Annotated in this window: 62 protein-coding genes (1 of these 62 only partly in view); 24 read left to right on the plus strand and 38 right to left on the minus strand. The window is 57.9% G+C overall.

The features are described 5' to 3' along the window. Positions 1-192 (plus strand): hypothetical protein (locus DXY16_RS15045; RefSeq protein WP_206749562.1); only part of this gene is annotated, 192 nt, incomplete at its 5' end. A 27-nt stretch (positions 193-219) separates the two neighbouring features. Here the strand turns inward: DXY16_RS15045 and DXY16_RS12295 are convergent. Next, entirely contained in the window at positions 220-642 is a 423-nt protein-coding gene (locus tag DXY16_RS12295; RefSeq protein ID WP_115121467.1) for a hypothetical protein, read from the minus strand. An 86-nt stretch (positions 643-728) separates the two neighbouring features. Between DXY16_RS12295 and DXY16_RS12300 the strand changes: the two genes are divergently transcribed. Then, entirely contained in the window at positions 729-1481 is a 753-nt protein-coding gene (locus DXY16_RS12300) for a DUF92 domain-containing protein (RefSeq protein ID WP_244281678.1), read from the plus strand. Here DXY16_RS12300 and DXY16_RS15395 read toward each other — a convergent pair. The 8 genes from DXY16_RS15395 to DXY16_RS12340 are packed head-to-tail and all read right to left on the minus strand — an operon-like array spanning position 1466 to position 7803. Beyond that, on the minus strand, positions 1466-1669 hold the full coding sequence (locus DXY16_RS15395; RefSeq protein WP_371410914.1) for a sigma factor-like helix-turn-helix DNA-binding protein: 204 nt from the start codon (positions 1667-1669) through the stop codon (positions 1466-1468). The two genes, DXY16_RS12300 and DXY16_RS15395, sit on opposite strands and share 16 nt — an antisense overlap. Before the next feature lie 52 nt (positions 1670-1721). Further along, a complete protein-coding gene (locus DXY16_RS12310; protein WP_115121470.1) occupies positions 1722-2342 on the minus strand; it encodes a sigma factor in 621 nt (206 codons plus the stop codon). A 21-nt stretch (positions 2343-2363) separates the two neighbouring features. Further along, on the minus strand, positions 2364-2615 hold the full coding sequence (locus DXY16_RS12315) for a hypothetical protein (protein ID WP_115014675.1): 252 nt from the start codon (positions 2613-2615) through the stop codon (positions 2364-2366). Positions 2616-2663: 48 nt separating this feature from the next. Continuing rightward, on the minus strand, positions 2664-3338 hold the full coding sequence (locus DXY16_RS12320; protein WP_115121471.1) for a GDSL-type esterase/lipase family protein: 675 nt from the start codon (positions 3336-3338) through the stop codon (positions 2664-2666). 34 nt (positions 3339-3372) lie between these two features. Further along, positions 3373-4920, minus strand: a complete 1548-nt coding sequence (locus tag DXY16_RS12325; protein WP_115121472.1) for a phosphonate ABC transporter — start codon at positions 4918-4920, stop codon at positions 3373-3375. Beyond that, positions 4917-5693 (minus strand): phosphonate ABC transporter ATP-binding protein, encoded by a 777-nt coding sequence (locus tag DXY16_RS12330; protein ID WP_115121473.1) that lies wholly within the window; start codon positions 5691-5693, stop codon positions 4917-4919. The genes DXY16_RS12325 and DXY16_RS12330 overlap by 4 nt, the downstream gene beginning before the upstream one ends. After that, a complete protein-coding gene (locus DXY16_RS12335; protein ID WP_115121474.1) occupies positions 5690-6589 on the minus strand; it encodes a putative selenate ABC transporter substrate-binding protein in 900 nt (299 codons plus the stop codon). Before DXY16_RS12335 ends, DXY16_RS12330 begins: the two co-directional genes overlap by 4 nt. Before the next feature lie 32 nt (positions 6590-6621). Then, positions 6622-7803 carry a pyridoxal phosphate-dependent aminotransferase gene (locus DXY16_RS12340; RefSeq protein ID WP_115121755.1) on the minus strand — a complete coding sequence of 394 codons (1182 nt, stop codon included), beginning with the start codon at positions 7801-7803 and terminating at the stop codon, positions 6622-6624. Positions 7804-7912: 109 nt separating this feature from the next. Here DXY16_RS12340 and DXY16_RS12345 point away from each other — a divergent pair, with 109 nt between their 5' ends. Genes DXY16_RS12345 through DXY16_RS12360 form a run of 4 tightly spaced genes read left to right on the plus strand, consistent with a single transcriptional unit; the run spans position 7913 to position 11567 of the window. Beyond that, entirely contained in the window at positions 7913-8317 is a 405-nt protein-coding gene (locus DXY16_RS12345; RefSeq protein ID WP_115121475.1) for a VOC family protein, read from the plus strand. Between the two features lie 7 nt (positions 8318-8324). Further along, positions 8325-8960, plus strand: a complete 636-nt coding sequence (locus DXY16_RS12350) for a uracil-DNA glycosylase (RefSeq protein WP_371410915.1) — start codon at positions 8325-8327, stop codon at positions 8958-8960. A gap of 20 nt (positions 8961-8980) precedes the next feature. Beyond that, the gene (ispG, locus tag DXY16_RS12355) at positions 8981-10177 is read left to right on the plus strand and encodes a (E)-4-hydroxy-3-methylbut-2-enyl-diphosphate synthase (RefSeq protein WP_115121756.1); all 1197 of its coding nucleotides are present in this window, start codon (positions 8981-8983) and stop codon (positions 10175-10177) included. Between the two features lie 37 nt (positions 10178-10214). Further along, positions 10215-11567: a S41 family peptidase gene (locus tag DXY16_RS12360; protein ID WP_115121477.1), complete on the plus strand. Its 1353-nt coding sequence runs from the start codon at positions 10215-10217 to the stop codon at positions 11565-11567. Between the two features lie 99 nt (positions 11568-11666). Here DXY16_RS12360 and DXY16_RS12365 read toward each other — a convergent pair whose 3' ends face one another. The 3 genes from DXY16_RS12365 to mfd form a co-directional block, all read right to left on the minus strand. Further along, positions 11667-12080 carry a hypothetical protein gene (locus DXY16_RS12365; protein WP_137007101.1) on the minus strand — a complete coding sequence of 138 codons (414 nt, stop codon included), beginning with the start codon at positions 12078-12080 and terminating at the stop codon, positions 11667-11669. A gap of 60 nt (positions 12081-12140) precedes the next feature. Then, entirely contained in the window at positions 12141-12293 is a 153-nt protein-coding gene (locus tag DXY16_RS14915; RefSeq protein ID WP_170953959.1) for a hypothetical protein, read from the minus strand. An 85-nt stretch (positions 12294-12378) separates the two neighbouring features. Beyond that, positions 12379-15921, minus strand: a complete 3543-nt coding sequence (gene mfd / locus DXY16_RS12370; protein ID WP_115121479.1) for a transcription-repair coupling factor — start codon at positions 15919-15921, stop codon at positions 12379-12381. Between the two features lie 114 nt (positions 15922-16035). On the opposite strand from mfd, the gene DXY16_RS12375 reads away from it, so the two are divergent. Both DXY16_RS12375 and DXY16_RS12380 read left to right on the plus strand, forming a co-directional pair. Further along, positions 16036-17124, plus strand: a complete 1089-nt coding sequence (locus tag DXY16_RS12375) for a phosphotransferase (protein ID WP_170953961.1) — start codon at positions 16036-16038, stop codon at positions 17122-17124. A gap of 35 nt (positions 17125-17159) precedes the next feature. After that, a complete protein-coding gene (locus DXY16_RS12380) occupies positions 17160-17447 on the plus strand; it encodes a hypothetical protein (RefSeq protein ID WP_179949737.1) in 288 nt (95 codons plus the stop codon). A 483-nt stretch (positions 17448-17930) separates the two neighbouring features. Here DXY16_RS12380 and rpe read toward each other — a convergent pair whose 3' ends face one another. Beyond that, positions 17931-18599 (minus strand): ribulose-phosphate 3-epimerase, encoded by a 669-nt coding sequence (rpe, locus tag DXY16_RS12385; protein ID WP_115015293.1) that lies wholly within the window; start codon positions 18597-18599, stop codon positions 17931-17933. A gap of 170 nt (positions 18600-18769) precedes the next feature. Here rpe and glpX point away from each other — a divergent pair, with 170 nt between their 5' ends. From glpX to DXY16_RS12425, 8 genes are all read left to right on the plus strand, one after another. Further along, positions 18770-19774 carry a class II fructose-bisphosphatase gene (gene glpX / locus DXY16_RS12390; protein WP_115121481.1) on the plus strand — a complete coding sequence of 335 codons (1005 nt, stop codon included), beginning with the start codon at positions 18770-18772 and terminating at the stop codon, positions 19772-19774. Between the two features lie 31 nt (positions 19775-19805). Further along, entirely contained in the window at positions 19806-21116 is a 1311-nt protein-coding gene (locus tag DXY16_RS12395) for a glutamyl-tRNA reductase (protein WP_115121482.1), read from the plus strand. Between the two features lie 135 nt (positions 21117-21251). After that, complete coding sequence (locus DXY16_RS12400; protein WP_115121483.1) at positions 21252-22547, plus strand: glucose-1-phosphate adenylyltransferase; 1296 nt, start codon at positions 21252-21254, stop codon at positions 22545-22547. 99 nt (positions 22548-22646) lie between these two features. Then, positions 22647-24065 carry an NADP-dependent phosphogluconate dehydrogenase gene (gene gndA, locus DXY16_RS12405; RefSeq protein ID WP_115121484.1) on the plus strand — a complete coding sequence of 473 codons (1419 nt, stop codon included), beginning with the start codon at positions 22647-22649 and terminating at the stop codon, positions 24063-24065. Positions 24066-24080: 15 nt separating this feature from the next. Continuing rightward, complete coding sequence (pgl, locus tag DXY16_RS12410) at positions 24081-24797, plus strand: 6-phosphogluconolactonase (protein ID WP_115121757.1); 717 nt, start codon at positions 24081-24083, stop codon at positions 24795-24797. Between the two features lie 233 nt (positions 24798-25030). Next, entirely contained in the window at positions 25031-25564 is a 534-nt protein-coding gene (locus DXY16_RS12415) for a CIA30 family protein (protein ID WP_115121485.1), read from the plus strand. Between the two features lie 3 nt (positions 25565-25567). Next, positions 25568-26005, plus strand: coding sequence for a hypothetical protein (locus tag DXY16_RS12420; protein ID WP_115121486.1), 438 nt, complete (start codon positions 25568-25570; stop codon positions 26003-26005). Between the two features lie 26 nt (positions 26006-26031). Then, positions 26032-26382 carry a hypothetical protein gene (locus tag DXY16_RS12425; RefSeq protein WP_137007102.1) on the plus strand — a complete coding sequence of 117 codons (351 nt, stop codon included), beginning with the start codon at positions 26032-26034 and terminating at the stop codon, positions 26380-26382. An 18-nt stretch (positions 26383-26400) separates the two neighbouring features. On the opposite strand, the gene ilvD is transcribed toward DXY16_RS12425, so the two are convergent. Genes ilvD through DXY16_RS12440 form a run of 3 tightly spaced genes read right to left on the minus strand, consistent with a single transcriptional unit; the run spans position 26401 to position 29063 of the window. Beyond that, a complete protein-coding gene (gene ilvD / locus DXY16_RS12430) occupies positions 26401-28071 on the minus strand; it encodes a dihydroxy-acid dehydratase (protein WP_115121488.1) in 1671 nt (556 codons plus the stop codon). Between the two features lie 54 nt (positions 28072-28125). Further along, the gene (locus tag DXY16_RS12435; protein WP_115121489.1) at positions 28126-28413 is read right to left on the minus strand and encodes a hypothetical protein; all 288 of its coding nucleotides are present in this window, start codon (positions 28411-28413) and stop codon (positions 28126-28128) included. A 29-nt stretch (positions 28414-28442) separates the two neighbouring features. Beyond that, positions 28443-29063, minus strand: a complete 621-nt coding sequence (locus tag DXY16_RS12440; protein ID WP_115121490.1) for a uracil phosphoribosyltransferase — start codon at positions 29061-29063, stop codon at positions 28443-28445. 92 nt (positions 29064-29155) lie between these two features. Here DXY16_RS12440 and DXY16_RS12445 point away from each other — a divergent pair, with 92 nt between their 5' ends. Together DXY16_RS12445 and cobW are read left to right on the plus strand one after the other, a co-directional pair. Then, complete coding sequence (locus tag DXY16_RS12445; protein ID WP_115121491.1) at positions 29156-29704, plus strand: pentapeptide repeat-containing protein; 549 nt, start codon at positions 29156-29158, stop codon at positions 29702-29704. After that, positions 29701-30768, plus strand: a complete 1068-nt coding sequence (gene cobW, locus DXY16_RS12450; RefSeq protein ID WP_115121492.1) for a cobalamin biosynthesis protein CobW — start codon at positions 29701-29703, stop codon at positions 30766-30768. Before DXY16_RS12445 ends, cobW begins: the two co-directional genes overlap by 4 nt. Before the next feature lie 231 nt (positions 30769-30999). On the opposite strand, the gene DXY16_RS12455 is transcribed toward cobW, so the two are convergent. The 3 genes from DXY16_RS12455 to DXY16_RS12465 all read right to left on the minus strand — a co-directional run bounded on the left by DXY16_RS12455 (position 31000) and on the right by DXY16_RS12465 (position 33573). Then, positions 31000-31623 (minus strand): L,D-transpeptidase, encoded by a 624-nt coding sequence (locus DXY16_RS12455; protein ID WP_115121493.1) that lies wholly within the window; start codon positions 31621-31623, stop codon positions 31000-31002. A 118-nt stretch (positions 31624-31741) separates the two neighbouring features. Beyond that, positions 31742-33001: an MFS transporter gene (locus DXY16_RS12460; protein ID WP_115121494.1), complete on the minus strand. Its 1260-nt coding sequence runs from the start codon at positions 32999-33001 to the stop codon at positions 31742-31744. Further along, positions 32998-33573 carry an isoprenylcysteine carboxylmethyltransferase family protein gene (locus DXY16_RS12465; protein ID WP_115121495.1) on the minus strand — a complete coding sequence of 192 codons (576 nt, stop codon included), beginning with the start codon at positions 33571-33573 and terminating at the stop codon, positions 32998-33000. Before DXY16_RS12465 ends, DXY16_RS12460 begins: the two co-directional genes overlap by 4 nt. Positions 33574-33638: 65 nt before the next feature. Between DXY16_RS12465 and DXY16_RS12470 the strand changes: the two genes are divergently transcribed. Continuing rightward, on the plus strand, positions 33639-34331 hold the full coding sequence (locus DXY16_RS12470; protein WP_244281679.1) for an SDR family NAD(P)-dependent oxidoreductase: 693 nt from the start codon (positions 33639-33641) through the stop codon (positions 34329-34331). 11 nt (positions 34332-34342) lie between these two features. On the opposite strand, the gene DXY16_RS12475 is transcribed toward DXY16_RS12470, so the two are convergent. Then, the gene (locus DXY16_RS12475) at positions 34343-34738 is read right to left on the minus strand and encodes a hypothetical protein (RefSeq protein WP_206749563.1); all 396 of its coding nucleotides are present in this window, start codon (positions 34736-34738) and stop codon (positions 34343-34345) included. A gap of 60 nt (positions 34739-34798) precedes the next feature. On the opposite strand from DXY16_RS12475, the gene purS reads away from it, so the two are divergent. The 4 genes from purS (at position 34799) to DXY16_RS12495 (ending at position 38609) form a co-directional block, all read left to right on the plus strand. Then, a complete protein-coding gene (gene purS / locus DXY16_RS12480) occupies positions 34799-35053 on the plus strand; it encodes a phosphoribosylformylglycinamidine synthase subunit PurS (RefSeq protein WP_115121758.1) in 255 nt (84 codons plus the stop codon). Continuing rightward, a complete protein-coding gene (gene purQ / locus DXY16_RS12485; RefSeq protein WP_115121498.1) occupies positions 35050-35703 on the plus strand; it encodes a phosphoribosylformylglycinamidine synthase subunit PurQ in 654 nt (217 codons plus the stop codon). The genes purS and purQ overlap by 4 nt, the downstream gene beginning before the upstream one ends. 177 nt (positions 35704-35880) lie before the next feature. Then, on the plus strand, positions 35881-36864 hold the full coding sequence (locus DXY16_RS12490; protein WP_115121759.1) for an LD-carboxypeptidase: 984 nt from the start codon (positions 35881-35883) through the stop codon (positions 36862-36864). Continuing rightward, positions 36861-38609 (plus strand): gamma-glutamyltransferase family protein, encoded by a 1749-nt coding sequence (locus DXY16_RS12495; RefSeq protein ID WP_115121499.1) that lies wholly within the window; start codon positions 36861-36863, stop codon positions 38607-38609. Before DXY16_RS12490 ends, DXY16_RS12495 begins: the two co-directional genes overlap by 4 nt. Positions 38610-38700: 91 nt before the next feature. On the opposite strand, the gene fba is transcribed toward DXY16_RS12495, so the two are convergent. The 5 genes from fba to accD all read right to left on the minus strand — a co-directional run bounded on the left by fba (position 38701) and on the right by accD (position 43490). Then, the gene (gene fba, locus DXY16_RS12500) at positions 38701-39774 is read right to left on the minus strand and encodes a class II fructose-bisphosphate aldolase (RefSeq protein ID WP_115014752.1); all 1074 of its coding nucleotides are present in this window, start codon (positions 39772-39774) and stop codon (positions 38701-38703) included. A gap of 152 nt (positions 39775-39926) precedes the next feature. Next, on the minus strand, positions 39927-40994 hold the full coding sequence (locus DXY16_RS12505) for a class I fructose-bisphosphate aldolase (RefSeq protein WP_115121500.1): 1068 nt from the start codon (positions 40992-40994) through the stop codon (positions 39927-39929). A gap of 115 nt (positions 40995-41109) precedes the next feature. After that, a complete protein-coding gene (locus DXY16_RS12510) occupies positions 41110-42204 on the minus strand; it encodes a Gfo/Idh/MocA family protein (protein WP_115121501.1) in 1095 nt (364 codons plus the stop codon). 3 nt (positions 42205-42207) lie between these two features. Beyond that, positions 42208-42612 (minus strand): hypothetical protein, encoded by a 405-nt coding sequence (locus tag DXY16_RS12515; protein ID WP_244281709.1) that lies wholly within the window; start codon positions 42610-42612, stop codon positions 42208-42210. Continuing rightward, positions 42612-43490 carry an acetyl-CoA carboxylase, carboxyltransferase subunit beta gene (accD, locus tag DXY16_RS12520; protein ID WP_115014761.1) on the minus strand — a complete coding sequence of 293 codons (879 nt, stop codon included), beginning with the start codon at positions 43488-43490 and terminating at the stop codon, positions 42612-42614. Before accD ends, DXY16_RS12515 begins: the two co-directional genes overlap by 1 nt. A 697-nt stretch (positions 43491-44187) precedes the next feature. On the opposite strand from accD, the gene DXY16_RS12525 reads away from it, so the two are divergent. After that, the gene (locus DXY16_RS12525) at positions 44188-44811 is read left to right on the plus strand and encodes a DUF3598 family protein (RefSeq protein ID WP_115121502.1); all 624 of its coding nucleotides are present in this window, start codon (positions 44188-44190) and stop codon (positions 44809-44811) included. Positions 44812-44876: 65 nt separating this feature from the next. Here the strand turns inward: DXY16_RS12525 and DXY16_RS12530 are convergent, their stop codons facing one another. From DXY16_RS12530 to DXY16_RS12590, 13 genes are all read right to left on the minus strand, one after another. Further along, positions 44877-45689: an A24 family peptidase gene (locus DXY16_RS12530; RefSeq protein ID WP_115121503.1), complete on the minus strand. Its 813-nt coding sequence runs from the start codon at positions 45687-45689 to the stop codon at positions 44877-44879. Beyond that, positions 45686-45904 (minus strand): hypothetical protein, encoded by a 219-nt coding sequence (locus DXY16_RS12535; protein WP_371410916.1) that lies wholly within the window; start codon positions 45902-45904, stop codon positions 45686-45688. The genes DXY16_RS12530 and DXY16_RS12535 overlap by 4 nt, the downstream gene beginning before the upstream one ends. A 130-nt stretch (positions 45905-46034) precedes the next feature. Further along, on the minus strand, positions 46035-46937 hold the full coding sequence (locus tag DXY16_RS12540; protein ID WP_115121504.1) for a phosphoribulokinase: 903 nt from the start codon (positions 46935-46937) through the stop codon (positions 46035-46037). Positions 46938-47020: 83 nt separating this feature from the next. Continuing rightward, complete coding sequence (gene leuB / locus DXY16_RS12545) at positions 47021-48100, minus strand: 3-isopropylmalate dehydrogenase (protein ID WP_115121505.1); 1080 nt, start codon at positions 48098-48100, stop codon at positions 47021-47023. 34 nt (positions 48101-48134) lie between these two features. Further along, a complete protein-coding gene (gene lpxD / locus DXY16_RS12550; protein WP_115121506.1) occupies positions 48135-49205 on the minus strand; it encodes a UDP-3-O-(3-hydroxymyristoyl)glucosamine N-acyltransferase in 1071 nt (356 codons plus the stop codon). 3 nt (positions 49206-49208) lie between these two features. Further along, entirely contained in the window at positions 49209-50333 is a 1125-nt protein-coding gene (gene proB / locus DXY16_RS12555; RefSeq protein WP_115121507.1) for a glutamate 5-kinase, read from the minus strand. Next, positions 50330-50839: a YqeG family HAD IIIA-type phosphatase gene (locus tag DXY16_RS12560; protein ID WP_115121508.1), complete on the minus strand. Its 510-nt coding sequence runs from the start codon at positions 50837-50839 to the stop codon at positions 50330-50332. Before DXY16_RS12560 ends, proB begins: the two co-directional genes overlap by 4 nt. Further along, complete coding sequence (locus tag DXY16_RS12565; protein WP_115121509.1) at positions 50839-51384, minus strand: DUF3727 domain-containing protein; 546 nt, start codon at positions 51382-51384, stop codon at positions 50839-50841. Before DXY16_RS12565 ends, DXY16_RS12560 begins: the two co-directional genes overlap by 1 nt. A 20-nt stretch (positions 51385-51404) precedes the next feature. Continuing rightward, positions 51405-51890: a Holliday junction resolvase RuvX gene (gene ruvX, locus DXY16_RS12570; protein ID WP_115121762.1), complete on the minus strand. Its 486-nt coding sequence runs from the start codon at positions 51888-51890 to the stop codon at positions 51405-51407. 13 nt (positions 51891-51903) lie between these two features. Then, entirely contained in the window at positions 51904-52956 is a 1053-nt protein-coding gene (locus DXY16_RS12575) for a hypothetical protein (RefSeq protein WP_115121510.1), read from the minus strand. 53 nt (positions 52957-53009) lie between these two features. Further along, positions 53010-54179, minus strand: a complete 1170-nt coding sequence (locus DXY16_RS12580; protein WP_115121511.1) for a F420-0:Gamma-glutamyl ligase — start codon at positions 54177-54179, stop codon at positions 53010-53012. A gap of 62 nt (positions 54180-54241) precedes the next feature. Beyond that, positions 54242-54778 carry a thylakoid membrane photosystem I accumulation factor gene (locus DXY16_RS12585; protein ID WP_115121512.1) on the minus strand — a complete coding sequence of 179 codons (537 nt, stop codon included), beginning with the start codon at positions 54776-54778 and terminating at the stop codon, positions 54242-54244. A 70-nt stretch (positions 54779-54848) separates the two neighbouring features. After that, positions 54849-55110: the 3' end of a DUF3685 domain-containing protein gene (locus DXY16_RS12590; RefSeq protein ID WP_115121763.1), read on the minus strand. It continues 1412 nt past the right edge of the window; the window shows 262 of its 1674 coding nt (coding positions 1413-1674); its start codon lies off the right edge, out of view; it ends in the stop codon at positions 54849-54851.

Below are 55110 nucleotides of genomic sequence, written 5' to 3' on the forward strand. Positions count from 1 at the left end.
ACGATTTCTGGTGAAGACCTGGTGAACCAGGCCCGACGGACGCTCGGCTTGCGGTTGATTGGCGCAGCGCGCTCAAGTGCAGTCAGTGCAGCCCCGCTGTTTGCCTGTCTGTGTGTTGGCTTTTGGATGCTCTTGAACGGGTCTCACAAACAGATTGGAGACCCGATTGGCTGGCATGGGCTCAGACGCTGAGCATGGTCTTGCTGCACGGAAGCAGCGTTAGAGACTGTTCTCACGACCTGTGTTCGGGCCTTTGAACAGCTCGTTGGCCATCGAACGGAAGCCCTTAAGGCTGGCCCCAGGACGACGACGTTGTTGCCGCAGGGCATTCCCCGGTTGAAGGGCTTCGGGGGCAAAGGTGCTCAGGGTCGCCACGGGCCGCTCAGCTTCGGCTGCAGCGAGTTCAGCGGCAATCGCCTCGGCGGTTGTGAGGGAGGCGTCGTTGACTGTTTTGGCCTTGCCAGCAGGCTTGGAAGCAGGCTTCGCTGACCCTGCTTTCTGCTTCGGATTGCTCGCTTTGGCCGCGGCAGACTCACTATCAGGTTCAGCTTCCCGAACAGGGGCAACGGTCACCGAAGCAGTGCTCGAGGTCTTGGCAACATCCTCGAGTTCGAGGAAAAAGCCTTTCTTGTTGAACACCATGTCGTGATCTCGACAGTGACCTTGGCTGATTATCCGTTGCCTCAGGCCCTTCACGGTTGATGCTTAGGGCAGTGCAACACAGGCTGATGGCATTTCCCGCTCAGGATCTCACCATCTGGGGGATCGCTTTGGCCCTCAACGGCGTGTTGATCGCCCTCGCTCAACGATTGCCTTTGCTGACCAAAGCCGGCTGGGTGCATGCAGGGATTCTCGGCACGATTCTGTGGGGATGCCTTGGTTGGCGTGGCTGGTTGGCCGTGGTGATGTACCTGGTGTTGGGCTCCCTTGTCACCAGAGTTGGCCTTAAACGCAAGCAGGAAAAGGGACTGGCGGAGGCCCGTGGCGGACGTCGCAGCCCGGCCAATGTGTGGGGATCAGCTGCGGTTGGTGCCCTCATTGCTCTGTTGATCGGTGCGGGACTCGAGCCCGTTGGCCTGCTGCTGGTGGGATTCGCTGCCAGTTTTGCCGCCAAGTTGGCTGACACCTTTGGCAGTGAAATTGGCAAGCGCTGGGGACGCACCACCGTTCTGATTACGACGCTGCGACGCGTCCCTGCAGGCACGGAAGGGGCCGTGAGCCTTGAAGGAACCCTTGCGAGTGCTGCCGGCAGTGCAGTAATGACGTTGGTGGCCGTGGCATTGCAGTTGGTGCCTGCTGGGCCTGAAGCCTTACTCGTTGCCAGTGTTGGCTTGGTGGCCACCCTGATCGAAAGCGTTGTTGGGGCTTTGGTGCAGGAGCGTATCTCCTGGCTCAGTAATGAACTTGTGAATGGGTTGCAGACAGCGATCGCGGCGATGCTGGCGATCGTCGCCGCGAACCTGCTTCAGCACCTCGGCTGATCCCCCACGCCGTCTCTGCCTGCGGCCATCTCTTGCAAAACTTGCAGGGATTGCCTGAGGACCGTCCTCACCTCGACGTGACTTAGGCCCTTCTGGCGGCCAATCTGGCGAACGGTCTCTCCAAGGACGTAATGGCGAATGAGCAGCTGACGGGCATGGTCAGGCAATTGGCGCATGGCTTGATGCAACCATTCCAGTTGGTGATCGGTCTTGGTGTCTGTGCGCGAGTCCGCGAGTTGTTCAATTAACGCCGTTGCGGCTGCTCCTGTGGATGTTGCGGCGCTGGTTCCCGGTTGGTGAAGGCTGGCTGACCAGATAGCGATGCTGATGGGCCTCGAGCGCCTGCAGCCAGCGGTCCACTGAGACATCAAGAGCATCCGCGAGCTGTCTGGTCAAAAAAGGAGGCAAACCTTGTTGCAGCCGTTGTTGCTGGATTTTCATCCCCTGCGCATGCAGGTTCAGCAGCCGCCAAGGAATATGCAGTGTGCGCTCTCGATCACGACGAAAATGCATGATCTGGCCATTCGCCAGAGCCATCACATAGCTGCTGATTCGGTGCCCGCGCGATGGGTCAAACCGTTCTGAAGCTTTGATGAGACCCAGTTGGGCTTCCTGGAGAAGATCATCGTGTTCGCCTGTGCCGCGGGCCAGCTGACGGCCTGCAGCCAGGTGTGCCAGACCGAGATGGCGCAGAACACGTTCATTGCGTCGTCGGACGCTGGGATCGAGCTGTCTTCGGTTTTCTTGGCGGATCCGTTGTTGCTCGACTGTTGCTTGATCTGAGTCTTGAACCTGGCGTCTACGAACCATGAATGGTGGAACCACTGCATTCACGCTCTGTGTTTTCACGGGCGGTTCCATCACCCTCAGGAGTGATTCTGTTCACCCCAGAGGGGGTATGAATTCCTGCTTCAGCACGGCAATCAGCTCCAGGCATGAACGCATGGGCATGCCGTTGTCGAGACTTGGCTGAATTTCCGCTTCCAACGTTCGGATCACAGATTCAGCACTTTCCCCTCGCTGCATGAGTTCCCGCACCGCGAGGATGGCGGCCTCTTCCGTAAAGCCGAGCAGAAATTCCTTTAACTGGTCTGTGCTGGCTTTAGCAATAATCGCGGCAGTGGGGTTGGGCACAGGTAGGTCCCGTTAGAAGGCAACTTTAGGGAAACTGTGTGTGCCCAATTAGCTCCAGAGTGGCGTGGTCTGGGTTTGAGCTTCTAATCCTGCCCAGCTGAGTAGGGCTGGCCAATGCATCACCCGTTGGTGGATCCAGTGGTGTCCATCGGCATTGAGATGAATCCCGTCCGGCTCGATCCACCCCAGCCAACCCGTTTCCTGTTGCATCGCCTGATGCAAAGCCAGAAACGGCACATCCGCTTCGAGGCAGGCCTCTTCCAGCTGTGCCTCGTAGACCGCAACGGAGGCATTGTCGTACCAGAGGCACTGCGCGAATGGCATCGCAGCTTCATCCACGGCCGTGAGGCCCAACACCATCACCTGCGTTCGCGGTGCCATCGCCCGAATCAGTTGTTCGACTCCAAAGCGATAGGCCTCAACCGAAAGTTGGCGTCGCCCATCGGCACGACCGACCCTGGCGCTGTCGTTGAGGCCCACGGCCAGAAGCAAGCCAGCGGGTGTTTGACGACGAAGCTCTCCGCGGCGCTCCCATTCTTGTTCCCATCGTTTTGCCACGTTTTCCAGCCCATCACCGCGCACGCCGAGTGAATAAATCAACGGCATCTCAGGTGTTTGCATCCAGCTCAGGCGCAGCCGCTCACACCAACCACCGCCTACTCGGTCCCCCCATCCGTAGACGCCGCTGTCGCCGATCACCGTGAGTTGGCGGGGTGCTTGCATCGCTGAGGGCATGTTCTCTCACAGCTTTGCAGGCCTAGGTGGACGCGCTCTCGCCTGGGGTTCGTAACCAGCGCTGTCGAAGTCCATCACTAATGCTTTCCCCAGCCAGGGTGAGCAGTGCGAAACAAACGATGATCAGCAGCACCGCCGCCCAGTGAAAAGAACTGAGGGATTCAATCAGCATCCAGCCCAGTCCGGTACCGCCTACTAGACCGACGACAAGCGTTTCCCGCAGAATGACATCGGTGCGATAGGCCCCGTAGGCCAGGTATGAACGGCTCTGTGGGCTGAGGCAGCCAAGCAGCCACGCCTGTCTTGGCCCTGCCGCGGTGACTTCGATGGCCTTCATCGTTCCAGGGCTTTGCTGGTCCAGTCCCTCCACCAGCAGGCGTCCCATCACCCCGGCGTTCTGAAGGCCGAGGGCCAGCGCTGCCAACGCCAGGGAGGGCAGATTGGCCAACAGAAGCATTAAGAGCGTGAGCGGCGGCGGAAGGACTCTTTGAAGCGTCCAGAGACCGAGGAAGACCTGTTTCGCGATTCTTCCAGGAAAGATCAGCAGGCAGAGGGGCGGAAGGGCAATGGCAATAGCAGCTGCCAAAAGCGTGAGTCGCATGGTTTGCTCGATCATCCGCAGCCATGGCAGCTCTGTGGCAGCGAGCTGTAAGGCGCTGATATCAGGGAGCGGTGGCAGCATTAGTTGCAGGGTTGTGCCGCTGGTGGGCAGCAGTTGCTGGAGCCAGTGGCCACCAACCAGCACAGCCAGCACGGTCATGGTCAGAACGCTGACACCGTTCCATTGGCTGGGGTTTGTTTGTTGTCGATGCCTCCAGAACGTCAGACCTTGTTCCAACAGCACGCTGAGGAGGATTAACAGCCAGAGGCCCGACCAGAATTCTGCGAACCGAAGGGACTGGAGGGTGAGTTGCAGCTCTGTGCCGATCCCGCCCAGGCCGAACACACCCAGCAAGGTGGCGCTGCGAAGGGCGCATTCCAGTCGATAGCCGCCGTAGCTCAGCAAGATCGGCTGAAGCGGAGGGCCGATGCTGGAAACAAATGCTGCGGGGGCTGAAGCTCCGCTTTGCAGCACCGCGGTCAGCCTTCGCCGGTCGATGCTGTCAATTTGGTCTCGAAACACCCGGGCGACCAGAGCGGAATAGGGAATGGTGATCGCCGCAACTGCAACCCAGGGATGCAACCCCAAGACTTGCAAGAGCAGCAGACCCCAAAGCAGTTCGTGGATAGCTCTGGGCAGTGCTAGCAGGCTGCGTATGGCGGCAGCAGGCCAGGTGGGGATTTTGGCACTCTCCCAGAGCACATCACTGCTGAAAACCCCCAGCAGCAGGCCGATCAGGGTGCTAAGCCCCCAGCCAACTAAGGCTGTGGCCAGGGTGACCTGCAATCCTTCCCACAGCGATTTCAGCAAGAGAGGGTCCTTGCTGGGCTGCACGGCTCCTTGGAGGAATCGCCACCAGGTTTCGAACCCGCCGCCATGCAGTCCTTCCCCCACCACGATCAACACGGGAACGAGAGCGAGAGCCGGTAGCAGGCAGAGAAGAGGTGCGCTGACGACGGGTCGCTTCATGGCTTGGGAGCAGCCCGGCGTCCTTCTGATGAGGCGCGGTAGAGCACGTCTAGATCCTTGGTCGTGATCGATGCGGAAGGAGCATCCATCACGACGTGTCCATCGCGTAGGGCAATCACCCGGTCAAAACGATCGATCAGATCTGGACGGTGCAGGCAGACCACCGTCGTGCTCGCCAAGATGTCCCCTGCAGATGTCGGTGTTTGCCGCAACAGGGTGTTGAGCAAATCCTGCACCAGTGCTGGGTCGAGATTGGAGAGCGGCTCATCCGCCAGCACAAGATCCGGGCGTTGCCGAAAGAGGCGTGCCAGCGCAACGCGTTGGCGTTGCCCTCCTGAGAGGGTGGTCACGGAGCGATCAATCAGGTCTTGCTGCAGACCTGCCTGCTTCAGGCAGGTCATGCAGGCATCTCGTTCCAAAGGCACCAGCAGATTGGCCAGGGCCCACAACAGGGAGCGACGCCCAAGCGCACCGCAATTGATGTTTTGGGCCACCGACAATTCCTCCACCAGGTGGAGGTCCTGCCAGAGCGTGCCGATCCGTCGACGCTGGCGACGTGGAAGTTGATGCACTGGTGTGCCCTGCCAGAGCGCAGTGCCGCTGCTCGGCTTGAGACTTCCATTGGCGATGGAGAGCAGAGTGCTCTTGCCGGCACCACTGGGTCCGATCAGAGCAATGGTCTCCCCTGCCCTGAAGGTAAGGGAGACGTGATTGAGGCGAGGGCTGTCGCGGCTAGTGAGACAGACATCGCGCAGCTCAAGCATCACGGTCAACGGATCTTGCCCAGTTGCCTGCCGACGGTTTCGATCGGCGCATACTGTGACGCCGATGCCGGGATGAACTCTTCAGCTGCAAACAGGCTCAGGATTGTTTTGCCGTTGGCGGTTGTTGGTTTGATCCCAAGAATGGCTTTTTGCAGCTTTGTTGTGAATCCGCTACCGAATCGTTTGTCTAGGACAGGACGGGCAACCCAGTGGTAATCCACATACGTAGGCGTACGCCAGATCACCGTCACTTTGTTCGGATCGGCTGCTCCGGATTTCAGCGCACTGGTCCAAACCTGTTCGTTTAAGGCACCGGCTTCGTAGGAGCCGCTCTGCACAAGAGCGATCGTTGCGTCATGGCTGCCGCTGAAGCCAGGGCGTCCCCCAGCGAACTGATTGGGAGTGACACCGCCCTGCTGGAGGAAGTGCTGAGGCATCAATCTCCCGGACGTGGAACTTTCCGATCCGAACGTGAACCGTTTCCCCTTGAGGGTCTGCAGTCCTTCCAGGCTGCTGATCGATTGCAGACCAGACTGGGTATTGGCGATGAAGACGCTGCGGAATTTGGCATCGATGTCCCTCTGGGCAAGCACCGTGGCCCCGGGGGTCTGGAGACGTGCCTGCACCCCGGTCAGTCCGCCAAACCAAACGACGTCGAGGCCTCCGGTGCGAAAGGCACTGACCGCCGCTGGGTAATTGCTAACGGGCACGTAGCGAACGGGCACCTGAAGCTTCTGGCTGAGCTCTTGGGCAAGAAGTCCGTAGAGCCTATTCAGTTTCTCGGGGTTCTGATCGGGAATGGCACCGATCCGCAGGGTTTCAGCTGCCCAACTTGGAAGGGCCGTCGTTGAAAGACTGCAGAGCAGCGCAAGGCAGACGACGGCCCGGTGTTCTCGTGCTGACATCGAGGAATGGAATGTTCTGAAGGTGATTCAGTTCAGAGCTGGCTGGCAAGCAGTGGCTCGAGCCGACTGAGACCGTCTTCGATCGTCTCATGCGAGACGGCACAGGAGAGGCGGACACAGCGGTCATCACCAAAGGCGGCGCCAGGGACAAGAGCTAGGCCTTCCCTTTCCAAGGCAGCCTCACAAAATGCCAGTGAGCTGCTGACATGATCCGGCAGTTTCGGGAATGCATAGAAGGCTCCACGGGGAGGGACCAAGGTGAGTCCATCCAGGGCCTTGAGTCCCTGTGTCAACAACCGACGACGGCTATTGAAGCTGGCTGCCATGCTTTTGACGCAATCCTGAGAGCCACGCAAGGCGGCTAGAGCACCTCTCTGGGCGAAGCTGCACACATTGCTGGTGCTCTGGCTCTGAAGGGCTGCTGCCGCTGTGATCACCTCGGGTGGTGCGACCAGATAGCCAAGTCGCCAGCCAGTCATTGCCCAGCCTTTCGCGAATCCGTTCACCACCATCGTGCGTTCTGCCAGATCGGGTGCCAGTGCAGCAAAGCTGTGGTGGGTTTCACCCTCTTCGAGCAGATACTCGTAGATCTCGTCACTCATCACCAGCAACTGGGGATGACGTCTCACGATCTCGGCAACTGCCAACATTTCGCTGCGTTCAATCACCCGACCGGTTGGGTTGCCTGGGCTGTTGATCACCAGTAGGCGCGTATTCGGGGTGATCGCTGCTTCCAGTGCGTCCAGATCAAGGCTGAAGCCCTCTTCGGCCGAGGAGGGAATCACCACGGGTTCGGCTCCGGCCAGTCGGGCCATTTCTGGATAGCTGAGCCAGTAAGGGGCCGGGATCAGAACCTGATCGCCAGGGTTGAGTAGCACCTGGAACAGGTTGAAGATCGCTTGCTTCCCACCGTTGGTGACCAGCACGTTGGTGGCGGTGGAGGGAATGTTGTTGTGCTGAGTGAGTTTGTCGGCAATGGCCTCGCGGAGCTCAGGGTCCCCTGCCGCAGGCCCGTAGCGGGTGACTCCATCGTGAAGGGCCTTAATCGCTGCCTCAACGATGAAATCGGGAGTGTTGAAGTCAGGCTCCCCTGCCGACATGCTGCAGATGTCACGACCATCCTGTTGCAGTGCCTTGGCGCGGGCACTAATGGCGAGGGTGAGGGATGGCTTGAGGGCTTCGGCCCGATTTGAGAGCACGGTCGGGCGGGGCATCAGCGCGGCACCCCTCCACCGGGTGCGCATTAAGACACCATCCTGCCTGATCTGGTGTCGTGGACAACCGTATCTGCGTCAACATTTGTGGGTGTCGATACAGCGCCGAATGTCCGACCCAGGATCCGCTGGCATACAACTCAGCTGGGTTCTTGCCTCGAGCCAACCCGAGCGGATTGCCCTCTTTTATGCACGGCTTCTCGGCCTGACTCCCCAACCAGGAGCCTCCTCAGCTCACTGGCTTGTGATCACTGCCGAAGGGGAACGCCTGCAGTTTTATCGACCGTCCAGCCAACGACCCCAGCAAGCTCAGGGTCGTGCCTGGTCGCCCTGCTTCACGATGGCGACAGAAATGGCACCAATGCAGCGTTTGGATCGTTGGTGCAGAGACGCCTTGGATCAGGGTGCATCGCTTCACGAGGCCGCCCGGATGGAACCTTTTGGGGCTGAGTGCTGGATGAAGGACCCCGATCAGAATGACTTTCTTCTGTTGGTGACTCCGTCGCTGCACTGATGCTCCGATGGCCGTAATGCCTTCCCCTCCTGGTTCTTTCAAACAGTCCTGGCTCGAGCGTTGCCGGCAGTGCAGTCGTTGCGGCCTCTCCGCTGAGCGTCAGCATGTCGTGATCAGTCGCGGCGACCCAAGTGCCAAGGTGATGGTGATCGGTGAAGCGCCTGGAGCAAGCGAAGACATTCAGGGCCTTCCATTTGTCGGACGCTCCGGGCAGTTGCTCGATCAGTTGCTCCGTACCGTTGGCTTTAACCCTGACTCTGACCTCTTCATCTGCAACGTGGTGAAGTGCCGTCCACCCAACAACCGCAAACCGTCCTCGGCTGAATTGCGCGCCTGTCGCCCTTGGATTGAAGAGCAGTTAGCGCATGTCGATCCCCTTGTTGTGGTCCTTGTGGGTGCGACTGCTGTGGCGGCAATGCTGAAGCGCAAACAAGCCATGCGCAGTCTGCGCGGTGTTTGGATTGAGCAGGCTGGACGCCTATGGATGCCGGTCTTTCATCCCGCCTATCTGTTGCGCAACCCTTCTCGAGAACCTGGCAAGCCCATGGCCATGACGCTCGAAGATTTGCGTCAGGTGCGGCTGCGGTTATGCCAGTGTGAGCCGGCATCCGGCGCGCTGTTCCCTTGTCCGCCACCATCGTGACCGCCACCACCGTGACCGCCATCAACGCGCAGTCCCGTCGTTACGACACTCAGATTCATCGGCGGGAGACCCGCACGGTGATGGTGGGTGATGTCCCCGTCGGCAGTGAACACCCAGTGGTGGTGCAGTCGATGATCAATGAGGACACGCTTGACATCGAAGCCGCGGTGGCCGGAATCCGTCGTCTTGCTGATGCCGGTTGTGAGATTGTGCGCGTCACAACGCCTTCCATGGCCCATGCCAAGGCCATGGGGGACATTCGGGCGGCGCTCCGTTCCCAGGGCTGCACTGTTCCTTTGGTGGCTGATGTTCACCACAACGGAATTCGCATTGCGCTCGAGGTGGCGAAGCATGTCGACAAAGTGCGAATCAATCCAGGACTGTTTGTCTTCGACAAACCGGACCCCTCCCGTCAGGATTTTTCTCAAGAGGAATTTGATGCGATTGGCCAGCGCATCAAAGATGACTTCAGGCCGCTTGTAGAAGTTCTCAAGTCTCAAAACAAAGCGCTCCGCATCGGTGTGAACCATGGCTCCCTCGCCGAGAGGATGCTTTTCACCCATGGCGATACACCCCAGGGAATGGTGGAGTCGGCGATGGAGTTCGTGCGCATTTGCGACGAACTTGATTTCCACAACATCTTGATCTCGATGAAGGCCTCACGTGCCCCGGTGATGCTTGCCGCCTACCGATTGATGGCGGACACCTTGGATGCCGAAGGTTTCAACTATCCTCTCCACCTCGGCGTCACTGAGGCTGGAGATGGCGACTACGGACGTGTGAAAAGCACGGCTGGTATCGCAACACTTCTGGCTGAAGGTTTGGGTGACACCATCAGGGTGTCGCTGACTGAAGCTCCTGAGAAAGAGATTCCTGTCTGCTTCTCGATCCTGCAGGCCCTGGGTCTGCGCAAGACGATGGTCGAATACGTGGCCTGTCCGAGTTGCGGTCGCACTTTGTTTAATCTTGAGGAGGTGCTGAATCAGGTACGCGACGCTACCTCTCACCTCACTGGTCTCGACATCGCCGTGATGGGTTGCATTGTGAATGGGCCCGGCGAAATGGCAGATGCTGACTACGGTTACGTTGGTAAGACCCCCGGAGTGATCTCTCTTTATAGGGGGCGAGAGGAAATCCGAAAGGTGCCTGAGCAGGAAGGGGTGTCGGCCTTGATTCAATTGATCAAGGACGACGGACGCTGGGTAGAACCCGCTTGATCTCGTTAGGCTGAAGAATCAGGCCTGAACAGTTGTCATGTCCGAGTTAAAGCCCAACCGTTCGAGCCGTTCTTCCTGGTTGGTCTTGCTTGGTGCCGGAGGCTTGTCAGCTGCGGTGGCCCTGTCTGCCCCTGGGTTGGGTTTGCCAACCAGTGGCTCTTCCTCGATCACGGATAGTCCCAAGGAGGTCATTGATCAGGTCTGGCAGATTGTCTATCGCGATTATCTCGATTCCACCGGTGAATACGATCCTCAGAAATGGAAAAAACTGAGACGAGATCTTCTCGCAAAGCCATACGCAGGCACTTCTGAATCGTATGAGGCAATCCGTGGCATGCTCGCAAGCCTGGATGACCCATATACCCGTTTTCTTGATCCGAAAGAGTTCAAGGAAATGCAGATTGAAACCTCAGGTGAACTGATGGGGGTGGGTATACAGATTTCACTCGATAAGGACACAAAAGAAATTGTTGTTGTGTCCCCGATTGAGGGAACTCCAGCTTCCCGGGCAGGCGTACAGCCCAAGGATGTGATTGTTTCAATCGATGGTCGCTCCACAAAGGGAATGACCACAGAGGATGCCGTTAAATTAATTCGAGGCAAAGAAGGCACAGAAGTTACTCTCGGTCTGCGCAGGAAGGGTGAGGTGATCGCCTTGCCGATGGTGAGGGCTCGAATCGAAATTCATGCGGTCGATAGCCAACTGAACACCTCTCCTGGTGGCGAGAAGGTTGGATATATCCGTTTGAAGCAGTTCAATGCCAATGCTGCAAAGGAGATGCGTGCGGCGATCCGTAAGCTCGAAGCCGAAGGGGCAAGCGGCTATGTCCTTGACCTACGCAGCAATCCCGGTGGCCTGCTGGAAGCGAGTGTGGATATTGCGCGGCAATGGCTTGATGAGGGAACAATCGTTAGCACCAAAACGCGCAATGGCATCCAGGATGTGCGCAGGGCAACGGGTTCGGCACTGACTCAGCGCCCTGTGGTCGTGCTGGTGAATGAAGGCTCTGCTAGTGCCAGTGAGATTCTCTCTGGTGCCCTTCAAGACAATCACCGAGCGCAGCTTGTTGGTCAGAAAACATTCGGGAAGGGCCTCGTTCAGTCGGTTCGAGGTCTTGCCGATGGCTCAGGACTCACCGTCACCATTGCTAAATACCTCACTCCGAACGGCACTGATATCCACAAGAACGGGATTCGGCCTGATGTGACCGTGGAAATGACGGAGGAGGAGGTGAAGTCTCTGACTATCGAGGACCTCGGGACCAAGAAAGACAGTCAGTACCGGATTGCGGAAACGACGCTGATGAAAGCTCTCAAGTCAGCGAATGCAACGCAAACGTTCCGACCTGGCCTCAGCAATCTCACATCGGCGTTGACTACGAAACGCTGAATGGATCTTGATCTTCAACCGTGATTTCCATCACCGCGGCGCACTCCTCGGGCTCCCTCATTTGCTCCGCGTCGAATTCGAACTCTTGGTTGACCTCGCTCATTCGCCGTAGCCCATTGCGTCGAGGGATCCCGCCTCACAGAAGCGATCTGCAAATTCCTGCTCCCACACTCCTCCATTGATACCGCTGAGCTTGGCTTCCGAGTCGGTGCATCGAACCTCCCATCGCGCTTTGATCCTCCAATCCCCTGCGTCGTAGAGGTTGAACGTGCCGCCTTTGGTACTGACGCCAAGCTCAGGGCAGATGCGACCGCTTTTGGATGTGCTCGAGAAGAGCTTCTTCTCGCTCGTCACGCACAAGTTTTCCAGGACTGGCTTGCGTACCGGAACGCTTCGATCCAGAGAATCGATTGTCGTTTCCAGCAGCGAGCATCCCGAGCAGAGCAGCACGACGACTGGCCAAGCAAGGGGGAAAAGACGTTTTTGCAATGGATTGAGCTCGCTGATGCTCAACTCCGCCAAATTGAATCTGATTCTGCCGCTCTACAGACTGATGGCTTTGATCAAGACCGGTCAGGAGACCGGTTGCATCAATCCACCACCAGGCGTTGAATCATCATCATCATTTTCAGTGTCGCTCTGAAGCAGAGCGAACAGACCAAGGGCAGCAGCGCCGATCAAGCTTCCGTATAGGCCAATAGGGCCGGACGACGTGATTGGTTCCATGATTTCGCCCATTCATGAACCCATCCAAGTCGACACAGTGTAACGAAGAATTGCGGGCTGTGGCGAATTGTTCTCATTTTCGCGCTTAAACGCTGAGAACCTTGTCGTTGGAACGATTCTGCTGTTCCTGGCGCTGCTCCGTGGTGAGCCCATCGGCACCGGGAATCTGTGCTGCCATCTGTTCGAGCCAGCTCTTGAGCTCCTCCAATTGCTTGTCCATGGCCAGGACACCCAACCCTCGCGCCAGCACCTTGGCGGTACTGCCACTTCCAGCCTGATAGATCAGTCGGCCATGGAGGTGCTTGGGCAGGCCCTGACGCAGCAGTCTGAAGGCGGGTTCCTCCATCGGTGTTTCCAGCGCAATGTTCGGTTTCTCGGGGCGGATTCGGGCAAAGCCACAACGCTTGGCCAGCAGTTTCAGTTCCATCAGTTGCAGCAATGACTGCACCGGTCCTGGTAGGGCGCCGTAGCGGTCGGCCCAGCCAGCGGCCATCTCGACCAATGCTTCCTGGCTCTGACATTCGGCTGCGGACCGATAGGCACCCATCTTTTCGTCCGCATCCGTGATCCAGTCGGCAGGGATGAAGGCAGTGACCTGGAGATCCACCTGGGTGTCGTCAACGGCGGGGATGTCTTGCCCTTGGATGTCGGCCAGGGATTCCTGCAGCATCTCCATATAAAGGTCGAAGCCAATCGCCTCCATCTGGCCGCTCTGTTCCACGCCTAGAAGGTTCCCCACACCTCGGATTTCCATATCGCGCATGGCCAGTTGGTAGCCGCTGCCCAGTTGGGCAAATTCCTGAATGGCTCGTAAGCGCTGGCGGGCTGCATCGCTGAGGGAGGCGTTGCCTGGATAGAACAACCAGGCATGGGCCTGAATACCGCTTCGTCCGACACGGCCCCTCAGCTGGTAGAGCTGGGCAAGGCCGAAGCGGTGGGCATCTTCGATCAGGATGGTGTTGACGCGGGGAATATCCAGACCGCTTTCCACAATCGTGGTGCAGAGCATCACATCGGCCTCTCCGCCGTTGAAGGCCACCATGGCGCTTTCAAGTTCACCCTCGGCCATCTGGCCATGGGCCACAAGCAGCTTGAGGTCCGGCAGCATCTGACGCAGATTTTCTGCGACCTCCTCAATGCCCTCCACGCGCGGTACGACATAAAACACCTGGCCGCCGCGATCCAGTTCCTGTCGGATGGCACTGCGCACCACTTCATCGTCCAATGCGGCTAGATGGGTTTTGATCGGCCTGCGCAAGGGCGGAGGTGTGGTGATCAGGCTCATTTCACGCACACCCGAGAGGCTCATATAAAGCGTGCGCGGAATGGGGGTTGCCGACAGGGTGAGTACGTCGACGTCTTTGCGCAGGGCTTTGATCTTCTCCTTCTGATTCACGCCGAAGCGTTGTTCTTCGTCCACCACCAGCAGGCCGAGCTTGTCGAAGGCTGTGCTCTTACTCAGGAGCTGATGGGTTCCCACCACGGCATCGATGGTGCCCGAACCGAGCCCCTCAAGGATCACTTTGCGCTCGCTGGTGGTTCTGAAGCGGTTGAGCAGCGCCACCTTGATTGGATAAGGGGCAAAACGCTCTGAAAGGGTGCGCCAGTGCTGCTGAGCCAACACGGTTGTGGGGGCCAGCATTGCCACTTGCTTCCCAGCGGTGATCGCCTTGAAGATTGCCCTGATCGCGACTTCGGTCTTCCCGAATCCCACGTCTCCACACACGAGGCGATCCATCGGCTGTGCCTTCTCCATATCTCGCTTCACTTCGGCGGTCGCCTTGACCTGGTCTGGGGTCGGTTCATAGGGGAAGGAATCTTCCAGCTCCAGCTGCCACGGCCCATCAATAGGGAAGGCAAAACCGGCTGCCTGATGCCTCTCGGCATAGAGCTTGACCAGATCAACGGCCACCTTGCGTACGGCCTTGCTAGCCCGTTCTTTGGCTTTCACCCAGGCCGAACCACCCATCTTGCTCAGCTGAGGTGGGCTGTCACTGTTGGCTCGATAGCGGCCGAGGCTGCCCAGTTGATCGGCCGCTACACGCAGGATGCCGTCGGCGTATTGCACCACCAGGTAGTCGCGTGCTTCGCCACTGATCGCTAATTTTTCGAGCTGCTTGAACCGACCGATTCCGTGGTTGCGATGGACCACGAAATCCCCCTGCTGCATCTTGTTGGGATCCACCGTGCGGCTTGCTGCCTTGCGTCGCCGGCGGATGTAGCCGCTGCTCGTGAGGTTCTGTTGCCCGAAAAACTCTCGGTCAGTGATCAGAACCACTCGCCAGGCTGGCAACTGCAGCCCTTCGAGCTCCGCTGTTCCTTTGGTTTTGAGCGCAACCGGAGTGCCCTGCTCAATCAAGCGGGCAATGGCCTGATGGTCCGCAGAATTGGGTACAAACCGGCTGATGCAGTCGTGTTCTTCAAGTAGCGCGACGGCTCGACTGGGCTGGGCTGAGACCAACCACACCGCCTGCCGCTCGCGTTGGTAGTCCTTCAGCAGTTCTCCCAGTTTTCCAAACTGATTGGGGTAGGCCGGGACGGGGCGACTGGCCAGGTCAAAAGCGTTGAGGTGGTCATCACTTTCATGAAGTTCCGCTAGATCAAATCCGGGGAAGACATCGGTCAGCCCCATCGCCTCCTCGATTCCGCGGTGCAATAACGGCAGTGGCAGGGCGAGTTCGCTGTGGTGTTCGGTGGCATGGTCCAACCACTGCTGACCATGGGCTTTGCCGTGCCGTCTTTCATCAATGGCGACACAGCACTGCTCGGGTAAGTAATCCAGCAGAGAGGCCGGTTCGGGCCAGGCCAGCCCCATCAACCGACGCATCCCTTCTGGGGTATTGCCTTCCAAGAGCGCACTGATTTGCTCTTCGTCGAGTAATTGATCGAGCCCTTCCGGCATCGTTTCGCGCAGTTGTTCGGCGATCAGTGGGCTGAAGCCGGTCGGAGTCAATCGCAGCTGTTCAACTGGATCGAGGGATCGCTGACTCGCGGGGTCAAATTCCCGCAGTTTGTCGAGCTCATCCCCGAAGAATTCAAGGCGTACAGGTAGTTCGCTGCTCACCGGATAGATGTCAACGATGTCGCCGCGGCGGCTCCAACTGCCTTCCTGGTCAATGCTGGAGACCCGCTCGTATCCGAGTTGGCTGAGGGTGAGGGCCAGCTCTTCAAGGTCGATGCTGTCGCCTTTGCGGACTGTGCGGCAGCGTGAGGCAAGCGCCTGCGGTGGCGGTAGATGGGGCTGCAGGCAACGCTCAGTGGCGACAATCGCCATCCCCTCACGGCCGCACTGATCCTGCAACTCGCTCAGCACTTGCAGTTGTCCCCAAGTGATTTCCGTCGTGGGGTCGAAGGGTTCGTATGGAGACCCTTCGCTGGTTGGGTAGAGCTGAGCTGATGGCCAACCCATCAGCTCCAGGAGTGCCGTCCATCGACCGGCCTCTTCCAGGGTGGGAACGACCACCAGCAGGGATTGATCTGCGCGTCTGGCCAGGGCACTGGCAATCAGCGCTCTGGCTGCACGATTGGCGCCCCGCAGTAGCAGGCGTTCCGGTCGCTGGCTGCGCTCCTGGAGCTCTCCGGTCAACGCCGTCGTCTGCAGCAGGCGCACCAGGGAGTTCAGGGGCATGGACGATCAACAGCTGCCAACGGTTGATCTTCGCAACTGGATGTGCTCGCTGTGGAGAGTCGCCTCGCCTTCAGCGCGGATTAGGGTCGAAGCTCTGGATGGATGGGTTCAGGAATGGACCGGATCATCGATGACCCACTGGCGATTACGCCCTCCTGGCTGGAGGGGCAACTCAGGTGCATTCCTTCGTTCAAGGATCTCGAGGTCACCTCTGTTGAAACAGAAACGATTGGTGCAGCAACTGGATTCCTCTCGCGAATTGCAAGGCTGACGCCGAGCTATGGCGCCAATTCGCCACAAGCGCCATCAACATTGATTCTGAAGGTTCAGACCAATCGAGAAGGTTTTACGGATGTGGCTGAACGGCTGCAAGCCTTTGAACGTGAGCTTGGCTTTTACAAGGATTTTGCGCCAGATCTACAAGCCCGACTGCCCAGGATTTTCGGGGGCTACGCCGAAGGTGGGAAAGGCTGGATCTTGATGGAAGATCTCTCGTCCTGGAGCCAGGGTGATCAGGTCTTCGGCATCAGTCATGACCAAGTCAAGTCCACATTGAAAACAATGGCTGCCGTGCATGCCGGTTATTGGCAGTGCGATCAGTTGGGCTTGAAATCATGGCTTCCTCGTCATGATTTCTGGTTCCATGATGACCTTGCTGTCACTTGGGAAGCTGTTAAAGAGAGTTATGCACTACGGCTTGGCGAGGCAGCGGTTGCCCTCACAGACCGAGTGGTGAACAACTACGAAAACCTGATCGCACAGTTGGACGCACTCCCTCAAACCTTGGTGCATGGAGATCTAAGGGCGGACAATCTTCTTCTCTCTTCCCCTGCTTCTTCCGGATCCGATGTGATCGTGATTGATTGGCAGACAGTTACCCGTAGTCTTGCTTGTATCGATCTGGCTTTTCTGATTGGTGGTAGCGAACCCACCGCGGAACGGCATGGTCATCCTCAGGACCCTTTGCGGTACTGGCATCAGCAATTGGTGGCTCATGGTGTGTGTGATTACACCTATCAACAAGCTCTGCATCACTTGCGTTTGGCGTTGCTGATCTGCCTCGCTGTGCCGGTTGTTGCCTTCAGAGAACTTGATGGACCCAACTTTCACACTGCGCGAGAAGCACAGCTGGCTGAATGCTTTCTTTTTCGACACACCCAGGCAGCACTCGACTGGTCTGCCGAGATTGCATTGCAAGATTGAATTGAGCCTTACGATCAGTGCAGACTCCTTGGCTGATGCCCCGTTTTCGTTGTCCGGATTGCTGCTGTGGACCAGCGATCGTGTTGCATCCCCCAAGGGGTGCTACGCCGATTTGCTCGCGATGCGGTGCAGTTTTAGAGCGGCAACCTCTGATTCGACCCGTGCCCATGCTGGTGTTTTTGGCCGTCACGACTGCCTTCATTGGTCTCTCCTTTCCGGTGTTGTTCGTGCCGCGTCCCGAACCCAGACGCCGGCCATTGATTCCAGCGTCTCCCACGGCTGAGCTTGAAGCCCGCCATCGTGGGTTAGCCCCTGTTGTTTGAGCTGAGCTGATGTCGTCTTTGGAAACTCAGCTTGTGGCTTTTCTCGCCTTTGGGGCTGCGGTGTCAACGCTTGCTGCCTGGATGCTCTCCAGCCTGGGGGCAAGTGCAAGAAGGCAGGGTTGAGGACAATCTGCTCGATTGCATTGGCTGGAGCATGTCAATGCTTGGCCATGCTTCAGCGAAATTGCCTTAATTGGAAAGTGATCTTGCCTTGTAGTAGGCCTGTCTATCTCCCCTTCGCTCAAGGTATAAGAGGCGCCAAATTGCTTTATTGCCTCTTGTTGATGCTTTTTGGGGTGGTTGATGCCTGGCTGACTGCTGCATGATTGATTTCAGAATTTGAATCAAACTCGAGATTCTCCCAAGCAAAAACTTGCTAATTCAGTCCGTTTTGTACAACTAATCGCCAAAAAAAAGATCCACCCGTTTGGGGTGGACCTTGACGCTTCGAGTTGGTTCGGAGTTGTTGATTGAACCTCTTGCTCAGGAGCTCTTACTATCGCGGATTCCTTGGATCGCAGCTGCGTAATCGGGTTGGTTGAACACTCCAGATCCACTCACGATTGCGTTAGCACCGGCTTCGATCACTTTCCAGGCATTAGCTCCCTTGATGCCACCGTCCACTTCAATCCATGGATCGACACCCTTCTCTTCACACATCCGGCGTAGATCGCGGATTTTCTGAACTTGATTGTCGATGAAGCTCTGGCCTCCGAAACCGGGATTCACACTCATGATCAGCACCAAGTCGCAGAGTTCGAGGCAGTACTCCAGTGTGTCGATCGGGGTGCCGGGATTGAGGACGGCACCAGCCATTTTTCCCAGATCCTTAATTTGGCCAAGATTGCGGTGTAAGTGGGGGCAGGCTTCGACCTGCACAGAGATGATGTCTGCTCCAGCCTTGGCAAAGTCGGGGACGTATTTCTCCGGCTCCACGATCATCAGATGAACGTCCAGAGGCTTCTCAGTCACAGGACGAAGCGCATCAACGATCAGTGGCCCAATGGTGATGTTGGGCACGAAACGGCCATCCATCACATCCACATGGATCCAGTCAGCACCGGCCTGATCCACCGCTTTCACTTCTTCACCAAGGCGAGCAAAGTCAGCTGAAAGGATGGATGGAGAGATCACCAGGGGCTTGGTGCTCATGGGGGGATCCGCGGGAATGCGCGGCGATTGTAGGAACCGCTGAATGCGCTGATACAGTGAGCCGCGCTCTTGAGCTGAGAAGTCCTGCGGCATCGGGTTCCTTGCCCTTCCCGTGGATCGCCAGGTCAGCTCACCGTTCGCTGCACCCTTTACCCCAACGCCGCATACCCGTGGATCGCACTCTTATCCAGGAAATTCTCGAGGTCGTTGAGCAGGCGGCTATCGCTTCCGCAAAGCTCACCGGTCTCGGTCAAAAGGACGAAGCTGACGCCGCAGCTGTTGAAGCAATGCGTCAGCGCATGGGCCAGATCCAGATGCAAGGTCGCATTGTGATCGGTGAGGGCGAGCGTGATGAAGCTCCGATGCTCTACATCGGTGAGGAAGTCGGCAGCGGCACAGGCCCTGGCGTTGATTTCGCTGTGGATCCTTGCGAGGGCACCAACCTTTGTGCCAACAACCAGCGAGGCTCCATGGCAGTCCTCGCTGCTTCCGATCGAGGTGGTCTGTTCAACGCTCCAGACTTCTATATGAAGAAACTGGCTGCTCCCCCGGCCGCCAAGGGCAAGGTGGACATTCGCAAGTCGGCCACTGAGAACATCAAAATTCTGAGTGAGTGTCTTGGCATTGCCGTCAGCGACCTCACCATTGTCGTGATGGATCGTGCCCGTCACAAAGATCTGATTGCTGAAATCCGTGCCACCGGTGCCCGTGTTCAGCCCATTTCCGATGGCGACGTTCAGGCAGCTATTGCTTGTGGTTTTGCCGGTACTGGCACCCACTGTCTGATGGGAATCGGTGCAGCCCCCGAAGGCGTGATTTCTGCCGCTGCCATGCGCGCTCTTGGTGGCCACTTCCAGGGCCAGTTGGTCTATGACCCGGCCGTTGCTCAGACCCAAGAATGGGCTGACCTCACCAAGGAAGGCAACCTGGCACGCCTTGAGGAGATGGGGATCACCGATCCAGACAAGATCTACGAAGCTGAGGAGCTTGCCTCCGGAGAGCATGTTGTCTTCGCTGGCGGTGGCATCACTGATGGCCTGCTCTTCAACGGCGTTAAGTTCGAGAAGGACTGCACCCGGACCAGCAGCCTGGTGATCAGCAACCTTGACAACACCTGTCGCTTCACCGACACGGTGCATATCAAGGACGGCGCTCAGAGCATCGCGCTGAACTGACCTTCAACGACTGGATAAGAGGAGCATCTCCATGCACATTGCCGTCGTCGGCCTCAGTCATCGCACGGCACCGGTCGAAATCCGTGAAAAGCTCAGTATTCCTGAGCAAACCATGGAGACCTCTCTCCAGACCCTCCGTGGTCATGAGCAGGTGCTTGAGGCTTCCATCCTCAGTACCTGCAACAGGCTTGAGATCTATACCCTGGTGCGTCATCCCGAACTCGGAATTTCCGCGGTACGGGAGTTCCTCAGTGGGCACTCAGGCCTGGCTACCGAGGCCCTCTCTCCTCATCTTTTTGCGTATCACCATCACGAAGCTGTCGATCACCTGCTCAGGGTCTCGGCTGGTCTCGACAGTCTTGTTCTAGGCGAGGGGCAGATCCTCTCCCAGGTCAAGAAAATGATGCGTCTGGGTCAGGAACACAAATCCATCGGTCCGATTCTCAACCGGTTGCTGACGCAAGCCGTCAGTACTGGTAAGCGAGTTCGCTCTGAAACCAATCTGAGCACGGGTGCGGTTTCAGTCAGTTCAGCTGCTGTCGAACTGGCCCAGCTCAAGCTCGGCCAATCCCGAGGCCTCGACCAGCTCGTCACCCTTGAGACTGAAAAGGTCGCCGTGGTTGGCGCTGGCCGAATGAGTCGGCTGCTGCTTCAGCACCTTCAGTCCAAAGGTTGTTCCGGCGTTCAGCTGCTCAATCGCACGCGTGAGAGAGCACTCGCTCTGGCTGAAGATTTTCCTGGATTGCCAGTGGAGTGCCGATCGCTTGAGGACCTGGATCACTGCCTCAGTACATGCTCGTTGGTCTTCACCAGTACGGCCACCGATGAACCCATCATCGATGCAGCCCGTCTCAATCAGCTGGATCGGCTGAACGCCCTTCGCCTGATTGATATCGGCGTGCCGCGAAACATCTCCGCGGATGTTGAGGGCATTCCAGGAGTTGAATCCCATGACGTGGACGATCTCCAAGAGGTCGTAGCCCGCAACCAGGAGGCACGCCAGCAGGTGGCGATGGAAGCCCAGGGTCTGCTTGATGTTGAGTCTCGCCTTTTTCTTGAGTGGTGGGACAGCCTTGAGGCAGTGCCAACCATCAACCGCTTAAGGGCGTCTCTAGAACAGATTCGGACTGAGGAGCTTCAAAAGGCTCTTAGCCGCATGGGGCCTGACTTTTCCGCGCGGGAGCGCAAAGTTGTAGAGGCCCTCACGAAGGGCATCCTCAACAAGATCCTTCACGCGCCAGTGACCCAGTTGCGTAGCCCTCAGCCCCGCTCTGAGCGCCAGGAAGCCCTGCGTGTGGTTGAGCGCGTGTTTTCCCTTGGTGAGGACCAATCCACCAGCTGAGATCGCCTGAGAGGCAAGGGCTGAGAGCAGTCTCGATCAGAGTCTCATCGTTCTTGGTTGATCTGAGGGTGCTGATGGTTTTTTGAGCACAAAGTCCGTTAGGTTTGCCCCCGTCTCCAGTGTTAAGGCACCGGCATGAAGCGCGTTCTGTCAATAATTCTTGGTGGAGGAGCGGGTACCCGTCTTTACCCACTCACAAAAATGAGGGCCAAGCCAGCTGTACCTCTGGCTGGTAAGTATCGCCTGATTGATATCCCCATCAGCAACTGCATCAATTCAAACATCACCAAGATGTATGTGTTGACTCAGTTCAACAGTGCATCTCTGAACCGCCATCTTTCCCAGACTTACGACCTCAGTGCTGGTTTCGGCCAGGGTTTTGTTGAGGTACTAGCGGCCCAGCAGACCCCTGAGAGCCCATCATGGTTTGAAGGCACAGCTGACGCTGTACGTAAATACCAGTGGCTATTCCAGGAATGGGATGTTGATGAATACCTGATTCTTTCCGGTGACCAGCTGTATCGAATGGATTACAGCTTGTTTGTTGAACATCACCGTAAATCTGGTGCTGATCTCACTGTTGCTGCGCTCCCCGTCGACCCGAAGCAGGCTGAATCCTTTGGCTTGATGCGCACTGATGAGAACGGTGCAATTCAGGAATTCCGAGAGAAGCCAAAGGGTGATTCTCTTAAGGAGATGGCTGTTAATACAGCCCGATTTGGCCTCTCTCCCGAGTCGGCCCAGGAGAAGCCCTATCTCGCCTCAATGGGCATCTATGTATTCAGTCGCAAGGCTCTCTTTGGTCTCCTTAATGATTATCCGACTTATAAGGACTTCGGCAAGGAGTTGATTCCTGAAGCCCTTAAGTCTGGGATGAATCTTAGGAGTTATGTGTTTGACGACTATTGGGAAGATATTGGAACGATTGGGGCTTTTTACGAGGCTAATCTCGCCTTGACAGAGCAGCCTAAGCCTCCATTTAGCTTCTACGACGAAGACTTCCCTATCTATACAAGGCCACGTTATTTACCCCCTAGTAAGTTGGTCGATGCACAGATCATTGACTCCAGTATTGGTGAGGGAACGATTCTTAAATCCTGCAGCATCAATCATTGCGTCCTCGGTGTTCGAAGCCGCGTCGAGAACAACGTCGTTCTCCAAGATTCCTTGCTGATGGGGAGCGATTTCTTCGAATCCACCTCAGAGCGTGAGGAGCTGCGTCAGAACGGCGGTACACCGCTCGGTGTGGGCGAAGGCTCAACTGTGAAGCGTTCCATCCTTGACAAGAACACTCGAATCGGACGAAATGTCACCATTGTCAATAAGGACAATGTTGAAGAGGCCGATCGTCCGGAACTTGGTTTCTACATCCGTAACGGCATTGTTGTCGTGGTGAAAAATGCCACGATCCCTGATGGGATGGTGATCTGAGCCGGGCTTTGGTTTCCTCTTTCTGACAGACGGTGCTCTGAGGGCAGCGGTTTCTCTGCCCGATGGTCACACTGAGGACATTGCAAACCACCTTTGACGATGTCCAAGGCTCATTTCGGCCTGATCGGTCTCGGAGTAATGGGCGAGAACCTTGTGCTCAACGCAGAGCGCAACGGCTTCTCGAGTGTGGTTTACAACCGCACCTACTCCAAGACTGAGGAATTTCTTGCTGGCCAAGGTGCTGGTAAGAACATTCAAGGAGCAACAGATCTTCAGGATTTTGTTAGCAAACTGCAGCATCCTCGCCGCATCCTCATGATGGTGAAGGCGGGGGCACCGGTGGATGCTGTGATTCAACAGATCTCCCCCTATCTCGAGCAAGGGGATCTACTGATCGACGGCGGTAACTCGGAGTATCACGATACGGAACGTCGAGTTGCCGAGCTGGAAAGCAAGAGCTTTGGCTTCATCGGCATGGGTGTGTCAGGTGGTGCCAAAGGAGCCCTTGAAGGGCCAAGCATGATGCCTGGTGGAACAAAAGCTTCGTACGACGCGATTGAAAGCCTGGTGACCAAAATGGCAGCCCAGGTTGAGGATGGACCTTGTGTCACCTATATCGGTCCTGGTGGCTCGGGGCATTTTGTCAAGACCGTTCATAACGGCATTGAGTACGGAATTGAGCAGATCCTTGCCGAGGGCTACGACCTGATGAAGCGGGTCGGTGGCATGAATGGTTCTCAGATGGCTGATGTGTTCGCCCATTGGAACAGCACTGAGGAACTGGCCTCCTATTTGGTGGAGATCACAGAGGTCTGCCTGCGGACAAAAGACCCGGAGGATGGTGCTGATCTCGTCGAGCGGATTCAAGACAAGGCTGGTCAGAAGGGCACTGGGCTTTGGACAGTGGTTAGTGCCCTGAAGATGGGTGCCTCTGTACCCACGATCTATGCCGCATTAAACGGCCGGGTGATGAGTTCAATGAAGGATCAGCGCGTCAAGGCCGAAGAGGTTTTGCGCGGACCTGCCCCGACCCCGTTTGACATGGGAAGCCCCGACGATGGAATGGCTCCTTTAATGGATGCGATGGTTTTGGCTTGTGTGGCCAGCTATGCCCAAGGCATGGAGCTGATGCGCATTGCCTCTGCTGAGCATGACTACAACCTGAACATGCCTTCCATTGCTCAGATCTGGAAGGGGGGTTGCATTATCCGAGCTCGCTTACTCAAGCGCATTCAGGATGCGTTCAATGCCGATCCACAACTGCCCAATCTGCTGATCGACCCCTGGTTTGCGGATCAGGTCAACCGGCGTTTGCCTGGTTTGGCCAAGGTCGTGGCCGGAGCGGCCCAAGCAGGGATTCCAGTTCCTTGTCTGAGCAGCACCCTCGATTACATCAATAGCTATCGCACTGGCCGACTTCCCCAGAATCTGGTGCAGGCCATGCGTGACTGTTTTGGCTCCCATACCTATGAGCGCACCGACAAACCGGGTGCTTTTCACACGGAATGGCTGGATTGAGGTTGATTGATGAGCATGACTCCGTATCAACTCGTGTGCACCGGGGATTCTCAGGATCTCGCTCGCCGTGCCGCAGAAACCATTGCGACAGCCATTGATCTCGCCCTTGATCAACGCGATCGTGCCCAGATTGCTTTGTCCGGTGGCACGACCCCCGCTAAGGCCTATGCCTTGCTCTCTCAACAGCATCTCCCCTGGGACAGGGTCGATGTCTTGCTAGGTGATGAGCGCTGGGTCTCTGCTGAGGACCCCTCCAGCAATGCCCGGATGCTCCGTCACACGCTTATGGAGCCAGGATCTCCAGGTGCTCAGGCCTGTTTCCATCCTGTCCCCACAGTTGAACTGGCGAGCCCTGAAGCCAGTTCCGAGGCTTTTGCTGATCTGATCGGGCGGCTTTGCCCGGGAGATCCACCCGTGTTTGATCTGATGTTGCTGGGCCTTGGCGATGATGGTCATACGGCCTCACTGTTTCCAGGAACGGATGCTCCTCTGGTGACCAATCGCTGGACGACCATTGGTCGTGGCAAAGGTCTTGATCGGATCACCCTTACGGCACCCGTTCTCAGTGCTGCTCGTCAAGTGGTTTTTCTGGTGAGTGGTGAAGGCAAGCGTCAGGCTCTGAGTCGATTACTCGATCCGATGGAGTCACCAGAACGCACACCTGCCAAGTTGGTGCAATCTCAACAGCCGATCACGATCCTTTGTGATCAAGCCGCTGCACCGGATCAGTGAGGGTACCGATTGGGATGAGGTTGATTTGATCCCTTTGATTTGATTAGAAGCAACCTGCTTGATTACCACCGTTCTCTAAACTTTTGATCTATTTTGACCTCGCTTCAGCTCTAAGGTTGAATTGAAAGATCGTATTGCTTGCGATTCTTTGAAGTAGATCCACTGGGCTCAGAGTCACCTTCAATGGTCAATCTTATGATAATGCCTCAAACCATTGATCCCGTTCAGGTCTGATGGCGTATCCGATTGGAGACCTTCGTGAATGGTCAGTGCTTAACGACACAATCATGGGTGGGTCCAGTTCTTCTGCTTGTCGACTGACTGCGGAAGGCCTTCTCCTCGAGGGAAATATTGTTGAACAAGGTGGAGGATTTGTGAGTTGTCGATCCCCACGTTTCCAGCCTCCTCTCAATCTTTCGGCCTATCGTGCCTTGAGAATTTGTGTTGATGGAGAGGGTCGTACTCTGAAGTTTGCTCTGGCATGCAGTGATGGAGTGATGGGGCTGAGTGAATTGATTCCTGGTGGGTTGCGTTGGGTGCATTCCATCCGCACCAACAGCTCAGGAACAACAGTGGCTGAGATTCAGTTCCAGGACCTACGGCCCGTGATTCGTGCCAAACCTCTTCGCCTCCCGTTGCGTTTTGAACCATCAGCCCTGACCCGTCTTCAGCTGCTCCATTCCCGCTTCGATGACCAGGGTGATGCCAATCCTGGATTCAGAGCAGGTTCGATCCGACTGCTCTTACGTTCCATTGAGGCCTTCTGAAGGATGGATTTGGCGTTACGGGATGACAGCGCTGACCCGTCGGTTGACCTGCTTGTTCTGATTGCATCCGCTGCTGACGTGTGCCGAAAGCCATTCCGCCACGCTGTGGTGTTATTGGACGATGCCAGCGCGATCTCAGATGCTCCAAGGCTTCTCACTGACCTTCTGGAGAGTGGAGATGACCTTCGCCTCAGGATTGAGTGCAGAGATCCGGACGGTGAGCGCTGTCCAGACGAGGACCTTGAGCTGGAGCTCTATCGCAGCGGTCAGGATCTGAACCTCATGCTTGGCTGGTGGAATCAGCCAGACCGCCCCCTGCTCTGGCAGGGGCAGCATCCGGTCTGGATGAATGCCGACAGTGGTCAACGTTGTTCGGCCCCAGAGGATGGTGCGCCCCTGGAGGCGCTAACGCGCCGGCTAAGGGCCCTATTCATGGTTTGAATGGTGAGATCTCTGGAAGCTTCTTCGTGAGCAATGCATTGCCGGTTGTTCTTTTGGCGCCATGGATGGTGGCGGTCGCTGTCTCCGGATCCGTGCAGGCCCGCCCGCTCTCGCCTGCACAGAGAATCAATATTGCGGCATTCATGGGTCGAGAAAGCGCAGCGCTCTACTGCCAGGGCAATGACCTCAAAACAGCAATCGAGAAGAGCGTGATCAAAACAATGCTCGATCAGGATCTCGATCCAGAGTCGATGGATCAGATCGATCTAGACCAAAAGGAAATTGGCATTGCCTTTTTTGAAAATGTCTTTGCTGATGCCTTCGCCAACTGCCCTTCAAGGGCCAGGAACATCTGGCGCCAGATGACGGAGATGTGAGTTTGGCTGTGGCAGTGCTCAGGGTTGGTCTGTGACCGCCCCTTCGCTGGCGCATGACACCAGTCGGCTGTACTTGCCGAGAATTCCGGTGCGGTATTTCGGTGTTGGAGTGCTCCAAGCACTGCGACGTCGATCTAGCTCACTGTCGTCCACATTCAATTGCAACAACAGTTGGTTGGCATCCACAGTGATGCTGTCACCTTCTTGAATGAGGCCGATGGTGCCGCCGACCGCGGCCTCCGGGGACACATGGCCGATCACCAGCCCATAAGAGCCACCTGAGAAACGGCCATCGGTGATCAAGGCCACCTTGTCGAGCAGACCTTGCCCCACGATTGCTGAGGTCGGGCTCAGCATTTCGCGCATGCCCGGCCCCCCCACCGGTCCCTCATTGCGCACCACCACGACATCTCCGGCCTTGATCTGGTTGTCAAGGATCGCGGTCAGACAGCTTTCCTCACTTTCGAACACCCTTGCTGGGCCAGTGATGACTGGATTCTTGACGCCGCTGATCTTGGCAACGGCACCCTGCTCGGCCAGATTGCCCTTGAGGATCGCCAGATGTCCTTTGGCGTAGAGCGGATTGGATAGGGGGCGAATCACCTCCTGATCGGCAGGTGGCATGGCCGGAACATCGGCCAGCCGTTCTCTCAGGCTCTTGCCTTCGATCGTGCGGCAGTCCCCATGGAGCAGGCCTGCATCAAGCAGGAGTTTCATCACCTGTGGAATGCCACCAGCTTGATGGAGATCAACGGTCACAAACTTGCCGCTTGGTTTGAGATCGCAGATCACAGGAACGCGCTGGCGAATGCTTTCAAAGTCGTCGATGTTGAGATCGATCCCCGCGGTGCGAGCGATGGCCAACAGATGGAGCACCGAATTGGTGGAGCCTCCCACCGCCATGATCACGCTGATGGCGTTTTCAAATGCTTCTCGGGTGAGCAGCTCTCGTGGACGGATATCGGATTTGATCGCCTCGACCAGCACTTCGGCGGAGAGGGCCGCACTGTCGGCCTTTTCGGCATCCTCAGCAGCCATGGTGGAGCTGTAGGGGAGGCTCAGGCCAAGCGTTTCGATTGCGGCACTCATCGTGTTGGCTGTGAACATTCCTCCACAGCTGCCGGCTCCCGGACAAGCGTTCTTTTCGATCGCCGTGAGCTGTTCTTCGTCAATCTTGCCGCTTGTGATCTGACCGACAGCTTCAAAGGCACTGACCACAGTGAGATCGCAACCTCCCAGCTTCCCTGGTTTGATCGTGCCGCCGTACACAAAGATTGAGGGGATGTTCATCCGGGCCATGGCGAGCATGGCGCCGGGCATGTTCTTGTCGCAGCCCCCGACGGCCAGCACTCCGTCCATGCTTTGGCCGTTGCAGGCGGTTTCAATCGCATCAGCGATGACCTCCCTGCTCACGAGGGAATACTTCATCCCCTCGGTGCCCATTGAGATGCCATCACTGACAGTGATGGTGCCGAAGGTCTGAGGCATCCCTCCGGCCATGCGTGTGGCCTCTTCCGCTCGCATGGCCAGATCGTTCAGGCCCACGTTGCAAGGAGTGATGGTGCTGTAGCCGTTGGCGATTCCAATAATCGGTTTGCCAAAATCGGCATCACCGAAGCCGACTGCACGCAACATCGCTCGGTTTGGTGAGCGTTGGATTCCCTGCGTGACGGCGTCGGAGCGGAGCATCGATTGCAGCCGGTGGCCGGTGAATGACTGTCGCCAACCTACCGACTGCAGGGTTCAGCTTCTGGCACCCAGATCCTCGAGCTGCCTTCGCACATCGGCGATCGCGGCATTGAGCTGTTCGACGCGATGTTCAAGCTGGCCTTCCTGGACCACTTTCTCAGTTGCATCGAAGGCTTCACTGCCGTCTTGGATGCGCGGCGCGTAAAGCATGGATCGCTGGCGTTTGGAATGTTGACGACGATCCGCTTCGGAAAGCAGCCACCAAGCCAGACCGGCAGCGCCCATGACGGCGCCGCTGATCAGGGTGGCAAGGGTGCCGGAAGCCGTCTCGCGCTGGGCCATGGTCTGCTGCTGATGCCTTGTCCTTCAGGTTAGGTGGCTGATCCAGTTCTGATCTGCATTCGCTGAACAGGGTCACCGATGCCTGGCAGAACCCTGCCGTTGTCATCCAGGCTTTCATCGATGCAAGCGGTGTGAATCGTCAAATCAGGGATCTGCTCGCCGATCTGCTTCAGGCCTGGGCTGGCGGCAACCGCCGTGATCATCCGAACCCGGCGCATGTCATCCACTCCGCGATCGGCAAGTTTGTCCAAAGCCTTCAGGCATTGGCTGCCATCACTGATTTGGTCAAGAAACACCACCACGCCAGCTTGGGGTTCAATCACCTCTGGAACACCATCAAGGCAAAGCAGTGCATTGGGCAGCACCTGACGTGCGCCCTGCCAGAGACTGAGACCTCCTGGCATCAACGGGATGGTCAGAAGCGGCACAGAAGCCTCGATCACACTGCCTTCTGTGTCTTGAAGCGGTGTGGTGACGGCTTCCTTCCGATGGGGCAGCCAATCGCGAACCGCCTCGTAGCAGAGCCATCGGCCAAGCTCCTCCATCCCGGTCGCGTAAAGGGCTGCTGGTGTTCCCGCATGCCTCAGCACCGTGAGCCAGTGGGCGATCAGGGGATGGGGGGGAACCACCACCCTCAGGGTCTTGGCCATGTCGCGTGGATTGGTGGGCAGCTGCCATAACGTGACGTTTCAAACTACGGCAGGTGGTTCGCCGCTTGTCCGTCAGATCCAATCCCACGACCATGGTCGCCTTTTTTTGCGGTCTTGCCGCACGGCTCAAGCACACTCGTGCCATTGCCGCTGGACTGCTGACAGCACTGGTTTGCTTAACGGGCACCGTGTTGTGTTTGGGAGCGGAGCCTGCTCTGGCGATCACCGCCCCTGAGCTCCGTGGCCAATTTGCTGTGCAGGAGATCAGCGCTGATATGCATGGGTTGGACCTGAAGGAGAAGGAATTCCTCAAGGCTGATCTCCAGGGCGTTGATTTGTCGGACAGCGATCTTCGTGGTGCCGTGATCAATACCTCAATGCTTCAGGGTGCAGACCTCCAAAGGGCAGACCTCGGTGACGTTGTGGCCTTTGCGAGTCGTTTTGATGGTGCTGATCTTCGTGATGCCCGTTTTGAAAACGCGATGATGATGCAGAGCCGATTTACAGATGCCCGCATTGATGGCGCTGATTTCAGCAACGCCGTGATAGATCTTTCACAGCAAAAAGCACTGTGCGCCCGGGCTGATGGGGTGAACAGTGTTACTTCCATCAGTACCCGCGAGAGTCTTGGCTGTCGATGATGCGTCGTCTCCCTGTCACCGTGATTACCGGCTTTCTTGGTGCCGGAAAAACCACCCTGCTTCGCCACTTGCTGTCCAACAGTGGGCAGCGACTTGCAGTGATGGTGAACGAATTCGGAACCGTCGGTCTTGATGGAGATCTGATCCGAAACTGTGGATTTTGTCCAGAGGATGAGCTTGAGGGACGTCTAGTTGAACTCAATAACGGCTGTCTCTGCTGCACCGTGCAGGATGATTTTCTGCCAACCATGGAGACCCTTCTCCAGCGAACTGATTCCCTCGACGGCATCGTGGTTGAGACGAGTGGTCTTGCACTGCCTCGACCCCTTTTACAGGCTTTGGAATGGCCAGAAGTGCGTTCCAAAGTTGTGGTGAACGGTGTGATTACGGTTGTGGATGGTGAATCTCTTGCTGGCGGCAGCCCGGTGGGTGATCTCGAGGCCATCGAGCGTCAACGGCAGGACGATCCGAGCCTCGATCACATCAGTGCCATTGAAGAACTTTTTGCTGACCAGCTTGAGGCCGCAGACCAGGTTCTGATCAGTCGCGCCGATCTGATTGACCCCGCTCAGCTCAGTGGTGTTCGTGAGCAGCTCAGCAGCAAGGTTCGAAGTGGCACGCCCTTGCTGGCGATCGAGCGAGGCGTTGTTGATCCGGCTTTGGTGCTCGGCACCAATCGACACGCTGTTGCGTCTGCAACGCCTGAGGCGGACGACCATCACGACCATCACGACCATCACGATCATCACGACCACACCCATGTCGAGGCGGTCAGTGGCCTTCTGCGCATGGAGTGCTCCGTCTCTCGAGAGGCTCTGGAACAGTTGCTCCCAGACTTTGTGGCTCGCAATCAAGTGGTGCGATTGAAAGGTCGGGTGTGGCTCCCGGGTAAAGCCCTGCCGCTACAGCTGCAGATGGTTGGACCTCGTCTTGAATCGTGGTTCGAAGCCGCGCCTGATCAAGCCTGGCGGCCCGATAGTGGGGCCGGTCTTGATTTGGTGGTGATCGGCTTTGTTGCTGATGCGGCTGACCGTTTGGGTGAACTCCTGCCCGTGCCTGCGTGAATCGAAAGCCTTCTGTTCGAGGAGAAGGCTTCTGCCTCGATCATCCTCGCCATCCATGCTTTGCAGTGAAGCCCTGTCCCAGTCACTGAGTTAGAAGGCTGGTCTGGATGGCAATTCCAGTCAGCGCAAAGCTCACAAGACTGGTCAATCCGGCGGCACCATCACCAACGATGTTGGTCGGCAGGCTCTGATCTCACGACAGCAGTCGCCAGGCGATCTGATCGCCAATGCTCAGTGGGTCACAACGAGTTCCCGAATTTTGGCTCGTTTCACTTGTTGCGCTAAATCCAAGAGGTCATTGCGGTCGATTAGGCCGATGCAGCCAAGGGTGCCGCTGTTGCCATTGCGTCCAGCGCTTGGATCTTGGTGAATGCCTAGGACCCTTCGACCGGTCGTAAAGGTTGGTTCGATGCTGATCCAGATTGGGCCGAGCTCCGGGTAGGCACCTGCCGCCAATGGTTCCACGGGGCCAAGGGTGTAGTGGCCTGCGGGAAGAGGGGCGCGGCTTCCCATCTGGTCGCGATCGGCATCCTGGCGATTGGCTCGACCACTGAGCGCGTCGTAGTGACGGACCGGATGGCCAGGGATTTCCAAGCGCAGATCCCAGATCGGATCACCCGTGCCTGCTAACTGTCGATGGGTCTTTTCAAGCACGAGCACCGACTCTCCATCCTGTTGGAGACGTGCCAGTAGTTCCTCTGGCGCAATGCTGCTCCTTGCGGGAGCGGTGCTTTGGGGTCTTGCCAGGGCAATGGTGGCTAGGGCCTGCTCCAGGGTCTGAGCAGCTGCTAATCCAGGTGCTGTCAGAACAGCAGAGAGAAACACAAGCGTGATCGAGAGGCGTTCCTTCAGCATCCGCACCACCGCAATGGATGCAGAAAGCTACGGATTGTTTTTTTCGCTCACGAAAGAAAAAGCCAGTTCCTTGTCTGACCTCAGGTCTCACCTGAGATGTCAATACGCTCCACCTGGGTCAGTGGATGAAGGGTGTGAAGGCTGTTTCACGGGTGTAGCCAAGACAGGTAATCAAGGTGATCAGACCTGCAACCGCTGCCAGTAGAGCTGGACTGACGGGCTGACCTGTGTGCAACACCAGCCATGTGGCGGCAAGAGGGGTGAGGCCTCCAATCCATCCCTCTGCAACGTTGAAGGCAAGCGCCAGGCCTGTGTTGCGCACCTCGCCAGGCATTAATTCGACGTTGGCCGCATTTTTGGCGCCAGCCAGGATGGCCACAGCCACCACCAGCCCCACCTCGCCACGAAGAATGTTGTTGATGCTGTCGCTCTGGAGCAGGGTAAAGATGGGCCAAGCGCCAAGAACTAACCAGCCGCTGCCAATCACAAACAGTGGTTTGCGACCAACCCTGTCGCTGATCCAGGCCGCGATCGGATAAAGAATCAAGAGGAGCGCCATCACGCGTGTATTCAGTGACAGGGCAGTTCCTGCTGAGAGTTTGTCGATGGTTTCAAGATCGCTGACAACGTAGACAAATAAGAGATAAAAACTAACGCTGCTAGCCACATTGAGCAGCATCACTTTGGTGATCGGCCAACGGTGCTTCAGCACCATGCGAAGTGGTTGAGACGTCTTGTTTTGATTCAGCAACGCTGGTTTCAGATGCCTGCGAAGCATCACCCCTGCAAACGCAATGAATGAACCCAGTGCAAACATCAGTCGCCAACCCCATTGCTCTAGCTTGTCGGGTTGCAACAGTTGCGCCAGTCCTTCGCTGAGGGCTGACGCCAGCCACATGCCAGCAACGGATCCCCATAATCCCCAGATTGAAAGAATGCCTCGCTTCCGTTCCGGTGAACGTTCGCAGAGAAAGACAATTGAGGTCGTGTATTCACCTCCTGCAGATAGTCCCTGAAGCAGGCGAAGGCTGACCAACAGCACTGGTGCTGCGATGCCGATCTGTTCATAGGTGGGTAAGAACGCCATCAGTGTTGTGGGAATGGCCATGGCCACAACGCTGATCAAAAGAGCTCTTTGGCTGCCGTGACGATCGCCGATTCGACCAATGATCAGTCCACCCAGGGGTCTGACCAGGAATCCCGCTGCAAAAGCAGCAAATGTTGCGAGAAGGGAAAGGGCAGGATTAGTGGAGGGAAAGAAGTGGTGACTGAGCGCGACAGCGAAATAGCCATAGAGCGAAAAGTCGTACCACTCCATGACGTTGCCGACGATGCCTGCAGCGATCACGGACAATCGACTGTTGGTTGGGGCGCTCATGATGCGTCCTCAATGGACCAGTTCAGCCCTGGAATCCACGCCAGGATGGCTGGCTTGCCAGAGAACAGTGTTCTGTAGTCAGGATGGTGTCTGACCAGGCCTTGTTCTTCGCGTTTTGCTTTTCCGCGCAAGGTCATGGCGAGGGCGATCAGCAGCGCAAGATGCAACGGGCTCTGTCGCATCAGCATCACGCCGGCTGCGCAGATCAGGACCGCTAAATACAGCGGATGGCGGCAGAGTCGATAGGGGCCTGACTGGACGAGTTGGATTCCAGGTTTTGGCTCTGGTAGGGGAGAAAGGTTGTCTCCCAGTGCGAGAAAACTCGCCACCGCCCACACCACGCCTCCGGTTAGGAGGCTTCCGCCGCTGATCATCAGGCAGTTGCGCCAGGTCAGGTTGAGATCTGCCAACGCACTCTGAGGCCATCCCGGCAGGATGATCACCGCCAGGATCAGGATGCCTTGGCCGAGCAGCCACCACTCTCCCTGTTGATTGCGCCACAACCCTGCCCAGCTGAGGTTCCAACCGCTCAATGCGGCTTTGATGCCGATCCCCCTTGCTCTCACTCCCATCTGTCCAAGCACAATTCCATTGTGATTGGACTTTGAGGATGGAGACGACGAGACGAACCATCCTGATGAGCGGTGCCTCGCGCGGGATCGGTCGGGCGATTGCTGAGCAGGCATTGCGAGACGGACACCGTCTCAGCCTTGGCCTACGCAATCCTGATGCTCTAAGAGGGTCGGTGCTGGATCCCGCGATCGCCGGCTCTGATCGCATTCAATTGGTGCCTTACGACGCCGTTGATCCAGAGGCGGCCCCCCGTTGGGTGGAGGCCGCTGATGCAGCCTTCGCTGGCTTTGATGCCCTGATCCATTGTGCTGGGATCCTTCTCCCCACGCCTCTGCTGTTCTCCGATGCCCATGCTCATGAGCCGGAACTGTTGCTCAAGGTGAATCTGATGGGGCCCTGGTGGCTGACCAGAGCGGCTTGGCCATGGCTGCAGGCCCACGGCGACGCAAGGATTCAGGTGCTGGTCTCGATGAGTGGAAAACGCAGTAAAGGTCGCTTGGCGGGTTATGCCAGCAGCAAGTTTGCCCTGATGGGTTTATGCCAAACGATGCGCAATGAAGGTTGGCAGTCCGGTATCCGCGTTACGGCCATCTGCCCGGGTTGGGTCAACACCCAAATGGTGGAAGGCATCACCGACCTTCCGCCTGAAGCGATGACCCAGCCTCAAGACCTGGCTGCACTGTCGTCTCGACTGCTTGAGCTCCCTGCTTCAGCGGTCCCGTTTGAACTTGCTGTTAGCTGCCTACCGGAAGTCTGAGCCTGGCTTGTTTAATCCAGCGGCATGGCTCCACGCGCGCAAAGAGACCCCCAGCACAGCACTTGCTCTTCAGCCCAGCTGGATTGCACAGGGATCCAGTCGGCACCAGCACGGGATTGCATACGCACACTGCCGCTTCCGTCGTGTTCGAACCGAATCCGTTGTTGGGCCACTTCGATCCACCACTGGCTGCCAATGCGGTTGATTCCCATCCGGCAGGGCAGCCAAGGGCCTTCTTGGCTCCGACACTCCAGGGCAATGGTCTCTGCCTGTTGGCTACGGGCTCTGGTTAGGTTTGAACTGATCAAGCCAATCCCAGTCGTCACCGTTGCTGTCAGCACAACCGCTGTGATGGGAATGGAGGGATGTTGATGCACTGCGCCGCTGGGCCTTTCTTCAACGTGCATCTGCTGATTCGGCCGCGGTGCCCCGGCCTGCCAAGATTTAACAATCCCTACGAGGTGACCGTGCCGCGTTATCAAGCCCGCGTATTGGTGAATCTGCGTTCGTCGGTGCTCGACCCGGCTGGTGAAGCGACCCGTTCAGCGGCATTCCGTCTGGGAGTCGATGGCGTCAGCAAATTACGTATCGGTAAGTCGGTGGAGCTTGAACTCGAGGCCCCTGATGAGGATGAAGCTCGTCGCCGGTTGGAACTCCTCAGTGACAGGCTTCTGGCCAACCCCGTGATTGAGAACTGGACTCTGGAGCTTCAGCAATCATGAGTGTCGGAGTTGTCGTCTTTCCCGGTTCCAACTGTGACCGGGACGTGCGCTGGGCCAGTGAGGGGTGTCTGGGGATTCCCACCCGCTACCTCTGGCATGAGGAGAGGGATCTCAGTGGCTTGGATGCGGTTGTCTTGCCCGGCGGTTTCAGCTATGGCGACTATCTGCGCTGCGGTGCAATTGCCCGGTTCGCCCCTGTGCTCGAGTCGCTTGTTGACTTCGCAGCACGGGGTGGAAGGGTCCTTGGCATCTGCAACGGCTTTCAGGTGCTCACCGAGTTGGGATTGCTCCCCGGCGCCTTAACGCGCAATCGCAATCTCCATTTCATTTGTGAGGATGCCGAACTGGAGATCGCTTCAGTGCGCACTCCCTGGACGAACGCAGCCAAAGCCAGTGACAGGATCACGCTGCCCATTGCTCACGGAGAAGGCCGTTATCAGTGTTCTGACGAGACCCTGCGTCAACTGCAAGAAGATGACTGCATCGCTTTTCGCTACCTCTCCAACCCCAATGGTTCCGTTGGCGATATCGCCGGCATAACCAATGCCGAAGGCAATGTGCTCGGCCTGATGCCTCATCCCGAGCGGGCCTGTGATGCCGTTACCGGAGGGGTTGACGGACGCTTGCTGATCAAGGCCCTGCTCAGTTGAACCCACCGCTTTGTTGATGTCCTATGCATCGCAGAGTTCCGCGTCTCCGTTGTGAGCTGTCTCCGTTCTGAGCTGTCTGGGTTCGAGACCGGCTGCGGTGAGCTCTGATCAGCTCCAAACTGCTTGCAGCCCTGTGCCGCCGGAGGCCTGGTGATCGATCGCAGCCATCTAGCCCCTTTGTCCCGTCGCGCTTTGCTCCGCCTCGGATGTGTCGGAGCAGGTGTGCTGGGAAGCTCTGTTTTCGGGTCATTTGCAGCCTTGGCTGCAGGCCGTCAATCGACGTCTGTTTCGGCTCCACCCTCCCCTTTGCGACGCGGCTCTCGACTGCGGGCTGTCAACCCAGGCACCTGGATTGATCCCGAGACCGATCTCACCCCCCTGATTCAACGCTGTGCCGTCGAGGGCTGGCATCTGGAGGTCCCTCCCAGTGTGATGGGCCAGTGGCGTTATTTCTCTGGTCAAGACCACGAGCGCGTGGCTGAGCTGGAGGCTGCCTGGTCTGATCCCTCGGTGGATGGCGTGATCACCTTGGCCGGCGGCTGGGGAGGGGCTCGTGTTTTGGAAGCGGGTTTTCGTTTCCCGCGACGTGCCAAGTGGACCCTTGGCTTTTCAGATACCAGCGCTCTTTTATTGGCCCAGTGGGCAGCAGGATTGCCTGGTGCAATCCACGGCTTCAGTGGCGGATCTGATCTTCAGTGGCAGCGCACGGTTGACCTTCTGTCTGGTCGGTCTGTGGCACCGCTCATCGGCAGGTCTGTGCGCTCAGGCGTGGCCACTGGGCCACTTGTGGTGACCAACCTCACGGTGGCCACGCACCTGATCGGTACGGCATGGATGCCAAACCTGAAGGGTGTGATTCTTGTGCTGGAGGATGTCGGTGAAGCGCCCTACCGCGTTGATCGCATGCTCACCCACTGGCGTATGGCTGGTTTGCTCCCGTCCCTTGCTGGAGTGGCCTGTGGTCGCTTCAGCTGGGCGAAGGATGACATCCTCCCAGGTGATTTCTCGATGGAAGAAATTCTCGAGGAACGCCTCGGAGAACTCGGCATCCCCTTGGTTCTGGATCTTCCTGTGGGCCATGGTCGTCCGAACATGGCACTGCCGTTGGGGAGGATGGCGCGTTTGGATGGCACACGCGGAAGCCTCACCCTGCTCGGATGATCCGTTGTCTGTTCCTGGTCATCAGCCTTGTGAGCGGTCTCGCTGTTGCGGCACCGGTCAGTCGCGATGATCCGGAACACGCTGGTGAGGTCCATGCCGCTGGCTCCGCTGCAGTCGGCGCGGCTGTGGTAGTCACGGCCCATCCAAAGGCCAGTGCCGCCGCATTGGCTGTCTTGCAGGAGGGCGGGCAGGCCATCGATGCCCTCGTCGCAGCTCAGTCGGTGTTGGCGGTTGTGGAGCCCCAAAGTTCTGGCCTTGGGGGCGGCGGCTTCTTGCTGCACTGGGATGCGCGCCAGCAGGAGCTGGAGGTTTTCGATGGTCGAGAAACGGCCCCTGCCAGCAGTCGTCCCGATGACTTGCTGACGCCGGAGGGTCAACCGCTGCCTTGGCGTACGGCGAGCAGTCGCCTCACATCGATTGGGGTTCCTGGCACCGTGGCGCTGCTTTGGGACGCGCATCAGCGTCATGGCCTCTTGACCTGGCCACGCACTTTGCAGCCTGCGATTCGCCTGGCCCAAGATGGCTTTTTACCTAGTCCTCGCTTACGGCGATCCATTGAGCTTGCTCAGCGGTTAGGCGTTGGGCACAGCCCTGCGTTTCAGGCTCTTTATCTGCCTGATGGCCAGCCTCCATCCTTGGATCAACGCTTCCGCAATCCGGCTCTCGCCCAAACCTTTGAGGAGTTGGCGCAGGTTGGTGCGCCCGGTTTCTACCGCGGCAGCCTTGCCCAGCAGATGGTCAAGACGATCAACACTCTGGCGCCAAGTCAAACCGGATTCCGTGGTTGGTCCATCTCAGACCTTGCCTCCTATGCCGTGAGGCGTCGTCGACCACTGTGCCGAAATCTCCAACGCTATCGGCTTTGCACGATTCCCCCACCCAGCAGCGGCGGTCTTGGGCTGCTTCAAACCTTGGCGTTGCTCAATACAGCCGGTGAGCTGCCGGGGCCCACTCATCCGGAGGCTTGGTACCGACTGGCCCGCGCTATCCCTCTAGCGGATGCGGACCGTCTCTATTGGCTTCGGGATCCCATTGATGGCCCCTCACCGACTGAATCCCTGTTGAGACCCTCCTATCTCAGGCGGCGCGCCTTGCTGATGGAATCTTCGCCAGGCTTCCCTGTCCAGCCTGGTCTTCCCCCCGAGATCGGCCATTTTCCCTTTGCTTTGCCTGGTTCCGGTCATGAGCAGGGCACGACCCATGTGTCGATTGTTGATCGACAAGGCAATGTGGCCAGTTACAGCGGATCGGTTGAAACGGTCTTCGGCAGTCGCTATGTCGTTCAGGGCATGGTGATGAACAATCAGCTCACCGATTTCTCTTTCCGGCCCAATGTCGCGGGTGTGCCCGTTGCCAATCGCCGCATGCCCGGCCGTCGGCCACTGTCATCGATGGCTCCGGTCATCGTGTTCGAGGAGGGGGCTCCGGTGATGGTCCTGGGTAGTCCAGGGGGGCGCACCATCCCCCACTTCCTGAGCCGCGTTCTGGTTGCTTCACTGATTTGGAAGGAACCCCCTTCCCGGGCTGTGGCCCTCCCCCATCTCTCCATCCGGCGTGGCTCCTTGGTGCTTGAAAAGGATCCACCTCTGGCCTGGCCTTTCCCTCTGACCGAGCTGAACGATTCTCATCAGCCATTGCGTCAGCAACGATTTTCCAGTGGCACTGCTCTGTTACATCGCATCAACGGTGTCTGGCATGGTGCTGCTGATCCTCGCCGTGAGGGCACAGCGCTGGGTCTCCCCTGAGGATCTTGCTGTCAGGCAAGGAACGCAGTCTCGTCGAAGCAACCATCAAAAAAGGGGGCCGAAGCCCCCATGCTCTTGATCAAGCCGATGATCAGGCGGCAACAGCAGCCTTGGGATCAAGGGCACCCTTGGCGTACAGACCGGCGAAGTAGTTGATGTCGCGCTGTTTGATCTTGCTGGCGTTGCCTGCAGCCCAGAACTGTTGGTAACGGTCGAGGCAGACCTGCTTCATGTACTTGCGAGCCGGCTTGTTGAAGTGGCGGGGATCGAAGTTGGCGGGATCAGCTGCGGCTGCTTCACGCACGGCTGCAGTGAAGGCCAAGCGGTTGTCGGTGTCGATGTTCACCTTGCGAACGCCGTTGCGAATGCCTTCCTGGATCTCCTCAACAGGGACGCCGTAGGTCTCGGGGATCTGACCGCCGTATTTGTTGATCATTTCCAGCCATTCCTGAGGAACGGAGGAGGAGCCATGCATCACCAGATGGGTGTTGGGGATGGCTTTGTGAATTTCAGCGATACGGCTGATCGCAAGCACTTCGCCTGTGGGCTTGCGGGTGAATTTGTAGGCACCATGGCTTGTACCAATGGCAATGGCCAGGGCATCCACCTTGGTCTTGGCGACGAAGTCAGCGGCCTCGGCGGGATCGGTAAGGAGCTGATCCTTGGAGAGCTCACCTTCGAAACCGTGACCATCTTCGGCTTCACCTTTGCCGGTCTCGAGAGATCCGAGGCATCCCAGTTCGCCTTCGACGCTCACGCCAATGGCATGGGCCACGTCGACCACTTCCTTGGTGACTTGGACGTTGTAGTCGTAGGAGGCAGGCGTCTTGGCGTCAGCTTCCAGAGAGCCGTCCATCATCACGGAGGTGAAGCCGTTGGCGGCAGCACCAAAACAGGTGGCGGGGCTGTTGCCATGGTCCTGGTGCATCACCACGGGGATGTCGGGATAGGTCTCGACAGCCGCGATGATCAGATGACGCAGAAAGTTCTCGCCGGCGTAGGTGCGGGCTCCGCGTGATGCCTGAAGGATCACCGGGGAATCGGTTTCTTGAGCCGCCTCCATGATCGACTGAACCTGCTCAAGGTTGTTCACGTTGAAAGCAGGGATGCCGTAACCGTTCTCGGCTGCGTGATCGAGCAGAAGCCGAAGGGGAACTAGCGCCATGGAGTACCTCGCAGGTGACCTGAAATCGGACAGAAGTCCGGACCGGCTGGGAGTGTACCCGCGAGGCGTCAGGAATGTCACGTAAGCCTGACGTTTTGACGACGCCAGGCTGTGACGGTTTCGACTGAATCAGTGGTCAGTCAGGCGATCCATCAATAGGTGTAGCCAGCCACGAACAGCTGTTCATCCGAGGATGGTTGAGATCCAGAAACGTAGCGCCCCATTGAAGCCTCAGAGTTGGCCTGGGCCCGCGCCATCAGGGCCTTCTGTCCGGCTGCGGTGTCAGACCCGCCCCATGCTTTCAGGCAGGAATGCTGAAGAGCCCGACCGTAGGAGAAGCCAAGATTCCAGCTGGCTTTCCGCTCAATCGTATTCATGAGATTGAGGTAGATCGAGGCGGCTTCTTCGCTCAGTCCACCGGAGAGGAAGACGATGCCTGGAACACTGGCCGGCACGCTGCGCTCCAACGTACGAACTGTCATCGAAGCCACGGTCTTGGGATCCGGCTTGGCGGAACAATCCGCTCCCTGCACGGTCATGGATGGCTTCAACAGTGTTCCTTCCAGCAACACACCATTGCGCTGGCAAGCGAGATACACCTCCTTAATCACGCGTTCCTGAACGTGGGCGGTCTGTTCGATGGGGTGGGAGCCATCCATGAGGATTTCGGGCTCGATGATCGGCACCAGCCCAGATTCCTGCACTGATCGGGCGTAACGAGCAAGCCCCCAAGCGTTTTCTCGAATCGACAGTTCTGATGGACAGCCGTCTGCTGTGATCTGGAGCACCGCCCGCCATTTGGCGAATCGAGCACCTTGGGCGTAGTAATCGGCTGCACGTTCGACCAGGCCATCGAGTCCGGTGCAGAGGGTTTCGATCGGATGCGCTCCGGGTAGAGGACGCAGACCCATGTCGACTTTGATGCCAGCAATCATTCCGAGCTTTTTCAGCTTGTCGACCATCGACTCGCCGTCTGCGTGATTCTGGAAAAGCGTTTCCTCATAAAGGATCGCGCCGCTGATGTAATCACCTAGGCCGGCTGAGGTGAACAGCATTCCCCGATAGGCCTTGCGATTGGCCTCGGTGTTTTCAACGTTGATCGAACCCAGTCGCTTGCCGATCGTTTTGGTGGACTCATCAACGGCCAGGATTCCCTTGCCTGGAGTCGCCAGCGCTTTGGCGGTAGCGATCAGTTCACTCGAATGCTGTGACAGTGACATGGGACCTCGCAGGGGCTCAAATCTTGTTTGAGCACGTTGGTCTCAGGGCAATGGTTGATACTTTGGCTGATGGCGATCGCTACAAAAACCAGACTGCTTAAATCTCGCTTTCAGGTCACTTTTGAGCGATAGGACCGACTGATTGATCACAGGCTTGTTGGCTCAGTAGCCCTTCCAGAAGTCCTGGAACCATCGGCCTGCCGCTGCGGATGCTGCGGGCCCACCAGTCCTGGATCCTTGCCACAGGTGCCACCCTTCCATCGCTCCAAGTGGTGGCGAAAGCGAGGTCATCATCTGGAGACAGCGGGCGCAGAGACTCGCCACTTTTGGCATGCCAAAGGCCGAAACCATGGACATAATCCTTCTGGTTGTCACTGCCGAGCCTGAGGGTTCCTTCGGATCCGTACACCTCAATCCAGCAGCCGCGGCCGTTTCGAGCCACTGATGAGAGGCTCATCTGGGCAGGAACGGCCTTGTCGCTGTCTCCCTGCCACTTGAGCGTGGTCTGAATCAAAGACACATCTTCAGCATCAACGATGGCCATTCCGCCCTTGGGATTGGGGCGTTCTTTGATTGAGACGCCATTGAGCGCCTGCACCGGTCCGACCGGACCGATCAACCAAGCGAGCATGTCGAAGGCATGACTTCCCAGCGCCCCAATCACCCCTCCTCCACAAGCGCTCTGTGAATACCAGTTCCATGCCCGTGACGCATCAGCTCTGCTACTCATCAGCCAGTCCAGTTTCACCAGCCAGGGGCTGCCAATGGCACCGGATTGCAGCAACCGGGCCGCTTGCATGAACAGCGGGACGGCCCGGTACTCGAAATCAACGGCGACGCTCAGCCCCTTGGCCATTGCTAGGCGCTGCAGCTCTTCAGCCTGCTCAGCATGAAGGGCGACTGGTTTTTCTAGAAGCAAATGCTTGCCTGCTTCTAGAGCGCTTTTGGCTAGCTCAAATCGCGGTGCCGGGGGGGTGGCAATGATCACTGCATCCACGGCAGGATCAGCAAGAAGGGCTTCCCAATCGGTTGTGCCTTGTAAGCCGTGCCGAGAGCAGGCTTGATCCAGCCTCTCCTGGCGCGGGTGCCATAGGGCCACAGCGCGGAGATCGGGATTGACCTCCATGGCAGGCAGATGCACAGCTTCTCCAAACCCCAGTCCGGCAATGGCAACGCCGATGGGTGACTGCGTGGAGGTTGGGGATTGCATGAATTAGGCCAGATCAGCTCGGCAGACGGCATCAATCACGCGTTCGATCAACCCGTCGCCGCCAGCAGGTTCCCATTGCGCACGCCACCGCGGCAAGCCGTTGACCTGTTTGTCGCGGAAGATGTTCTGATCGCAGTCGATCTGCATCACATAGAGCTTCCCAAGTGTTGGGGTGTCTGTGTCGGTTTGGGGTGTGTAGCGGCTCAGCACGCTGAGGAATCCTTCGCGATCGCGGCGAACACTGCCGCGATCCCACCATTGGCGTCCATCATTTGTGGGTTCCACTTCCTGCCAATCCACAGGAGCTGCGATTGCCGACTGCACGCCTTGATGCAGAGCGATTGGGATCAGAACCAGTGCTGCCAGAAGCAGTGAGCAGAGCCGTCCACGCCAATCTGATGGCCTGATCAACCCACCACCTCGACAGGACGACTTCCATGCAGCCGCAGCAGGCTGGCCAGGGTGGTTTTCAGCTGTGTGCGGGGCACGATCGTGTCCACAAATCCGTGTTCTTGGAGGTATTCAGCTGTTTGAAAATTGTCTGGCAGTTTTTCGCGCAGGGTTTGCTCAATCACTCTGCGGCCTGCGAAACCGATCAGAGCTTTGGGCTCAGCCAGGATTAGATCTCCCAGCATCGCGAAGCTTGCAGTCACGCCGCCAGTGGTGGGATGAGTGAGCAGTGGCATGTAAAGCAGGCCTTGTTCGCGGTGCCGCTCCAGGGCCCCTGAGATTTTGGCCATCTGCATCAGGCTGAGCATGCCTTCCTGCATGCGGGCGCCACCTGAGGCACACACAATCAGCAAGGGCACTCGCTCGTCGGTCGCTCTTTCGACCAGTCGTGTGATCCGTTCTCCAACCACGGACCCCATGGACCCGCCCATAAAGCGGAAATCCATCACCGCCAAGGCCATCGGCAGGTTGTCCACTCTGCACATCCCTGTGATCACTGCATCGCGCAGACCTGTTTTGGCTTGGGTTTCACGAAGTCGATCGGCATAGGCACGACGATCCTTGAAGCCGAGAGGATCGGTTGGTTCAAGCTCCCCGTTAATGGCAATGAAGCTTCCCGCATCCGCGATCAGAGCGATCCGCTCTGTGCTGTCGATGCGGTTGTGATAGCCGCAATGACTACAGACGCTGGCATTCGCGATCAGGTCTTTGCGATACACCACTTGTGAGCATTCCGGGCATTTGCTCCAGAGCCCATCGCCTTCGTCCTGTTCCTGGGTCACCTTGCCCACGTACTGATCTTTGCGGCGATCAGCAAACCAGTCGAACAGGCTCATTGGTTCTGGCTCCTAAGTCTTGGGCTGGATTCCAAGTGATCGCAGTGGGGATGGGTGGTTGGTCCGACCTGACATGGTTCCACTGATGGGACCTGGCGGTGATCAGCACGAATGGTGTGCACCGCAAGCTTAAGAGAGACCCCTCTGCGCCAATGATTCATGCGCCAGAATGTTCTTCTTTTGCTTGTACCACTGGTCTGATCCTAGGTGATTTCTTGATGCCTAGGCCCACTCAGTCAATGTGGAAATCAGGTTGGTCTTCAGCGGAACTGTTGGCAGTGCTGAATGCTAGACACACACATTTTTCCAGTCTATGACGTCTGTTTTTCGAATGTGTTTGGCTGATGGTGATTGGCAGTCGCGAAAATGATGGTTCAACTGTTTTGGGGTCGCTGTTTCTGCCCTGACAGGTTGCCTCTGTAGGGGTTGGGCTGGGTCTGCTCATAGGCCTTGAAATCGAGTCGTGAGCTTCAGTTGTGAACCGGTTTCAATCGATGATCGCTTTACAGCTGATCTTTCTCCCCAGTGCTTGTTGCTACGCCCTAGATTGGAAAGAAGGAGAACTGCGTGTTGAGCCTTGAGGAAGTGCTTCCTGTTTCATCTTTTGATGGGGGCGGTTCTCTTGCTGTTCGGTCTAGGCGGATTTTGATCTATCAAAGTCATGATCGTTCATCGTTTCATTCAGAATTAAGCGGCTATGTATGACCCCCGACAATCTCTGTTGGAGCATAATTCTGGCGATTGGCAGGGATATTTTGTGCGATTCAATGGCTCATTTGTGGAGCAGGAGCGCTTTCAAACGTCTCTCAGACTTCGTGAATCACAGGGCCAGATCCAGGTGTGCTTGACGCATGTCTCAAGTGGTCAAGAACACTCCATGAGCTTCAGCACTCTTCCTGACCAGATGCAGGTGAGTGAAACGGGTGACTGGTCACTTGGGCCAACCTTCCTGACCCATTCTCACTGCGCCATTGAGCTCTGCGTTGTCAACCAACAGCAGCGTCGACGCCTCATTGTTCAGCAAGGAATGAACGGACTTGATCGCGTTGTGTATGTGATTGAGGTGAAGGGAGACGCTGGACGGGTCGAACCACCAACACCAACACAGCCCTTGGTCATGAACTCAACGCAATGTGGTGGGTATGAATTGTGGCAACCGGAGCCAGGCATCGAGTTGCTCTTTCCTCCCAGGGAGCGAGAGGATGTTGAGCAGCCGGTTTGGGGCCTTCGTTGGAGGGATCACCGAGGTGAAACGCATCAGATTGTGCGTCGGTATGGCCGTCAAAGATTATTGGAACCTCTCTCGCCTCAATGGATCTAAGTCGTCAACATCAGAGGATTGAGACTGTCAGTGTGCTGATTGCAATGTTGCTCATTGGTTAGGCCTCAGTGGCCAAGCAGCATTAGCCATTGATGCCACCACCATGGACCACCTTTGATCCATACCAACCAGATCCCCGTTGCAATGAAGGGTCCGAAGGGAAAGGGTTCGCGCGCACTAAGGCGCCCGCTTAAGCGGGCGATGGACCCGATCACTGCTCCACCAAGAATGGCCAGCATCATGCTGATCAGAATGCCGCTGAGTCCAAGCCAAGCTCCTCCCATCGCCGCGAGTTTGGCGTCCCCAAGGCCAAGAGCAGGCTGGCCCAGAATCCTTTCTCCTATCGCACTAAGGCCCTCGAGGGCTAATAGGGCAGCACTTGCCGCCAGCAGGTGATCAAGCAGCAGACTGCCTCCGCCTTGCTCGGTCAGCCATGCCGCCAACGCGGTCGCGATTAGGCCGCAGATCACTCCTGCGCGACACAAGGGTTCAGGCAACCAGAGATGATCGAGATCGATCAGGGTGAGGATGATCAGGAGAGTCACCAGCACCACACCTGCTAAGACCGTGATCAGCCAAGGGATGGGGACAGCGAACCCGACTGCGCTGATGGTGCTCATCCACAGGCCTGCTGTGAGCAGTTCAATCAGTGGATAGCGGATGGGAATGCTCCATCCGCAGTCACGGCATCGACCCGCCAGAAACAGCCAACCCAAGACAGGAATGTTGTCGTGCCATCGCACTGCATGGCCGCAGCTCGGGCAATGACTGCCTGGCCAAATCACTGATTCCCTTCGTGGCAGACGCCAAGCCACCACATTGAGAAAACTACCGATGCAGGCCCCAGTGAGCAGGAGCATGAAGGCGTTGGTGTTCATCCTCGCGTCAGCCCTCGCCGAGAGCTTTTGCCTCGGAGAACCTGCGTCGAGACAAAGTCTTCTTCCGGTAGCAAGGTTGGCATGTCAAACACCACGCGCCCCTCACCACTGTGTGCGCAGAGAACCACACCCATGGGTTCGGCGGAGCGTCCCGCATCACTGAGATGACGGAAATAGATCGCGCGTGCTTTGGCGATCAGTTGCTGACTGTTCACGCGATCCCATCGCGGCGAGGGGGTTGCGTTGAACGTCGCCCCGGCGATTACAAACGATGGGGAAGAAAAAGAAATGGGTCCACCTGATTGCTCAGATGAACCCACGATAGGTGTTTTTAGGAGGTTTGAATCAGGCGAGCTTCTGCTTTTCCTCGATCATCCGGTGAATGATCGGAGTGAGGATCAATTCCATCGCAAAGCCCATCTTGCCGCCGTTCACCACGATGCTGGTGGGGCTCGACATGAAGGAGTCGTGAATCATGCTCAGCAGATAGCTGAAGTCAATTCCCCACTTCTCCCTTGCTCCCTTTCTGAAGTGAATGATCACGAAGCTCTCGTCAGGCGTCGGGATGTTCCTGCAGATAAAGGGATTTGAGGTGTCCACTGTCGGCACCCGCTGGAAGTTGATGTCGGTACGGCTGAACTGAGGACAGATGTGATTGATGTAATCAGGCATCCGGCGAAGGATCGTGTCAACGATCGCCTCAGCGGAGTAACCACGCTCCGCATTGTCGCGATGGATTTTCTGAATCCACTCGAGGTTGGTGATTGGCACCACACCCACCAGTAGATCGGCAAGGCTGGAGACGTCATAGCCCTCGCCCTTCACGCCACCGTGGAGGCCTTCATAGAACAGCACATCGGTGCCGCCAGGTATGGCTTCCCAGGGTGTGAATTGGCCAGGTTCCAGATTCACACCAAGACGAGCATTGTGCTCGGTGGCTTCTTCTGGGCTGTGCAGGTAGTAACGCTTTTGTCCACCACCGGTTTCGCCGTAGACACGGAACAGCTCTTCGAGCTTGTCAAAGAGGTTCGCTTCAGGTCCGAAGTGTGAGAAGTTCTCGCCTTTGGCCAGGGCATCAGCCATGGCCTTCTTCATTGGCATCCGCTCAAAGCGGTGGTAGCTGTCGCCTTCAACGACCGCAGGAGTGATGTTCTCGCGGGCGAAAATGTGCTCGAAAGCCCTTTTTACGGTGCTGGTTCCGGCACCGGACGAACCTGTAACGGCGACAACGGGGTGGCGCTTCGACATCGATGCAGGAGGACTGGGCCTCGAGAGTTTGGCAGGTCATCGGGCCTTTGCGCTCGAAGCGTGGCCGGCATCTGCAATGGTCGTTACCGATCCAGAGCCTTCAGAAGCTCGGAGCCCATGGCTTGACAGCCCACGGCCGTGCAACCATCCGCCATCAGATCACCGGTACGGAAGCCGCTGGCGAGCACCCGGTCGACAGCCTGTTCCAGATCAGCGGCGGCCTCTGCTTCCTTCAGGCCGATCCGCAGCATCATCGCCGCCGAGAGCACCATCGCCATCGGGTTGGCCTTGTCTTGCCCAGCGATGTCCGGTGCGGATCCATGCACAGGTTCGAATAGTCCTGGCCCCTCAGCGCCAAGCGAAGCGGAAGGCAGCATGCCAATCGAGCCCGTGAGCATGGCCGCTTCATCACTGAGGATGTCGCCAAAAAGGTTGCCGGTAAGAAGCACATCAAATTGGCGCGGCGCGCGCACCAGCTGCATGGCGGCATTGTCCACATACATGTGAGACACCGCCACGCTGGAGTACTCAGGGGCCATGGCGTCAACGCGATCGCGCCAGAGTTGGCTCACATCGAGCACGTTGGCCTTATCGACTGAGCAGAGTTCTCCCCGACGTTCTTTGGCTAGATCAAAGGCCACCTTGGCAATCCGATCCACTTCGGAGCTGGAGTAGGTCATGGTGTTGAAGCCGCGTTCCTCGCCATCGGCCTCGACGCGCCCTTTGGGCTGGCCGAAATAGATCCCTCCGGTGAGTTCACGCACCACCATCAGATCCACTCCTTCGATCACCTCAGGCCTGAGGCTGCTCGCATCGATGAGGGCGGGAACGATCTTGACCGGTCGAAGGTTGGCGAACAGTTTCATGCCAGCGCGAAGGCCTAGAAGGCCTGTCTCGGGTCGCTTATTGCGTGGCAAGTTGTCGAAACGCGGACTCCCGATCGCGGCTAACAGCACCGCATTTGAAGAGCGGCAGGCTGCAAGTGTTGATTCAGGCAGTGGGTCGCCGGTGGCATCGATGGCCGCGCCGCCGATGGGCTGATATTCAAAGCTGAGTTTGAATCCGTGCCGCTGGCTGACCTCCTCCAGCAGGTTTTGCGCCACCGAGGTGATTTCAGGTCCGATCCCATCACCGGGCAGCAGAACGACGCGATGCTGACGCATGGAATCTCAGGAGCAGCAGGGGCAGGCTGTGAGGTTACTGAGGGGGCTGGGTTCCGCCCTTCAGCACAGTGATTTCCTTTTTCAATTCTCGAAGCTGCTTGGTGAGTTCGGGAAGTTTGGAGAAGGCCGCTGAGCATCGCAGCCAGAGGCGGTTGGAGATGGCTGGATATCCACTCACCACTTCACCTGCGGCGACTTCGCCATGAATCCCGCTCTTGGAGCTTGCAATCGCGCGGTCTCCGATCTCTGCACGGTTCGCGACCCCCACTTGTCCCGCCAGGATCACGCCGTTGCCCAGATGTGCGCCGCCGGCAATGCCGACCTGGGAGGCCAGGGCACATCCCTTGCCGGTTTGAACGCCATGGCCAATCTGGACCAGATTGTCGATCTTGGTGCCTGCTCCGATGCGGGTTTCGCCGACGGAAGGTCGATCAATGGTGCTACCGCAGCCAACCTCAACCTCTTCCTCAAGCACAACAAGGCCTGTTTGCGGCATCTTGCGCCAGCCAACGGCGGTGGGCACAAATCCAAACCCCTCAGAACCAACCACCGCGGTGGAGTGCACCACACAGCGTGGATGCAGTCGCGTGCCCGGGTGCAGAACAGCATTGGCATGAACCACACAGTGCTCGGCAATGACCACGTCCGGATAAATCACAACCCCTGGGTGCAAAACAGTGTGGGCTCCGATCCGGCTGCCGTCCGCGATGCAGACATGCGGACCGATTGTGACCCCAGCACCAAGTTCGACTCGGTCGCCAATCACAGCGCTGGGATGGATACCGGCGATGCTGGGCGGTGAGGGGTGGAGGCTTTCAAGGGTTTCGGCAAAGGCGAGGCGTGGGTCTCTCAGCACGGCCCAGGCGATGCCGCGTTGATCGGCCAGTTGCTTCAGATCCTCTTGGTCTGGAAGCAACACCGCGCCGACGCCACTGGTTTCCAGATCTGTCGCCAGTGCACTGCCTTTCTCGAGAAAACTGATCTGATCTGCACACGCTTTCTCAAGGGATGCTGCGCCTCTCAACTCGGGGTCTGAGGCAAGTTGATGGGCCTGCAGGCCTGCATCTCCCTGTTGCAGGTTGGCGATCAACTGGCTGAAACGCATGGGTCAGGTCTCCTGCGGCTGGATCGTAGGCGGAGGGATCATCACGAGTGCATCGCGATGCACCACGACAGGTGATCCCTCCTCGCCGGCCCGGACGCGGGGGGATTCTTCGCGGAGTGCACGATCGAGGGCTTCACTGCTCATGGAACTCAGACCTCTTGCCACTTCCACTCCCTTGGGATCGAGCATCCGGATCGGTTGATTGGCACCGAATTGGCCTTCCACGCCCTTCACTCCTACGAGCAGCAGTGAAGCGCCGCGATATTGCAGAGCCTGGCAAGCGCCGGCATCCAGTTGCAGGCTTCCCAGCGGCTGGAGTGCATGGGCCAACCAGCTCTTGCGGTTGCCGAGCGGTTCGGGGTGGGGGTGAAACACGGTGCCTCCACGACCGCCGGCCAACAGTTTTTCGAGAACCATGGGCTGGCGACCATCGGCGAGGTGCACGCTGATGCCGCTGGCTGTGGCGATCCTGGCCGCCGCCAGCTTGGTGGTCATGCCGCCAGTGCCCCAGCGACCACCATCACCTGCCCCTTCTTCGAGGGCAGCCAGTTCGGCGGGATCGCGCACGTCTGTGATCGGTTTGGCTGTGGCATCGATGCGGGGGTCCGCTGAATAAAGACGATCAACGTCTGTGAGCAGGATCAGTTCATCCGCCCCGACCGCAGCGGCGACAAGGGCCGAGAGGGTGTCGTTATCGCCGAAACGCAGTTCTGCCGCGGAGACGGTGTCGTTTTCGTTGACGATCGGCAGAACGTTCCAATCGAGGAGTTGATGCAAGGTGGCTGAAGCACTGTGGTAGCTGCGTCTGTCAGCCAGATCGGATCGGGTTAACAACACCTGGGCGACCGCATGGCCATGGCTGGCCATGGCCTGTTCATAGAGCCCCATGAGATGCCCCTGGCCGATGGCTGCCGCCGCTTGGAGGGCTACGACTCGATCAGGTCTCTGGTCGAGGCCAAGGCGACGACAGCCAAGTCCGACGGCACCGCTGCTGACCAGCAGAACGCGATCACCTCTGGCCAGACTGGTGGCTAGTGCACCTGTGAGGTGCTGGATCATAGCGGCGGTGGTCTGACCGTTCTGACCGCGGAGCAGGCTCGTGCCCACTTTCACCACCCGCAGCGTCATCGACGTCCGACCCCCAGCAGGCGGACCAACCCCCGTTCGATTCGCTGCACCCGGTCATGGGGGCAGGGCGTTCCATCCGCTTTGAGGGGCTTCACCAGCACGGTGTACAAGCCCAAGCGATTCCCGGCAAGCACGTCTGTGAATAGCCGATCTCCGACAATCGCTAGTTCGTTTGGTTGCACTTGTAGATCCCTGAGCACCCTGCGCAGAGCAGCACGTCGAGGTTTGGCAGCACCGGAAGTGAAGCTCACCCCCAACTGCTCAGCGACTGCCCCAATCCGCTGACGGGAAGGGTTATTGCTGAAGAGATGAAGGTGCAGATGCTTCTGGGCTGCTGCGGCCCAGGCTTTGACCGCATCCGGAAGACGGACGTCATGCCCAGGCAAAAGCGTCCGATCGACATCGAGCAACAACGAGGTAATCCCCCGATTGAGAAGGTGCTCAAGCGGTAGTTGGACCACTGTTAGGCCAGGATCCCAGTCGGGCTGAAGCCAAAGGCGGCGCATCACTCCGGCAGCTCACGTTCTTCCAGTTCAGCCTCGATCCGAGGCTGTATGCGATCGAAGTCAGCACCTTCTACCAACACAGCTCCGGCCTCATCCATCCGTGCAACGACAAAGAAGGGATCCAGGGGGATATAGAGGCCATACTCCTGCTCCTCAACAAGGAAACTCACCAACAATTCGTAGGTTTCGGCATCATCCTCTTCGCCATCGTCGTCCTCCAGGTCTTCGGGTTCGGGTTCGTCTAGTTCGCCACTGACGGTGAGGGTGACGGCGGAACGCACCAAAGTGAGGTCATGTTCCTGCAGCACCACATCCGCCACTGAAAGAATGGGTTCGCTATCGCTGATGGCATCGATCAGTTCGGGGTCGCTTCCGTCTTTGAGGCGGAAGAGGCAAACGGGTGTGTCGACAGGGGTAAGCAGGGCGTAGTCGCTTCCGTCAAGGGGGATCAGCTGTTCCAGGAAACAGAGAAGATCTCTGCCTGAGCTGTCTTTCACCAGGACGGTGGGCACTTCTCCGCTATTGCCGGGGCCGCTGGCGGTCATGGAACTGGAGGTCGGTTTCTTCAGGATCCAGCATCGTCGGTCCCCATGCCATGCCGGGGGGCCGAAGCCTTGACCGGTTCTGGCTCGGGGCCTTCACGTAACCACTGCTCCAGCAGGAGGCTTGCCGCCTCACTATCCAGTCGACCACTCCGATCTCCATGCAGATTGCGCTGCTCAGCGGCGGCCCAGCTGCTGCTGTGTTCATTCACCCAAGCAATTGGCAGGGCGAGCGCCTCAGCCAGGCGTCTGCCATAGCGTTCGCAATGCTTTGCCTGCTCGGTTGGATGGCCCCGCTGGTCCAGCGGTAGCCCCACGACTAATGCATCGACTCGGCGCTCTGCGCACAGGGGCCTGATGGTCTTGAGGTCTTGGTCGAAAGGACCACGACGGATGGCCTGCAGCGGACGCACGCTGATCCCGAGTGGATCGCATCCCGCCAAGCCGATGCGTCGACGGCCAACATCGAGGCAGAGAACGGACCGCGGAACTGGAGCAGGCAATGCCATCGCGTTGCTGGCCTCACTCAACCCTGGCGGACGAAGGCGTGGGCAGTGGGGGCCTTTGCGGCTGTAGACGACCCAGCATTGACTCGAGCGGTCGCGTGGCCTGCAACCTGCGAGGAGAGGCCTGTCGGCGCCAGAGACTCCGACCGAGAAGAAGTCCATTATCGAGCTGTTGCCAGCCGAGAGCGTTGATTCGTTCCTTCGCGGTGGTGTCTTCGCTGTTGCAGATGAGCGTGGCCTGTGGATGATCCTTGGCGACGGTCGCGAGCATGAACGCCAGACCCTGATCAAGACGTTCATCCCAGGCGGGTTCGCGAAGCAGTTCGAGCACCAAAGCTTCGTCGCAGCGTTGCTGGCGCACGAGAGCTGCGATGGCCACTGCGCGACTGGATCCGCTGGTCTCTTCTGAGGCTGAAAGCAGAATGCCGGTGCCCGGACCCCGCTGATCCAGCAGATCCTCGGGGCGGCGATCCACGATCTGGCGTTGATGGCTGGTCGTGGAGGCTTGATCCAGTGGCCAGACCAGCGATGCGCTCCTCCGATCGATCGCGACCCAGCGGCTGACATCGGGCCAGGCTGTTGGATCGTGATCTGATGGGGTTGCTGGTGAACGCCAGCGGCAGAAACTTCGGATCGGCTGGAAGCCGAGCTCCCTCAGCACCGCCAGCAGAATGGAGTCAGTCTCATTGCAGCGAAGGATCCAGCTGCGGGAACGCGTGTGAGCTCCCAGAAGAGCCAGCTTGATCAGTTCCCTGATGATTTGCCCCTGGCTGTGCTCGGTGGGAGACGTGAGCTGCTGTAGTTCAAGCCTCCAGCAGCTGCCTTCGCGGTTGTGGGGCCTGATCACCAAAAGCGAGCGGATTTGCTCGTGCTCACTGGCAACCAGGGCAAGCGGTTGCCTGCTGATCAGAACCCCAGGTAGGAGGCTTTCGGCTCTGCTGATCCAGCCACGAAACAAACAGGTCTGAAGTCTTGGCAGAAGAGCGGCCTGATCTGTGGCCTGGAGCCAGGACAGATGGGTCGCTTTCAGTGGCTCAACTTTCAGTGAGCTGCTGGACGACTCCACCACCTCGCATCCTCAGGGCGTGTTCACAATGTATCCCGCGTTTCCGGGTGAGTGCGTCATCCTCCGGCTCGTACCAGCACCAGCGGGGTGCGTTCGTTGGCATTGCCTGCAGGATTCGGACGTAGGGCGCGATGAAGCAGGGCTTCGTCGCAGCCATGGCTCGATGCCAGCACTTTCACTCGGCCAAGATCATTGACGTCGACAATGGCGACGGCCACGCCGAGGGCATCGGCCGCCTCCTGGCACAACTGTTGCGGACGAGATGGACCGAGAACGATCGTCTGGTCATAAGGCGGTGTTGTGCCGGTGACGTCATCGATCAGTCGGGCCTGGGAGCCGGCTAGGCGATAGAAGCCACCCGGACTACCAATCAACTTGAGGCCAAAACCGAGAACCCAAGCGACGAGTACGCGGGTCGGTCCGACCTGGTCGATCAAGGTCTGCAGGCCACAAGCAGTGGCCAGGCTGCTGGTCGGGTGGAATGTTCTGCAGAGAAGTCGTGATAACCAGCTCGGTTGAAGATTGGCTGGGTGCGCATAGCGACCCTGAATCACCGCAACGGGTGTTTCCCCGATCGTGAGCACATCACCGGGTTGAATCAGCCCGCCTGCGTAGGTGCGCATCACGGCAACGGTGTCATCGAGCGGTCCCAGCAGATGGGTCCGTATCGGCAGTACGGCACAGTCATCGCCGCGATTGAACAGTGCCTTTTCGGGCTTGAGCGGGGTGGGTCGTTTCATCGGCACCACAACGCCCTGTCGGCGTTGCAAACGCCCGAAGGGGCCATAGTTCACCCAATGCACCTCGGCCCAAAGGGTGTCGACATCCTCTGCGGCGTTCACCCCGCCCCCAGACAGGATGCTGATCTCAACCTTTACACGGGTGCTTTTGTGCCCTTTCACGATGTATGCAGCCCAGTAGCCGTCGTTGCGTGATGCCTCGTCTGGGTGATGGGGGGTGATTTTGGTTTGAATGCTCAGCGAACCCAGGTCGCATTGCCCCAAGAGCGTTGACTTCACGTCAATCTCAGGAACAAAGACCTCCATGCGTGCATGGGGGTTATTGATGTCGAGCCATCCCTCCACGAGCAAGTCATTGCCCTGTGGTGAGACCGACCAGTCACGGGGAACGAGTTGAAGTGGAGAGGCTGGTCTCAGTCGATGGCGTGACTCCAGCCAGATCACGCTCAGACCCAGGAGAAGAAGGATCAGGAGCAGGACTGACATGCGTAAATCGACCGAGGGCCGGAAGGATCAGCCGCGCAGCGTAAGCGCTTTCCGATCAGGCTTCAGCGGGTCTGCACTTCCGTGTTGACCTCGTTGAAACTCAGACTGGTGCTGACCCCTTGCGGAGCAGCGATCCCTGTTGCTTTGCTGATCGCTGCATTGATCGATCCCAGAGGCACTTGCCCCTCCTCATCAAGGAGAATGTTGCCGTTGCCGTCGACAATGACCACTTGGGGGATGCGCCCGTGCCAATAGCTGGCAGGGTCGGCAGCGCCCATCGCTTCACGTCCCTGAAGTGGATCTGTGGTGAGTGGCATGAGATCCACCGCATTTCCCCAGAGGCGTTGTAACTCAGAAACGACGGGGGCGAAGGCTTTGCTCGTGCTGCTGTCGTCGAGATAGAAGATGAGCACGCTGGTTCTACCAGCTGCTTGGGACTCACTCAAACTTGTCGCTGGTGGCACCAAGGATCCGTTGCCGGCGTAAAGGGCGTAGATGTTGCCGTCGTAGCTGTCGCTGTTCAGGCTTGCCATCGCGGGTGCCCCCAACGCTGTGATGGCGATTACAAGGCCCAAGAGCGAAGACAGCAAACGTGCCATGGAGCGTTGCAGGAAACGAGCATTCTGCAGCCAGCTGCTCGACCCTGGCTACTGCAAAACGATGTGTTGATTAATGCCGCTCGACAGGGCGTCGACCGAGATTGCGACCCATGCCTTGGGCGATGCCGCGGCCGACAAGACCAATGGCACGGCCAATCACCTGAGTCAGAACCACCACCATCAGGTCACCGATGCGTTGGACCAATGCTTGAACCTGGGGTGCAATCGCATCTCGGGCTTCGAGCAGAAGAGCTACCTGCTGTTGCCACCAGCCCAGTGTGCGTAATTCATCATCACGGGGTTCGGTTAGAAGCAGAGGCTCAATGCGTCCT

Source organism: Synechococcus sp. UW105 (assembly GCF_900473935.1).
Classification (GTDB): Bacteria; Cyanobacteriota; Cyanobacteriia; order PCC-6307; family Cyanobiaceae; genus Synechococcus_C.

Bases quoted from the DNA above. Each gene is read 5' to 3' on its own strand.
- DXY16_RS12340 (WP_115121755.1), bottom strand. From the start codon at position 7,803: ATGCCCCGCCCGACCGTGCTCTCAAATCGGGCCGAAGCCCTCAAGCCA.
- DXY16_RS12445 (WP_115121491.1), top strand. From the start codon at position 29,156: ATGGTCGCCTTTTTTTGCGGTCTTGCCGCACGGCTCAAGCACACTCGT.
- pgl (WP_115121757.1), top strand. From the start codon at position 24,081: ATGACTCCGTATCAACTCGTGTGCACCGGGGATTCTCAGGATCTCGCT.
- DXY16_RS12460 (WP_115121494.1), bottom strand. From the start codon at position 33,001: ATGAGCGCCCCAACCAACAGTCGATTGTCCGTGATCGCTGCAGGCATC.
- DXY16_RS12470 (WP_244281679.1), top strand. From the start codon at position 33,639: ATGAGCGGTGCCTCGCGCGGGATCGGTCGGGCGATTGCTGAGCAGGCA.
- DXY16_RS12310 (WP_115121470.1), bottom strand. From the start codon at position 2,342: ATGGAACCGCCCGTGAAAACACAGAGCGTGAATGCAGTGGTTCCACCA.
- DXY16_RS12465 (WP_115121495.1), bottom strand. From the start codon at position 33,573: ATGGGAGTGAGAGCAAGGGGGATCGGCATCAAAGCCGCATTGAGCGGT.
- DXY16_RS12495 (WP_115121499.1), top strand. From the start codon at position 36,861: ATGATCCGTTGTCTGTTCCTGGTCATCAGCCTTGTGAGCGGTCTCGCT.
- DXY16_RS12525 (WP_115121502.1), top strand. From the start codon at position 44,188: ATGTATGACCCCCGACAATCTCTGTTGGAGCATAATTCTGGCGATTGG.
- DXY16_RS12455 (WP_115121493.1), bottom strand. From the start codon at position 31,623: ATGCTGAAGGAACGCCTCTCGATCACGCTTGTGTTTCTCTCTGCTGTT.
- cobW (WP_115121492.1), top strand. From the start codon at position 29,701: ATGATGCGTCGTCTCCCTGTCACCGTGATTACCGGCTTTCTTGGTGCC.
- mfd (WP_115121479.1), bottom strand. From the start codon at position 15,921: ATGCCCCTGAACTCCCTGGTGCGCCTGCTGCAGACGACGGCGTTGACC.
- DXY16_RS12475 (WP_206749563.1), bottom strand. From the start codon at position 34,738: ATGCACGTTGAAGAAAGGCCCAGCGGCGCAGTGCATCAACATCCCTCC.
- purQ (WP_115121498.1), top strand. From the start codon at position 35,050: ATGAGTGTCGGAGTTGTCGTCTTTCCCGGTTCCAACTGTGACCGGGAC.
- DXY16_RS12395 (WP_115121482.1), top strand. From the start codon at position 19,806: ATGCACATTGCCGTCGTCGGCCTCAGTCATCGCACGGCACCGGTCGAA.
- DXY16_RS12325 (WP_115121472.1), bottom strand. From the start codon at position 4,920: ATGAAGCGACCCGTCGTCAGCGCACCTCTTCTCTGCCTGCTACCGGCT.
- DXY16_RS12580 (WP_115121511.1), bottom strand. From the start codon at position 54,179: ATGTCAGTCCTGCTCCTGATCCTTCTTCTCCTGGGTCTGAGCGTGATC.
- DXY16_RS14915 (WP_170953959.1), bottom strand. From the start codon at position 12,293: ATGGAACCAATCACGTCGTCCGGCCCTATTGGCCTATACGGAAGCTTG.
- DXY16_RS12585 (WP_115121512.1), bottom strand. From the start codon at position 54,778: ATGGCACGTTTGCTGTCTTCGCTCTTGGGCCTTGTAATCGCCATCACA.
- DXY16_RS12420 (WP_115121486.1), top strand. From the start codon at position 25,568: ATGGATTTGGCGTTACGGGATGACAGCGCTGACCCGTCGGTTGACCTG.
- DXY16_RS12435 (WP_115121489.1), bottom strand. From the start codon at position 28,413: ATGGCCCAGCGCGAGACGGCTTCCGGCACCCTTGCCACCCTGATCAGC.
- DXY16_RS12300 (WP_244281678.1), top strand. From the start codon at position 729: ATGGCATTTCCCGCTCAGGATCTCACCATCTGGGGGATCGCTTTGGCC.
- DXY16_RS12415 (WP_115121485.1), top strand. From the start codon at position 25,031: ATGGCGTATCCGATTGGAGACCTTCGTGAATGGTCAGTGCTTAACGAC.
- DXY16_RS12350 (WP_371410915.1), top strand. From the start codon at position 8,325: ATGGCCGTAATGCCTTCCCCTCCTGGTTCTTTCAAACAGTCCTGGCTC.
- ruvX (WP_115121762.1), bottom strand. From the start codon at position 51,890: ATGGCATTGCCTGCTCCAGTTCCGCGGTCCGTTCTCTGCCTCGATGTT.
- DXY16_RS12295 (WP_115121467.1), bottom strand. From the start codon at position 642: ATGGTGTTCAACAAGAAAGGCTTTTTCCTCGAACTCGAGGATGTTGCC.
- DXY16_RS12345 (WP_115121475.1), top strand. From the start codon at position 7,913: ATGTCCGACCCAGGATCCGCTGGCATACAACTCAGCTGGGTTCTTGCC.
- DXY16_RS12565 (WP_115121509.1), bottom strand. From the start codon at position 51,384: ATGACCGCCAGCGGCCCCGGCAATAGCGGAGAAGTGCCCACCGTCCTG.
- gndA (WP_115121484.1), top strand. From the start codon at position 22,647: ATGTCCAAGGCTCATTTCGGCCTGATCGGTCTCGGAGTAATGGGCGAG.
- proB (WP_115121507.1), bottom strand. From the start codon at position 50,333: ATGACGCTGCGGGTGGTGAAAGTGGGCACGAGCCTGCTCCGCGGTCAG.
- lpxD (WP_115121506.1), bottom strand. From the start codon at position 49,205: ATGCGTTTCAGCCAGTTGATCGCCAACCTGCAACAGGGAGATGCAGGC.
- DXY16_RS12560 (WP_115121508.1), bottom strand. From the start codon at position 50,839: ATGCGCCGCCTTTGGCTTCAGCCCGACTGGGATCCTGGCCTAACAGTG.
- leuB (WP_115121505.1), bottom strand. From the start codon at position 48,100: ATGCGTCAGCATCGCGTCGTTCTGCTGCCCGGTGATGGGATCGGACCT.
- ilvD (WP_115121488.1), bottom strand. From the start codon at position 28,071: ATGCTCCGCTCCGACGCCGTCACGCAGGGAATCCAACGCTCACCAAAC.
- DXY16_RS12440 (WP_115121490.1), bottom strand. From the start codon at position 29,063: ATGGCCAAGACCCTGAGGGTGGTGGTTCCCCCCCATCCCCTGATCGCC.
- fba (WP_115014752.1), bottom strand. From the start codon at position 39,774: ATGGCGCTAGTTCCCCTTCGGCTTCTGCTCGATCACGCAGCCGAGAAC.
- DXY16_RS12375 (WP_170953961.1), top strand. From the start codon at position 16,036: ATGGACCGGATCATCGATGACCCACTGGCGATTACGCCCTCCTGGCTG.
- DXY16_RS12530 (WP_115121503.1), bottom strand. From the start codon at position 45,689: ATGAACACCAACGCCTTCATGCTCCTGCTCACTGGGGCCTGCATCGGT.
- DXY16_RS12540 (WP_115121504.1), bottom strand. From the start codon at position 46,937: ATGTCGAAGCGCCACCCCGTTGTCGCCGTTACAGGTTCGTCCGGTGCC.
- DXY16_RS12360 (WP_115121477.1), top strand. From the start codon at position 10,215: ATGTCCGAGTTAAAGCCCAACCGTTCGAGCCGTTCTTCCTGGTTGGTC.
- DXY16_RS12335 (WP_115121474.1), bottom strand. From the start codon at position 6,589: ATGTCAGCACGAGAACACCGGGCCGTCGTCTGCCTTGCGCTGCTCTGC.
- DXY16_RS12505 (WP_115121500.1), bottom strand. From the start codon at position 40,994: ATGTCACTGTCACAGCATTCGAGTGAACTGATCGCTACCGCCAAAGCG.
- DXY16_RS12380 (WP_179949737.1), top strand. From the start codon at position 17,160: ATGCCCCGTTTTCGTTGTCCGGATTGCTGCTGTGGACCAGCGATCGTG.
- DXY16_RS12510 (WP_115121501.1), bottom strand. From the start codon at position 42,204: ATGCAATCCCCAACCTCCACGCAGTCACCCATCGGCGTTGCCATTGCC.
- DXY16_RS12320 (WP_115121471.1), bottom strand. From the start codon at position 3,338: ATGCAAGCACCCCGCCAACTCACGGTGATCGGCGACAGCGGCGTCTAC.
- accD (WP_115014761.1), bottom strand. From the start codon at position 43,490: ATGAGCCTGTTCGACTGGTTTGCTGATCGCCGCAAAGATCAGTACGTG.
- rpe (WP_115015293.1), bottom strand. From the start codon at position 18,599: ATGAGCACCAAGCCCCTGGTGATCTCTCCATCCATCCTTTCAGCTGAC.
- DXY16_RS12400 (WP_115121483.1), top strand. From the start codon at position 21,252: ATGAAGCGCGTTCTGTCAATAATTCTTGGTGGAGGAGCGGGTACCCGT.